General features: G+C 70.2%; 45 protein-coding genes (1 of these 45 running past the window's edge). 32 read left to right on the top strand and 13 right to left on the bottom strand.

What is annotated here, in order from left to right:
* From L0984_RS29305 to L0984_RS29315, 3 genes are all read left to right on the top strand, one after another.
* Window positions 1-161: acyl-CoA dehydrogenase C-terminal domain-containing protein (locus tag L0984_RS29305; protein WP_234192735.1), on the top strand; the 161-nt coding region annotated here is incomplete at its 5' end.
* Window positions 162-265: 104 nt separating this feature from the next.
* The gene (locus L0984_RS29310; protein WP_234197936.1) at window positions 266-1,228 is read left to right on the top strand and encodes an NAD(P)H-dependent flavin oxidoreductase; all 963 of its coding nucleotides are present in this window, start codon (window positions 266-268) and stop codon (window positions 1,226-1,228) included.
* Window positions 1,225-2,361: an acyltransferase family protein gene (locus L0984_RS29315; RefSeq protein ID WP_234197937.1), complete on the top strand. Its 1,137-nt coding sequence runs from the start codon at window positions 1,225-1,227 to the stop codon at window positions 2,359-2,361. Before L0984_RS29310 ends, L0984_RS29315 begins: the two co-directional genes overlap by 4 nt.
* A gap of 3 nt (window positions 2,362-2,364) precedes the next feature.
* Here L0984_RS29315 and L0984_RS29320 read toward each other — a convergent pair whose 3' ends face one another.
* Window positions 2,365-3,117 (bottom strand): IclR family transcriptional regulator domain-containing protein, encoded by a 753-nt coding sequence (locus tag L0984_RS29320; protein WP_234197997.1) that lies wholly within the window; start codon window positions 3,115-3,117, stop codon window positions 2,365-2,367.
* Window positions 3,118-3,405: 288 nt separating this feature from the next.
* Between L0984_RS29320 and L0984_RS29325 the strand changes: the two genes are divergently transcribed.
* The 18 genes from L0984_RS29325 to L0984_RS29410 all read left to right on the top strand — a co-directional run bounded on the left by L0984_RS29325 (window position 3,406) and on the right by L0984_RS29410 (window position 26,732).
* The gene (locus L0984_RS29325) at window positions 3,406-4,317 is read left to right on the top strand and encodes a shikimate dehydrogenase family protein (protein WP_234197938.1); all 912 of its coding nucleotides are present in this window, start codon (window positions 3,406-3,408) and stop codon (window positions 4,315-4,317) included.
* 38 nt (window positions 4,318-4,355) lie between these two features.
* Entirely contained in the window at window positions 4,356-5,189 is an 834-nt protein-coding gene (locus tag L0984_RS29330; RefSeq protein WP_234197939.1) for a shikimate dehydrogenase family protein, read from the top strand.
* Window positions 5,190-5,629: 440 nt separating this feature from the next.
* The gene (gene tssH, locus L0984_RS29335; protein WP_234197940.1) at window positions 5,630-8,344 is read left to right on the top strand and encodes a type VI secretion system ATPase TssH; all 2,715 of its coding nucleotides are present in this window, start codon (window positions 5,630-5,632) and stop codon (window positions 8,342-8,344) included.
* A gap of 130 nt (window positions 8,345-8,474) precedes the next feature.
* Window positions 8,475-8,996, top strand: coding sequence for a type VI secretion system contractile sheath small subunit (gene tssB, locus L0984_RS29340; protein WP_234197941.1), 522 nt, complete (start codon window positions 8,475-8,477; stop codon window positions 8,994-8,996).
* A 36-nt stretch (window positions 8,997-9,032) separates the two neighbouring features.
* A complete protein-coding gene (tssC, locus tag L0984_RS29345) occupies window positions 9,033-10,529 on the top strand; it encodes a type VI secretion system contractile sheath large subunit (protein ID WP_234197942.1) in 1,497 nt (498 codons plus the stop codon).
* Between the two features lie 62 nt (window positions 10,530-10,591).
* On the top strand, window positions 10,592-11,077 hold the full coding sequence (locus L0984_RS29350) for an Hcp family type VI secretion system effector (RefSeq protein ID WP_234197943.1): 486 nt from the start codon (window positions 10,592-10,594) through the stop codon (window positions 11,075-11,077).
* 116 nt (window positions 11,078-11,193) lie between these two features.
* The gene (gene tssJ, locus L0984_RS29355) at window positions 11,194-11,781 is read left to right on the top strand and encodes a type VI secretion system lipoprotein TssJ (RefSeq protein ID WP_234197944.1); all 588 of its coding nucleotides are present in this window, start codon (window positions 11,194-11,196) and stop codon (window positions 11,779-11,781) included.
* A gap of 30 nt (window positions 11,782-11,811) precedes the next feature.
* Window positions 11,812-13,167 carry a type VI secretion system baseplate subunit TssK gene (gene tssK, locus L0984_RS29360; RefSeq protein ID WP_234197945.1) on the top strand — a complete coding sequence of 452 codons (1,356 nt, stop codon included), beginning with the start codon at window positions 11,812-11,814 and terminating at the stop codon, window positions 13,165-13,167.
* Window positions 13,168-13,237: 70 nt separating this feature from the next.
* The gene (locus L0984_RS29365; protein WP_234197946.1) at window positions 13,238-13,891 is read left to right on the top strand and encodes a hypothetical protein; all 654 of its coding nucleotides are present in this window, start codon (window positions 13,238-13,240) and stop codon (window positions 13,889-13,891) included.
* Between the two features lie 57 nt (window positions 13,892-13,948).
* Window positions 13,949-15,376, top strand: coding sequence for a type VI secretion system protein TssL, long form (tssL, locus tag L0984_RS29370; protein WP_370646230.1), 1,428 nt, complete (start codon window positions 13,949-13,951; stop codon window positions 15,374-15,376).
* Window positions 15,377-15,397: 21 nt separating this feature from the next.
* A complete protein-coding gene (tssM, locus tag L0984_RS29375; protein ID WP_234197948.1) occupies window positions 15,398-19,420 on the top strand; it encodes a type VI secretion system membrane subunit TssM in 4,023 nt (1,340 codons plus the stop codon).
* Between the two features lie 2 nt (window positions 19,421-19,422).
* Entirely contained in the window at window positions 19,423-20,160 is a 738-nt protein-coding gene (gene tagF, locus L0984_RS29380) for a type VI secretion system-associated protein TagF (RefSeq protein ID WP_234197949.1), read from the top strand.
* Complete coding sequence (locus L0984_RS29385) at window positions 20,144-21,205, top strand: TagK domain-containing protein (RefSeq protein ID WP_234197950.1); 1,062 nt, start codon at window positions 20,144-20,146, stop codon at window positions 21,203-21,205. Before tagF ends, L0984_RS29385 begins: the two co-directional genes overlap by 17 nt.
* Window positions 21,202-21,924, top strand: coding sequence for a type VI secretion system baseplate subunit TssE (tssE, locus tag L0984_RS29390; protein ID WP_234197951.1), 723 nt, complete (start codon window positions 21,202-21,204; stop codon window positions 21,922-21,924). Before L0984_RS29385 ends, tssE begins: the two co-directional genes overlap by 4 nt.
* A gap of 29 nt (window positions 21,925-21,953) precedes the next feature.
* Window positions 21,954-23,834 (top strand): type VI secretion system baseplate subunit TssF, encoded by a 1,881-nt coding sequence (tssF, locus tag L0984_RS29395; protein WP_234197952.1) that lies wholly within the window; start codon window positions 21,954-21,956, stop codon window positions 23,832-23,834.
* A 4-nt stretch (window positions 23,835-23,838) separates the two neighbouring features.
* The gene (gene tssG, locus L0984_RS29400; protein ID WP_370646231.1) at window positions 23,839-25,041 is read left to right on the top strand and encodes a type VI secretion system baseplate subunit TssG; all 1,203 of its coding nucleotides are present in this window, start codon (window positions 23,839-23,841) and stop codon (window positions 25,039-25,041) included.
* A 39-nt stretch (window positions 25,042-25,080) separates the two neighbouring features.
* Window positions 25,081-26,160 (top strand): ImpA family type VI secretion system protein, encoded by a 1,080-nt coding sequence (locus L0984_RS29405; protein ID WP_234197953.1) that lies wholly within the window; start codon window positions 25,081-25,083, stop codon window positions 26,158-26,160.
* On the top strand, window positions 26,157-26,732 hold the full coding sequence (locus L0984_RS29410) for a hypothetical protein (RefSeq protein WP_234197954.1): 576 nt from the start codon (window positions 26,157-26,159) through the stop codon (window positions 26,730-26,732). The genes L0984_RS29405 and L0984_RS29410 overlap by 4 nt, the downstream gene beginning before the upstream one ends.
* A gap of 58 nt (window positions 26,733-26,790) precedes the next feature.
* On the opposite strand, the gene L0984_RS29415 is transcribed toward L0984_RS29410, so the two are convergent.
* The 3 genes from L0984_RS29415 to L0984_RS29425 form a co-directional block, all read right to left on the bottom strand.
* Complete coding sequence (locus L0984_RS29415; protein WP_234197955.1) at window positions 26,791-28,800, bottom strand: peptidase U32 family protein; 2,010 nt, start codon at window positions 28,798-28,800, stop codon at window positions 26,791-26,793.
* Window positions 28,801-28,927: 127 nt separating this feature from the next.
* On the bottom strand, window positions 28,928-29,197 hold the full coding sequence (locus L0984_RS29420; RefSeq protein ID WP_234197956.1) for a DUF2164 domain-containing protein: 270 nt from the start codon (window positions 29,195-29,197) through the stop codon (window positions 28,928-28,930).
* Window positions 29,198-29,258: 61 nt separating this feature from the next.
* Entirely contained in the window at window positions 29,259-35,249 is a 5,991-nt protein-coding gene (locus tag L0984_RS29425) for an alpha-2-macroglobulin family protein (RefSeq protein ID WP_234197957.1), read from the bottom strand.
* A gap of 164 nt (window positions 35,250-35,413) precedes the next feature.
* Here L0984_RS29425 and opgC point away from each other — a divergent pair, with 164 nt between their 5' ends.
* Complete coding sequence (gene opgC / locus L0984_RS29430) at window positions 35,414-36,607, top strand: OpgC domain-containing protein (RefSeq protein WP_234197958.1); 1,194 nt, start codon at window positions 35,414-35,416, stop codon at window positions 36,605-36,607.
* Between the two features lie 62 nt (window positions 36,608-36,669).
* Here opgC and L0984_RS29435 read toward each other — a convergent pair whose 3' ends face one another.
* From L0984_RS29435 to L0984_RS29445, 3 genes are all read right to left on the bottom strand, one after another.
* Window positions 36,670-37,545, bottom strand: a complete 876-nt coding sequence (locus L0984_RS29435) for an SGNH/GDSL hydrolase family protein (RefSeq protein WP_234197959.1) — start codon at window positions 37,543-37,545, stop codon at window positions 36,670-36,672.
* Window positions 37,546-37,690: 145 nt separating this feature from the next.
* A complete protein-coding gene (locus tag L0984_RS29440; RefSeq protein WP_234197960.1) occupies window positions 37,691-38,677 on the bottom strand; it encodes a Bug family tripartite tricarboxylate transporter substrate binding protein in 987 nt (328 codons plus the stop codon).
* Between the two features lie 48 nt (window positions 38,678-38,725).
* Complete coding sequence (locus L0984_RS29445) at window positions 38,726-39,160, bottom strand: DUF1841 family protein (RefSeq protein WP_234197961.1); 435 nt, start codon at window positions 39,158-39,160, stop codon at window positions 38,726-38,728.
* Between the two features lie 91 nt (window positions 39,161-39,251).
* On the opposite strand from L0984_RS29445, the gene L0984_RS29450 reads away from it, so the two are divergent.
* Genes L0984_RS29450 through L0984_RS30065 form a run of 3 tightly spaced genes read left to right on the top strand, consistent with a single transcriptional unit; the run spans window position 39,252 to window position 41,412 of the window.
* Window positions 39,252-39,935: a phosphatase PAP2 family protein gene (locus L0984_RS29450; protein WP_234197962.1), complete on the top strand. Its 684-nt coding sequence runs from the start codon at window positions 39,252-39,254 to the stop codon at window positions 39,933-39,935.
* Window positions 39,936-39,961: 26 nt separating this feature from the next.
* Window positions 39,962-40,213 carry an acyl carrier protein gene (locus L0984_RS29455; RefSeq protein WP_234197963.1) on the top strand — a complete coding sequence of 84 codons (252 nt, stop codon included), beginning with the start codon at window positions 39,962-39,964 and terminating at the stop codon, window positions 40,211-40,213.
* Window positions 40,210-41,412: a beta-ketoacyl-[acyl-carrier-protein] synthase family protein gene (locus L0984_RS30065; RefSeq protein ID WP_234197964.1), complete on the top strand. Its 1,203-nt coding sequence runs from the start codon at window positions 40,210-40,212 to the stop codon at window positions 41,410-41,412. The genes L0984_RS29455 and L0984_RS30065 overlap by 4 nt, the downstream gene beginning before the upstream one ends.
* Before the next feature lie 15 nt (window positions 41,413-41,427).
* Here the strand turns inward: L0984_RS30065 and L0984_RS29465 are convergent, their stop codons facing one another.
* Window positions 41,428-44,481 carry a putative bifunctional diguanylate cyclase/phosphodiesterase gene (locus L0984_RS29465; protein WP_234197965.1) on the bottom strand — a complete coding sequence of 1,018 codons (3,054 nt, stop codon included), beginning with the start codon at window positions 44,479-44,481 and terminating at the stop codon, window positions 41,428-41,430.
* Window positions 44,482-44,635: 154 nt separating this feature from the next.
* Window positions 44,636-45,430 (bottom strand): IclR family transcriptional regulator domain-containing protein, encoded by a 795-nt coding sequence (locus L0984_RS29470; RefSeq protein ID WP_234197966.1) that lies wholly within the window; start codon window positions 45,428-45,430, stop codon window positions 44,636-44,638.
* Window positions 45,431-45,566: 136 nt separating this feature from the next.
* Between L0984_RS29470 and L0984_RS29475 the strand changes: the two genes are divergently transcribed.
* From L0984_RS29475 to pcaF, 3 genes are read left to right on the top strand one after another with little or no spacing between them, the layout of a single operon-like run.
* Window positions 45,567-46,274 (top strand): 3-oxoacid CoA-transferase subunit A, encoded by a 708-nt coding sequence (locus tag L0984_RS29475; protein ID WP_234197967.1) that lies wholly within the window; start codon window positions 45,567-45,569, stop codon window positions 46,272-46,274.
* Window positions 46,274-46,933: a 3-oxoacid CoA-transferase subunit B gene (locus tag L0984_RS29480; RefSeq protein ID WP_234197968.1), complete on the top strand. Its 660-nt coding sequence runs from the start codon at window positions 46,274-46,276 to the stop codon at window positions 46,931-46,933. Before L0984_RS29475 ends, L0984_RS29480 begins: the two co-directional genes overlap by 1 nt.
* A 39-nt stretch (window positions 46,934-46,972) precedes the next feature.
* Window positions 46,973-48,178 (top strand): 3-oxoadipyl-CoA thiolase, encoded by a 1,206-nt coding sequence (gene pcaF, locus L0984_RS29485; RefSeq protein ID WP_234197969.1) that lies wholly within the window; start codon window positions 46,973-46,975, stop codon window positions 48,176-48,178.
* Here pcaF and L0984_RS29490 read toward each other — a convergent pair whose 3' ends face one another.
* Complete coding sequence (locus L0984_RS29490; protein WP_234197970.1) at window positions 48,179-48,787, bottom strand: hypothetical protein; 609 nt, start codon at window positions 48,785-48,787, stop codon at window positions 48,179-48,181.
* Between the two features lie 201 nt (window positions 48,788-48,988).
* Between L0984_RS29490 and L0984_RS29495 the strand changes: the two genes are divergently transcribed.
* The 4 genes from L0984_RS29495 (at window position 48,989) to L0984_RS29510 (ending at window position 54,774) form a co-directional block, all read left to right on the top strand.
* Window positions 48,989-50,038, top strand: coding sequence for a TRAP transporter substrate-binding protein (locus L0984_RS29495; RefSeq protein ID WP_234197971.1), 1,050 nt, complete (start codon window positions 48,989-48,991; stop codon window positions 50,036-50,038).
* On the top strand, window positions 50,035-53,031 hold the full coding sequence (locus tag L0984_RS29500) for a putative bifunctional diguanylate cyclase/phosphodiesterase (RefSeq protein ID WP_234197972.1): 2,997 nt from the start codon (window positions 50,035-50,037) through the stop codon (window positions 53,029-53,031). Before L0984_RS29495 ends, L0984_RS29500 begins: the two co-directional genes overlap by 4 nt.
* A 140-nt stretch (window positions 53,032-53,171) precedes the next feature.
* Window positions 53,172-53,942: a sulfite exporter TauE/SafE family protein gene (locus L0984_RS29505; protein WP_234197973.1), complete on the top strand. Its 771-nt coding sequence runs from the start codon at window positions 53,172-53,174 to the stop codon at window positions 53,940-53,942.
* A gap of 67 nt (window positions 53,943-54,009) precedes the next feature.
* Window positions 54,010-54,774, top strand: coding sequence for an SDR family NAD(P)-dependent oxidoreductase (locus L0984_RS29510; protein WP_234197974.1), 765 nt, complete (start codon window positions 54,010-54,012; stop codon window positions 54,772-54,774).
* 177 nt (window positions 54,775-54,951) lie between these two features.
* On the opposite strand, the gene L0984_RS29515 is transcribed toward L0984_RS29510, so the two are convergent.
* The 3 genes in view from L0984_RS29515 to L0984_RS29525 are tightly spaced (at most 31 nt apart) and all read right to left on the bottom strand, a layout consistent with a single transcriptional unit that may run on beyond the window.
* Window positions 54,952-55,434: a MarR family winged helix-turn-helix transcriptional regulator gene (locus tag L0984_RS29515; RefSeq protein ID WP_234197975.1), complete on the bottom strand. Its 483-nt coding sequence runs from the start codon at window positions 55,432-55,434 to the stop codon at window positions 54,952-54,954.
* A 31-nt stretch (window positions 55,435-55,465) separates the two neighbouring features.
* Window positions 55,466-57,163 carry an acyl-CoA dehydrogenase family protein gene (locus L0984_RS29520; protein ID WP_234197976.1) on the bottom strand — a complete coding sequence of 566 codons (1,698 nt, stop codon included), beginning with the start codon at window positions 57,161-57,163 and terminating at the stop codon, window positions 55,466-55,468.
* 17 nt (window positions 57,164-57,180) lie between these two features.
* A protein-coding gene (locus L0984_RS29525; protein ID WP_234197977.1) for a tannase/feruloyl esterase family alpha/beta hydrolase crosses the window boundary here: on the bottom strand, window positions 57,181-57,671 show its end. It continues 1,204 nt past the right edge of the window; 491 of the gene's 1,695 nt are visible here — the last part of the coding sequence; the start codon falls outside the window, past its right edge; the stop codon is at window positions 57,181-57,183.

A 57,671-nucleotide genomic window follows, 5' to 3' on the forward strand; every position in this document is an offset into this window, starting at 1 on the left:
TGACGCCCGAGGCCCAGGCGCAGGATGCGGCCTTCATGCAGGCCAAGGTCGCCACGGCGCGCTTCTATGCCGAACACATCCTGGTGAAGGCTGGCGCCACGCGCGACGCCATCGTCGGCGGTGCGGCCAGCGTCACGGCCCTGCCGCTCGAGGCCTTCTGAAGCCGCTGCCGGCCATGCCCGCCTGTCGCCCATCGGACGGCGGGCGCGGCGCCCGGCCCCTATAACTTCGCCCGAACCATCGATCCACACGAGGAGACTTTCCCATGTCCAGACTGCCCGGCGCGCTCGCCCACCTGCCGCTGCCCATCATCGGCTCGCCCCTGTTCATCATCAGCAACCCCAAGCTGGTGATCGCCCAATGCAAGGCCGGCGTGGTCGGCTCGATGCCCGCCCTCAACGCGCGTCCCGCAGCACAGCTGGACGAGTGGCTGGCCGAGATCACCGAGGAGCTGGCGGCCTACAACAAGGCCAACCCCGACAAGCCGGCCGCACCCTTTGCCATCAACCAGATCGTGCACAAGAGCAATGACCGGCTCGAACACGACATGGAGCTGGTGGTGAAGTACAAGGTGCCAATCATCATCACCTCGCTGGGTGCGCGCACCGACGTCAACGACGCGGTGCACAGCTACGGCGGCGTGACGCTGCACGACGTGATCAACAACACCTTCGCCAAGAAGGCCATCGAGAAGGGTGCCGACGGCCTGATCGCCGTCGCGGCCGGAGCGGGCGGCCATGCGGGCGTGAAGAGCCCCTTTGCGCTGATCCAGGAAATCCGCGAGTGGTTCGACGGCCCGGTCGCGCTGTCGGGTTCCATCGCCACCGGCGGTGCCGTGCTGGCCGCGCAGGCCATGGGCGCCGACTTCGCCTACATCGGCAGCGCCTTCATCGCCACCGACGAAGCCCGCGCGAGCGATCCCTACAAGCAGGCCATCGTCGACAGCAACTCGGACGACATCGTCTACTCCAGCCTGTTCACCGGTGTGCATGGCAACTACCTGGCGCCCAGCATCGTGGCGGCGGGCATGGATCCGGCCAACCTGCCCGAGGGCGACGTCAAGACGATGAACTTCGCATCGGGCGAGGGCAGCAAGGCCAAGGCCTGGAAGGACATCTGGGGTTCCGGTCAGGGCATCGGCGCCATCAAGAAGGTGCAGCCCACGGCCGACTTCGTCGCGACGCTGCGGCGCGAGTACGAAGAAGCCCGCCGTCGCCTGGCACTTTGAACCCTGCCGCCGGCGGCCGCGCGCCGCCGCCTCGCTGGCCCCTGATCGACGCACTCAAGGCGCTGGCCTGCCTGCTGATCGTGGCCCATCACTTCAGCCGCTACGGGCCCTTGCCCGTGGCGGCTTGGCCGTTGGCGCCGACGCTGTTCGAGGTCCTGGGGCGCGAGGGCCGGCTGGCGGTCCAGGTCTTCCTGGTGCTGGGGGGCTTCCTGACGGCGGCCAGCCTGGCTCCCGAGGGTGAGTTGCGTGCAGGGCATCCGGGCCTGCGACTTGTCCAGCGCTACGTGCGGCTGGCTTCGCCCTATCTGGCGGCCTTGGTGGCCTGCGTGCTCGTGGAAGCCCTCGTGCGTCCGGCGCTGCCGGGCGACGACGTGCCGGGCCAGCCGTCGTTCGTCCAGATGGTGGCCCATGCGCTGCTGCTGCAGGACCTGCTGAACCAGCCCGCGCTGTCCACCGGCGTGTGGTACGTGGCGGTCGACTTCCAGCTGTACGGCATGGCGCTCCTGCTGTTCTGGGTGGCGGCACTGTGGCGGCGGCAGGGCCGGCTCGATGCCTCGGTGGCCCGGGCGCTGGCGGTGCTCATGGTGACGGGGCTGACGTCCGCCTCGTTGGTGGTCTTCAACCGGCACAGCGCGCTGGACGAGACGGGCATCTATTTCTTCGGCAGCTATGGCCTGGGCATGCTGGCCTTCTGGGCAGGGCGGCTGCGGGGGCCCCGAGCGCGCATCGCCGCTGGGTTGGCGCTGGCTCTGCTGGGCGGCGTCGCCCTGTGGATCGACTGGCGCAGCCGCATCGCGCTGGCGTTGGTCGCCACCTTGCTGCTCATGCTGGCGCAGCCGAGTGGCTGGCTGGCACTGCCGGTGTGGGCGCCGCTGGGGCGGCTGGGGACCTGGGCGTACGCGCTGTTCCTCATCCACTTTCCCGTGTTGCTGCTCGTCAGCGCCTCGGCGCAGACGGGCCTGGCGCCCCTGACGCCGTGGCAGGCCCTCGCCGCCCTGGTTGCGGCCTTCGTGCTCTCGGTGGGCGCGGCCAGCATGCTGCACGAGCGGGTGGAGTTGCGTGCCATGTCGTGGCGCGCGCCGGCCGCCTGGGGGACCGGCCTGCTGCTCAGCGGCCTGGCCGTCGGCCTTTGAGGCTCAGATCAGGTTGCGCATCGCCTGCGCAGCCTCGCGCAGCACGGGGAGCACGCGGGCCACGGCGGTCTCGGTGCTCTCCTGGCCCATGGGCATCGTGATGTTCAGGGCGCCATGCACGTCGCCGCGCCGGTCCCGCAGCGGCACGGCGATGCCGCGCGAATTCAGGTCCAGCTGCTGTTCGGACAGAGCCCAGTCCTGGGCCTTGACGCGGGCCATCTCGCGCCGCAGGTCGGCGGGGTCGGCCAGCGTGAAGGAGGTGAACACCTGCAGCTTGCGTGCAGCCCACCAGGCCGCCGAAGCGGCCTCGGGGAGAAGGGCCAGCATGAGCAGCCCGGCCGCCGTCACCTGCGCGGGCACCCGTGCGCCCAGCACGTAACCGGTGCTCATCTGCCGCTGCGGACCGTTGCGGGCGATGTAGACCACGTCGTCACCGTCCAGCACGCTGAGGTAGGCCGTCTCGTGCGTGCCGACGGCCACGCGCTGCAGGAAGGGCTGTGCAATGCGCGGCAGCCGCGCCGAATCGAGGTACGACTGGCCGAGCCGCAACACGCGCGGCGTGAGCCAGAACAGCTTGCCGTCGCTGGCCACATAGCCCATGTGCTGCAGCGTCAGCAGGTAGCGCCGCGCGGCCGTGCGCGTGAGGCCGGTGCGCTGGCCGGCCTCGCTGGCGGTCATGCGGGGATGGGCGTCGTCGAAGGCCTCGATGATGCCGACGCCGCGCTCCAGGCCGGCGATCCAGTCGCGCCGGTCCAGGCCGGCGGGCGCCTGGCCGTCCTGTGCATCCCCTGCGGGGGAGGACGGAGAATCGGGGCTTTCGTCCTCGTGCGATGGCTCGGAGACGGGGGTGGAGGCAGGGCGGCGGGAGACCACGTACAAACCCTTAAGACGTTCGTTGATCGTTCAGTGCTGGGCGATTATCGAACGCCGCGATCCGCTCCCGACTGACGGCCCCGCACCCTGCTGTCTACAGTCCGGGCCGTTGTTCTTGCGGCCCCGATCCCGATCCGACTGGCGCATCCGACTCCTGGAGTGAACGACCCGATGGCTTCCATCACCGGCAAGACCGACCTCTACCTCATCCCTGGCGATCCCGTCACCAATGTGCGCCTGCCGCGCATGTTCAACGCCGTCTTCGAGCGCTGCGGCATCGACGCCGTGATGGTGCCGGTGCAGGTGCGCGCCCGTGATTTCGCCGTGTGGCTCAAGGCCAGCTTCCTGGGCCACAACGTCCGGGGCATGCTGATCGCACCGCCGCACAAGCCGCTGGCGGTGGACCTGCTCGACGGCTGCGGCCTGTTCGCGCGGGTGGCGGGCTCGGTCAACATCGTGCGCCGCACCAAGAGCGGCGAGCTCGAAGGCGACCTGTTCGATGGCGAAGGCATCGTGGGTGCGCTGGACTGGTTCGGCATTCCTTTCCGCGGGCAGCGGGTGCTGATCCTGGGCGCGGGCGTGAGCGCCGCCGCCATCGGCGTGTCGCTGGCCGAAGGCGGCGGCGACGACGGCGCGCGCCACATCGCCTTCTATGACCCGGCCGCGGGCAAGGCCGCGGGCACCGCAGCCCGCATCGATGCCGCCTTCGACGCCGAGGTGGTCGCGGCGTCCTCGGCCGACCCTTCGGGCTACGACCTCGTCATCAACGCCACCCAGGTAGGCCTGCAAGGCGAAGAAGTCTTGCCCTGCGACGTGGCACGCCTGGCGCCCCACGCGGCCGTGTTCGACATCCTGCTGCGCGGCCAGCCCACACCGCTGGTGCGTGCCGCGCGGGCGCGTGGCCTGCAGGCCCAGCCCGGCTTCGAGATGCTGATCCAGCAGATGGCCCACTACTTCGACTATTTCGACCTGCCGCAGGCCGCGGCCCTCGTGCGCGAGGACGCCGGCTTCCTGCGGCAGATCATCTACCCGGCCGAACTCCAGGCCGAGATCGCCCAGGCGCCACGGGGCCGCCAGGGCTGATCGCTTTTCGCGTTCTTCCGCCCCCCATCACTGCTTCCATGATCTCCGGCAAGACCACCCTCATCGCCCACATCGGCTATCCCACCGAGAGCTTCAAGGCTCCGATGATCTACAACCCCTGGTTCGACAAGAAGGGCATCGACGCGGTGGTGGTGCCGATGGGCGTGAAGCCCGAGGACTACGTGGCCTTCCTGCCGCTGCTGTTCAGGATGAGCAACATCCGCGGTGCGCTGGTGACCATGCCGCACAAGGTCACGACCATGTCGCTGGTGCACGAGACCACGCCCACGGCCCGCATCGCCGGTGCCTGCAACGCCGTGCTGCTGCGCGAGGACGGCACCCTGCTCGGCGACCAGTTCGATGGCGCCGGCTTCGTGCGCGGCGTGGAGCGCAAGGGGCGCAGCTTCCGTGGCGCGCGCGTGCTCGTCTCCGGCGCGGGTGGCGTGGGCTGCGCCATCGCGGCATCCATCGCGGCGGCGGGCGCGGCGCACCTGTCGCTCTTCGACCTGAACACCGCCTCGGTCGAAGGCCTGGCCCAGCGCCTGCGCGCGCACTATCCGAAGTTGACGGTGAGCACCGGCTCCAAGGATCCGGCGGGCTACGACGTGATCGTCAATGCCACGCCGCTGGGCATGAAGGAAAGCGACCCGCTGCCCTTCGACGTGGAGCGTATTGCGCCGACCACCTTCGTGGGCGAGGTGGTGATGAAGACCGAGTACACGCCGCTCCTGAAGGCCGCCATGGCGCGCGGCTGCCAGGTGCAGGTGGGCACGGACATGCTGTTCGAGATGATCCCGGCATATCTGGAGTTCTTCGGCTTCGGCACCGCGACCGCGGACGAATTGCGCGAGAGTGCGACGCTGAAGTACTGAGCGCTCGAGCGTCGCTCGGCCTCCGCCAGGGATGGCGTAGGCACCGGGGCCGCCAAGGGCCCGCATCGATGCCGCTGGCCTGTGAAGGTCGGCGGCTTTTTTTTCGCCGGGCGCAGGGGATGTGTCCGGTCTCCACGCGCGCATTCCTGCCCTCTGACGCTGCGGCAACCTTCCTTCACATTGCCTGAGGCGCTTCGCCACATCGGCGCGTAAAGCCTGGTGGACTACTTCACGAAGTCTCTTCATTACTGGGACCGTAGCGCCGAATCCTTGTGCATCTCGGCTTAAATCGAAGCGAGCGCCCGAAAGCGAGGTGCATGGTTTCGATGGCAGGGAGGATCTCGTGAATACGTCCATGATGGCGGCGCCGCGCATGTTCCGGCGCGAGGTGGCAGCGTGCGCCACGCACAACCCTACAGCGCTCCGCTGAGCATTGCGCGATGGCCGTCTCCCGCAAGGCGCTCTTTGGCAGGCTGAACACGACGCTGTTCCGCGCCATCGAATCCGGCGCAGCCTTTGCCAGGCTGCGCGGCAACCCCTACGTCGAACTCACGCACTGGCTGCATCAGCTCTGGCAGGCTGGTGACAGCGACCTGCACCGCATCGTCCGCCACTTCGATCTCCGGCCCGAAGACATCGAGGCGGGCCTGGCGGCGTCGCTGGCCGAGTTGCCCGCTGGTGCCAGCTCGCTCTCCGACATCTCCCGCCATGTCAGCGATGCGGTGGAGTGGGCCTGGGTGATCTCCAGCATCGAGTACGGCGGCCAGTGCGTGCGAGGTGCCTGGCTGCTGCTGGCGCTCCTGCAATCGGCCGACCGGCGTGCGCCACTGCTGCGCATCGTCCCGGCCTTCGCCCGCATCGATGTCGACCGGCTGTCGCAGGCCTGGGCCCGGGTCGTCGAGGGCTCGCCCGAAGGGCGTGAAGGGCCGCACGACGGCGCGAGCGCAGTCGCTGGCAGTGCCGCCACAGCACCCGGTCTGGGTGCTGGCCCCCTCGCCAGAAACGATGCCTCGGGCCTGGAGCGCTACTGCACCGACCTCACGGCAAAGGCCAGGGCCGGGCAGGTCGATCCGGTGGTCGGACGTCAGCTGGAGGTTCGCGGGCTCATCGACATCCTGCTGCGTCGCCGGCAGAACAATCCCTTGCTCACCGGCGAAGCGGGCGTGGGCAAGACCGCCGTCGTCGAAGGCCTCGCCTTGGCCATCGCTGTCGGCGAGGTGCCGCCTGCACTTCGCGAGCATCGGCTGCTGAGCGTCGATGTCGGGGCCATGCTTGCGGGCGCGGGTGTCCGGGGCGAGTTCGAGAGCCGGCTCAAAGGACTGCTCGAAGATGCCACCAGGGCCGTGCCGCCGGTCATCCTCTTTATCGATGAAGTCCACACGTTGGTCGGTGCGGGTGGGCAGGCGGGCACGGGCGACGCCGCCAACCTGCTCAAGCCGGCACTGGCCAGAGGCGTATTGCGCAGCATCGGCGCGACCACCTGGGCGGAATACAAGCGGCACATCGAGAAGGATCCGGCACTCACGCGGCGCTTCCAGGTGCTGCAGATCGCCGAGCCCGAGGAGGCCGCCGCCATCGACATGGTCCGCGGCCTCGCGGATGCCTTTGCCCGCCACCACGGCGTGGTGATCCTGGACGAAGCCATCCGTGCGGCAGTCACCCTGTCGCGCCGCTATCTGCCGGCCCGCCAGTTGCCCGACAAGGCGATCAGCCTGCTGGACACGGCCTGCGCACGGGTGGGTCTGTCCATGCACGCACCGCCTGCCGGCGTGGAGCGGCTGCGCCACCGGGTGGCGTCGCTCGAGGTCGAGGAGGACCTGCTGCAGAAGCAGATCCGGCTCGGGCTCGGCGGCGGTTCCGTCGAGGCGTCCCTGCAGGCAGTCCGGGCCACGCTCTCGCAGGCCCGCGACGAACTGGCCGGGCAGCTCCAGGGCTGGGAAGCGCAGGTGGCGCTGGTGCAGCGCATCAGTGCCTTGCGGCAGGGCCTTCTGCGCGATGGCGTCGACGCAGCGGATGGCGCGGGATCACCGGTCACGGCCGAGCTCGCGGCGTTGGACGAACAAGTCCGCGAGCGGCCAGGTCTGGCGCTGGCCCAGGTCGACGAGTCCGTCGTGGCCCAGGTGCTCGCGGACTGGACGGGCATTCCCGTCGGGCGCATGGTCAGCGACGACGCGAAGGCGGTCTTCCAGCTCAAGGCGCTGCTTGCTGCAAGGGTCATCGGCCAGGACCCGGCGCTGCAGACCATCGCCGACCGGGTGCAGGCCGCCAAGGCACGGCTCACCGACCCCGACAAGCCGGTGGGCGTGTTCCTGCTCGTGGGACCCTCCGGCGTGGGCAAGACCGAGACGGCACTCGCGTTGGCGGACGCCATGTACGGTGGCGCACAGAACATGGTCACCATCAACATGAGCGAGTTCCAGGAGGCGCACACCGTGTCCTCGCTCAAGGGAGCGCCGCCCGGCTATGTGGGCTATGGCGAAGGCGGCGTACTCACCGAGGCGGTCCGCCGCCGTCCCTACAGCGTGGTGCTGCTCGATGAGATCGAGAAGGCCCACCCGGACGTGCACGAGCTCTTCTTCCAGGTGTTCGACAAGGGCTGGATGGAGGACGGCGAGGGTCGTCGCATCGACTTCAGGAACTGCATCATCCTGCTGACCAGCAATGTCGGCGCGGAGGCGCTGATGGACGCCGCCGACGTGGCGTCCGGCGCCGGGGACACGCCATTGAGCGCCGAGGTCGCGATGCCGGCCCTGAGACGTGTGTTTCCAGCCGCCTTCCTGGGGCGTGTGACCGTCGTCCCCTACCGGCCCCTGCAAGCGCGCGACCTGTCGACCATCGTCGACCTTCAACTGGGCCGGGTGGCCCGGCGTCTCCAGGAACAGCACGGCATCCGAATGCAGCCGAGCGCGAGGTTGGCCGCTTATCTGCGCGAGGTGGGCGGCAACTATGAAGCGGGTGTCCGCCGCCTGATCACCGTCATCGAGCAGGAACTGCTGCCCGAACTCGCTCGCTGCTGGCTCACTGCCCTGGAGCAGGGCCGGCCGCTGGTGGCGATCGACGCCGACATATCCACGTCCGAGCCGCGCGATCCTCGCGCCGCCACGCCGCAGACCCGCATCTACTGCGCACCGAGCGCCCAGGAGGTGTTGGCGTGAACGTGCGTGTGGCCTGTCCCCCCTGGAGCCGCACTGCCGGCGCACCCAGGCCCGGACCGCAAAGCCTCTCGTCGGAGCGCGTGCTCCGTTCCTGAGTCGTCAGCCTTCTTCATCAACCAGCAGGGAGCCTATGAGCAACAGCAGTCAGAAGTTCATTGCGCGCAATCGCGCGCCGCGTGTGCAGATCGAGTACGACGTCGAGATCTACGGGTCGGAAAAGAAGATCGAGCTGCCCTTCGTCATGGGGGTGCTGGCCGATCTGTCGGGCAAGCCCGCGCAGCCGCTTCCGCCCGTGGGCGAGCGCAAGTTCCTGGATGTGGACATCGACAACTTCGACGAGCGCATGAAGGCGATCCAGCCGCGCGTTGCCTTCGCCGTGCCGAACACGCTCACGGGCGAGGGCCAGCTGATGGTCGACATCACGTTCGAAAGCATCGAGGACTTCTCGCCCGCAGCCGTCGCGCGCAAGGTCGAGCCGCTGCGGCAGCTGCTGGAGGCCCGGACGCAGCTGTCCAACCTGCAGAGCTACATGGACGGGAAGGCCGGCGCCGAAAGCCTGATCAACCAGCTGATGCAGGACCCGGCATTGCTGAAGGCCTTGAGCGCGGCACCCAAGCAGATCGATGCCGAGCCGGCCACGACGGACCGCTGAAGGGCGGCACCTCCACCATCCAGGAAAGACAAGCTCATGAGTACCGACACCATCGAGTCCGCAGAGGCCAGTGTGCTGCTGGCCGACCCCGGTGAATTCGCCGCCCTGCTGGACCGCGAATTCAAGCCCAAGACCGACGAGGCGCGCAGTGCGGTCGAGGCGGCCGTCCGCACCCTGGCCGAGCAGGCGCTGATCAACGCGGTCACGATCTCCGACGACGCCTACGGCAGCATCGAGGCCGTGATCGCCGAGATCGACCGCAAGCTGTCCGAACAGATCAACCTGGTCCTGCACAAGGATGAGTTCCAGAAGCTCGAGTCGGCCTGGCGCGGCATCCATCACCTCGTGTCCAACACCGAGACGGACGAGAAGCTGAAGATCCGCTTCCTCGACATCTCCAAGGACGACGTGCGGCGCACGCTGCGTCGCCACAAGGGCGTGGCCTGGGACCAGAGTCCCATCTTCAAGCGCGTGTACGAGGAGGAATATGGCCAGCTCGGTGGCGAGCCCTACGGCTGCCTGGTGGCCGACTACTACTTCGACCACACGCCGCCGGACGTCGAACTGCTGAACGCGATGGCGAAGGTGTCGGCCGCGGCGCACACACCCTTCATCGCGGGCGCGGCGCCGTCCCTGCTGGGCATGGAGTCGTGGCAGGAACTGGCCAACCCGCGGGACCTGGCGAAGATCACCTCCAACCTCGAACACGCGCCGTGGAACTCGCTGCGCGACACCGAGGACTCGCGCTACGTGGGCCTGGCCATGCCGCGCTTCCTGGCCCGCCTGCCCTATGGGGCCAAGACCAACCCCGTCGACGAGTTCGATTTCGAGGAAGAGACCGACGGCGCGGACCACAGGAACTACGTCTGGAGCAACGCGGCCTACGCCATGGCGGTCAACGTCAACCGCAGCTTCAAGCTCTATGGCTGGTGCACGATGATCCGCGGGGTCGAGTCGGGCGGGACGGTCGAGAACCTGCCCTGCCATACCTTTCCCACCGACGACGGCGGCTTCGACATGAAGTGCCCGACGGAGATCGCCATCTCCGATCGCCGCGAAGCCGAGCTGGCCAAGGCTGGCCTGATCCCTCTGGTGCACCGCAAGAACACCGATCACGCGGCCTTCATCGGCGCGCAGTCGCTGCAACGGCCACAGGAGTACTACGACGCCGACGCCACGGCCAATGCCAATCTGTCGGCGCGGCTTCCCTACCTGTTTGCGACCACCCGGTTTGCGCACTACCTCAAGTGCATCGTCCGCGACAAGATCGGCACGTTCAAGGAGCGCGACGACATGCAGCGCTGGCTGAATGGCTGGATCATGAATTACGTGGATGCGGATCCGTCCAACTCCTCCCAGGAGACGAAGGCCCGCCGTCCGCTGGCTGCCGCCGAGGTGGTGGTGGACGAGATCGAGGGCAATCCCGGTTACTACAACGCCAAGTTCTTCCTGCGCCCGCACTTCCAGCTCGAAGGCCTGACCGTGTCGCTGCGGTTGGTCGCCAAGTTGCCGTCGCTGCGCGAGGCGGCCTGAGTCACGCTGTCACACCTCCGTTCATTGACCAAAACAAGGGCGTTCCGCCCGGGGAGTAAACCATGTCTCAAGATATCTTTCTGAAGATCAACGGCATCGAAGGCGAGGCGCTCGACGCCGACCACAAGAACGAGATCGAAGTGCTCAGCTTCGACTGGAAGGTGTTCCAGGAGTCCACCATGCACTCGGGCTCTGGTGGTGGTGCCGGAAAGGCCACGGTGGAGGACCTCGAGTTCATCCATTTCGTCGACCGGTCGAGTCCCAATCTGATGAAGTACTGCCTGACCGGCAAGCATGTGCCGGAGGCCAAGCTGGTGGTGCGCAAGGCGGGCGGCAGCCCCCTCGAATATCTCAAGTTCACCTTCACCGACGTCATCATCACCAGCGTGCAGCCGCACGGCTCCAATGACGACGAGCTGCGGGTCCGCGAACGGGTGCGGCTGTCCTTCACCAAGGTGAAGCAGGAGTACGCCGTGCAGAACGCCCAGGGTGGCAGCGGCGGCGCGGTGACCGCCGGCTACGACATCAAGGCCAACAAGGAGATGTGACCCGCGCGGGGCACCCGGGTCGGCAACGGCTCGGGGATGCCCGTGCGTGGCTCCGCCAAGTGCCGGAGGGGCCGTCTGGTCCTTCCGCTGTCGTGGTTTCGCCTTGCAGATCGAACATGGGTATTCACTTGCTCGCCATCCGCGTGCGCGCAGCGCTCTCGCTGCCGGTCAGAACACGCCTGTCCTGCGTCCGATCGGCGCTGATCAGCGGGGTCGCAGGCATGGTGGGGGTGCTGGCCCCATGCAGCCCCGCCCAGGCCCAGTTTGCCTATCCGCGCGAGCAGACGCGGCTGGAGATCAGGGTCTCGGCGGCCGAGGACGTCAACCCCGATGAAAAAGGCCGTGCCGCGCCCATCATGGTCCGCCTCTACGAACTCAAGGGGGACGCGGTCTTCCTGGCCGCGGACTACTTTTCGCTGCAGAACAGCGACAAGGCCATGCTCGCCGACGACCTGCTCGTGCGGGACGAACTGGTCCTGAAGCCGGGGGAGACCCGCGTCCTGCGGCGACGCTCCCATCCGGACGTGAATGCCATCGGCGTGGTCGCGGGCTACAAGGACCTGGTGAATTCGGACTGGCGGGCGGTCCAGAAGATCGAGCCCGCGCCCGAGGCGGCCTGGTACCGGGCCGTGCTGCCTTCCAACAAGGCCAGCCTCGACATCCGTATCGGATCACGTGGCGTGCGTGTGTTGCAACGTGAATGAGCGCGCCGAAGACATGTCAGGGATGAGCAGATGAGTTGGTACAACAAGGTGGCATGGAGCGAAGGGCTGTTCCTGCGCCCCCAGCTTTTCCAGCAGCAGGAGCGTTACCTCGAGTACGTGGCGCACCGTCGCGCCGCGACCCTGAACGCCTTCTTCTGGGGCTTCAGCCGCTACACCATCGACCCGGAATCGCTGGCGCTCGGCAAGGTGGTGCTGGCGGCAGCGGCGGGCGTCTTTGCGGACGGCACTCCCTTCGAGGCACCTGCCCAGGCGCCCCTGCCGCCACCGCTCACCATCCGTCCAGAGCATCTGGAGCAGGTCATCCATCTGGGGGTGCCCATCCGCACGCCCAACGGCGAGGAGACCACCTTTGAGGACTCCGCGGACGCGGCAGGCTCGCTGGCGCGCTTCTCCGTCTTCGAGACCGAACTGCGCGATGCCAACTCCTTCGGCCAGGGGCCGAAGTCCGTGCAGCTGTCGCATCTGCGCCTGCGGCTGCTGCCGGAGCGCGAACTGACCGAGGGGTGGATCGGCCTTCCACTCGCGCGGGTCACGCTGATCCGCTCCGACGGCAGCATCGTCCTGGACGAGAACCTGATCCCGCCCGTCACCGGCTATGGCGCGAGCGCGTTGCTGTCGGACTGGATCACCCATCTGCATGGCCTGTGCCGGCTGCGCGCGCAGTCGCTGGCGGCGCGGCTGACGGCCAGCGACGGCAAGTCGTCCGAAGCGGCCGAGGTGTCCGATTTCCTGCTGCTCCAGATCCTGAACCGCTATGAGCCGCTGCTGGAGCACTGGACGCGGGTGCGGGAGACCTCGCCAGAACAGGTCTATGCCGCGCTGAAGATGATGAGCGGCGAGCTGTCGACGTACATCCGGACGGGCTCGCGACGCCCGGCGCCACATCCGGCCTACCAGCATCTGGATCCCTACCTGTCGCTGCGTAACCTGGTGCTGGACATCCAGGCCCAGTTGAACGACGTCCTCGTGCGCAGTGCCCAGAGCATCCGGCTGGAGGAGCGGCCGCATGGGGTCCGCGTGGCCAGCGTCGATCCCACCCAACTGCAGGACTTCACGGCCCTGGTGTTCGCCGTGTCGGCGCAGATGCCTGCCGACCAGCTGATGGCGCAGTTCGCCGCCCGCTGCAAGGTGGGACCGAGCGATCGGCTGACGGAGTTGCTGCGCTCGCATCTGCCGGGTATCGCACTGCAGTCGCTGCCGGTGGCGCCGCGGCAGATTCCGTTCAACGCGGGCTTCGTCTATTTCCAGCTCGACAGCCGGGGGCCACTCTGGGAGCACCTGCTCAAGTTCGGCGGGCTTGCCCTTCACCTCGCGGGCGACTTTCCGGGCCTGAGGCTCGAACTGTGGGGAGTGCGGGAGCGGTGAGCCTTGCCTTCCTGCCCTGTCCCGTCTCTGCGCCCGGGGGCCCCGTCGGCCTGGGTGGTGGAGTCCGCGCATGACCACCCCCATCACGGCCATGGCCAAGGAGTACGCGGTGCTGTCCGCGGGCGGTGGCGGGATCACCGTCGTCGGCGCCGACATGACCGCGGGCTCGTTCATGGGGGTGGCGTGGACCGGTGTGAGCTTCGTCGACTGCGTGTTTGGCGGCCGTGGCAACGTCGCCTTGTCGGCCATGAGTGATTGCAGCTTCATGACCTGCCGCTTCCTCGGCGCAGACCACGACTTTGGCGTGATGCAGGGAGTCCGGTTCCGCCAATGCGCCAGCCAGGGCCGCACCATCGTCTGTGGGCGCGATGGCAGCACGGCGGTCGTGTTCGAGCAATGCAGTTTTGCCGGAGGCGGCTCGGCGCCGCAGGATTTCCGCGGCATCGGCTGCACCGGCGAAGTCACCTTCCGCAACTGCACCGGGTCTGGCGAGGTGCTGGTGGCAGGAACGGCCCTCACGATGGAAGGCTGCCGCTTCTCCGACATGAGCTTCGCGATCGGGCGGCGTGCCGAGCGTGGCACCCCGTTGGCGGCCCGCGTGCTGATCGACGGATGCCTGGGCACGGGCCTCTGGCGGATGGTGGACTGTCGTATGCAGACCAGCCACATCCAGAACAGCCGGTTCGACCGCATCGTCAACGACGGGTCCGAATGCGAGTCCTGAACGCCGGCTCCCTGGCCGCGAGCCACCGCCCCTTTCCCTTCTCCTCTACAGCCCTGTATGCGTGACGGCGAAATCACAGACCACGAGAGTCCCGAGGCATTGCCCAACGACATGCCCGTCGGCGTCGCCGAAGGCGATCCAAGCGCGGCCCACCTCCGCGTCGCGCCCGGCCCTGCGGCAGCGGAGCGGCTCGCTTGCGTCAAGGCGGCCACGAATCCGCTGCTGGAAGCCGCGCAGCCCCTGTTGCGTGCCCTGGCAGACATGGACACCGCCCTGGACCCCACGGCTGTGGGCGTGCTGCGCGACCTCCTGGAGCGGGAGGTCGCTGTCTTCCAGTCGCTGTGCAACGACGCGCAGATCCGCCACGAGCATGCCGTCGCCGCAAGCTATGCGCTGTGCACGGCCCTCGACGAAGCCGCCAGCAGTACGCAATGGGGTGGTGCCGAAGCCGGGTCTGCGGGCGTGTGGGCTGCCCGGCCGCTGGCGGCGCAATTCCATGGCGACATCCGTGGTGGCGACAAGTTCTTCCTGCTGATCGGCCGGCTGGCCGCGAGCCCGCAGGACCACATCGACCTGCTGGAATTGATGTACCTGGTGCTGGGCCTGGGCTTCGAAGGTCGGTTCAGCACGGCATCGAACGGGCGCCGGCAACTGGAGACCATCCGCCACCGCCTTCAAGGCCAGATCACGGCGGTCCGTGGCGAGGTGCCACAGGCGCTGTCGGCACAGTGGCGGGGCGGTGCGCCGGGCAGGCTCGGCCTGTTGCGCAGCGTGCCGGTCTGGCTCACCGCCGCTGCGGCCTGCGCCGCCGCGCTGGGTCTTTTCGCCTGGTATCGCTATCAGCTGGACCAGTCCACGCTCGCCGTCGAGAAGAAGATCCGGGCCATTGCCTCCGGGGTGGCCGTCGGGGAAGCCGCCCCGCCGGCGCCGCAGGCCTCGCTGCGGCTGCGGGATCTGCTGGCGGGCGAGATTGCCAAGGGGCTCGTCAGCGTGAGGGAGGACCAGCAGCACAGCGCCGTGAGCTTCAGCGGAGACGCCATGTTCATGCCGGGACGCGCGACCCTGGATGCGGCGATCCTGCCCGTGCTGAACAAGGTGGCTGACGAGATCGCACGCGTCCCGGGCAGGGTGCAGGTCACCGGACACACGGACAGCGTGCCCATCCGCAGCCAGGAGTTCGCGAGCAACCAGGCACTCAGCGAGCGTCGGGCCGAAGCCGTGGCCGCCCTGCTGCGGCAGCGAGGCGTCCGGGGCGACCGGATCACCGTGCAGGGCAGGGGCGACACGCTGCCGCTCGCCGACAACCTCACGCCCGCGGGTCGGGCCAAGAACCGCCGGGTCGACATCGTGGTGGACGAGGCGTCGGCCCAGGGCGCGCCCGCGGCGGCCGTGCCTGCGCAGGCGAATGCGGGCGGTGGGCGCGTCCCTGGCGCCGACAAGGCCGCCGCGCCGCGCGCGTCTTCCACTGCCGCAGGCATGCCCTGAGCGCCCCACGGAAGGTCACCGATGCAAGCCCTCACCCAATTCCTGAAGTTCCTGTTCTCGCGGCAGATGCTGGCCTTCGTCACCGTGGTGGCGCTGGCCTGCGCCATCTGGTTCGTGGGCCCGCTGCTGTCGTTCGATGGTGCGCGGCCGCTCGCTTCCGCCGCTGCGCGCGTGACCGTCATCGTGATGCTGCTGGTGCTGCTCGGCCTGTGGCTGGTCGCATGGCCGCTGAGCCTTGTCGGCATCCCGGCCCTGTGCCTGGCAATCTGGCACCTTGGCCCTCTGCTCGCGGTGGGCCAGGTCGCGCCCCTCGCTTCGATGCAGGTGCGCGTCGTGATCGTGGCCATCATCCTGCTGGCCTACCTGCTCTATGGCGTCTACCGGCTCTGGCAGGCCATGCGCACGGACACGGAGTTCCTGCGCAAGGTGCTGGACTTCGGAAGCGGCGCCCGACGCGAGGCGGCCGCCGCGGAGGAGCTGAAGACGGTGTCGGAGATCGTCGCAAGAGCCCTGCGGCAGTTGCGGGCCCTGCGTCTGCGCCGCGGATTCCTTCGCCGGATCTTCGAGGGGCGGCGGTATCTCTACGAACTGCCCTGGTACATGATCGTGGGCAGCGCTGGCGCGGGGAAGACCACCGTTTTGCTGAACTCCGGGCTCCAGTTCCCGGTCTCGCGGCAGATGGGCAATGCGTCCCGGGTCTCCGTGCTCGAGTCGGGCGCCGGCACCCTGAACTGCCAGTGGTGGTTTGCCAACGAGGCGGTGCTCATCGACACCGCCGGCCGCTACACGACCCAGGACAGCGACAAGGGCAAGGACGCCGAGGAATGGGCAGGCTTCCTGGCATTGCTGCGCAAGCACCGGCCGCGCGCTCCGATCAACGGGGCCATCGTCGCCCTCAGCGTCGCGGAGTTGCGCACGTTCACGCCGGACCAACGCGTGGACCATGCCGCCCTGATCCGTGATCGCCTGCTGGAATTGCGCAGGACGCTGGGCATCCGCTTTCCGGTCTACGTCCTGGTGACCAAGGCCGATCTGCTGCAGGGTTTCGAAGAGTATTTCCTCTCGCTCACCTCGGAGGGGCGTGCCCAGCCATGGGGCTTCACCTTCCCTGTCGGGGCCGACAAGGTCGAGGCCGCGCGGGTGTCGGGGGGCAGCCGTCAGTCCGCGATGCGGCTGGCACTGGACGAGCAACTGGACCGTCTGCATGAGCGCCTGTCCGCCGGCTTGCGAGGTCGTCTGATCGAGGAATTCGACACCGGCCATCGCCGGCGTCTGTTCGCGCTGCCGCAGGAGTTCGATGCACTGCGCGAGCCGCTCGTGCAGGTGCTGGAGGAGGTCTTCCTGGATTCCCGCTTCGACGACACGCAATCCCACGCCATGCTGCGTGGCGTGTACTTCACCAGCGGTGCGCAGGCCAGGACGCCACTGCCACCCCCTGCCGATACGGTGTTCGGCCGGCTCAGGCGGGCGCTGGCCGGCGCCGGGCGGCGTACGTCCGTCGATGCCGGAATGGAAGCCGCCACGGGCCACCGGGGCTTCTTCCTGCACGACGTCTTCGCGCGGATCATCATCCCGGAGGCTCATCTCGTCCGCCCCAACCTGCGGTGGGAGCTGCGCTTCCGGCTGTTGCAACTGCTGGGGCATGCGCTGGTGCTGATCGTTCTGGCCTGGCTCGGAACCAGCATGGCGCTGAGCTTCCGGAACAACGGCCAGTACCTGAGCACCATGGCGCAGCGGGTGCAGGCCCTGGCCGCCCAGGGCCTGAGCGCGGGGCGGACGGTGGACCCGGCCCAGGTGCCGGCGGTGCTGGACGCCGCCCACGCGCTGCCTGCCTATGCGGGACTGGATCTCGACCATCCGCCACTCTCCTTCCAATTCGGCCTCTACAGCGCACCGCCGATCGTGGCGGCGGCGCGGCAGCTCTACGCGGGCCTCCAGGACGACCTGCTGCTTCCCGTGGTGATCGCCCGCATGGAGGATGAACTCTCCCGCAGCGTCCGGGAGCGGGACGCCCGCTCCGCCTACGCCACGCTGCGTGCCTACAAGCTCCTGCATGATCCGGAGCGTTATATGCAGGGCGGCGCGCGGGATGTCCGCGAGTGGGTCATGAAGGACTGGGAGCGGCGCGACAGCGATGCCCTCTTCGGCGGGCGTGCCGCGATGGTGGGGCACGTGGACCGGCTGTTCTCCGGCGACCGGCTCGTGCAGTCCGGTGCCGTTCCGAAGGAGGTTCTCATCCGCGACGTCCAGGCCTTCCTCGACGGCAACACGTCGACCCAGCGGGTGTACGAGCGTGCGAAGTCGGCCATGGCCATCGAGGCGCCCCAGGAGTTCAGCCTGATCCGCGCGGTGGGGCCGCAGGTCGGCACCGTCTTCTCGCGTGCCGACGGGCAACCGCTCGACCGGGGCGTGCCGGGCCTGTTCACCTACGCGGGCTACCACACCGTGTTCAACAAGCGCCTGGGGGCGTTCGTGGATCGGGCACTGCAGGAGGATGCCTGGGTCATGGGCCGCGCCGACGCGGCTGCCACGGCGAAGGCAATGGGCACCGAGGCTGAGCGCATCAGGCAGAACGCGGCGCTCATCGAGGATGTACGCCGGCAATACCTCAGCGAGTACGCCGAGCGCTGGACGGCTTTCCTCGACTCCATCCGCGTGGTGGGTGCCGGCGAAGGCGGCACCAGCCTCGGCTTCGACCTGGCCGTGCTGCGGCAGCTGTCGTCCCCGGACTCCCCGCTGGCCCGCCTGGCCCGCGCGGCGGCGCGCGAGACGACCCTGTCCCGCGCGCTCGACGCCGAGCGGCAGCAGGACAAGAGCCTGCTGGACCGGGCCACCGAGCAGCTCGACCTCAAGACGCGCGAGCTGGGCCGCAACCTGGGCATCCGTCCCGAGGAGCGCATGGAGCGCGAATGGGTCGACGACCGGTTCGCCGCCCTGCGGGAGGTGGTCACCGGCCAGGCCGACGCGTCGGCCGGCGTCGCGCCGGCAGGTGCGGGCCGGCAGGGGCTGGACAGCGTGCTGGGCCTCATCAACGAGTTCTACACGGTCCTGGTGGTCGCAGACACCGCCATCACGGCCGGCAGCCTGCCCCCGACCAGCAACGACGTCGGCGCACGCATGAGACTGGAGGCCGGCAAGCTGCCGGCCCCCTTTCGCGAGGTGCTGAGCGCCCTGGCGCAGAGCGGTGCCGACAAGGTGAACCAGGGGGCCACCGAGATCCTCAGGAAGCAGGCGCAGCAGCAGTTCGACCGGATCATGGGCCTGATGGCGATGCAGGTGACCGAGCCCTGCCGCCGCGGGATCGAGGGACGCTATCCCTTCCTGGCATCCGGGCAGGATGCCTCCATCGAGGACGTGACGGCCGTCTTCGCTGCGGGCGGCGCCGCGGACGCCTTCTTCACCAAGTACCTGGCCGCCTTCGTCGACACGGGCGTGCGCCCCTGGCGATACAAGCCGCCGTCGACCGGCAATGCACTCGTCGGGGCCGAGAACGTGGCCAATGGCGTGGCGCCCGCGCCGGCCTCCACGGGCCCGACGCTGGTCGGCGAACTGCTCAAGCTGCTGGAGCAGGGCGGGCCCCGGCTCGACACCTTCTACCGGGCCCAGCAGATCCGCGACCTCTACTTCCGCGAGGGCGACGGCCGGCGGCTGGCCTGGAAGGTCGACGTGCGGGTCGCCGAACTCGAGCCGAGCATCACGGCGCTGATGCTGGACATTGATGGCCAGGGCCAGCGCTACGTACATGGCCCGGTCGAGGCGTTGCCGGTGAAATGGCCGGGGCCGCGCGGGGGCGCCTCGGCGGAGATCACGGCCCAGCCGAGGATCTCCGCCGCGGGCTCGACCCTGATGGCCCAGGGGCCGTGGGCGTTGCTGCGGCTGATGCAGAAGGGCCGGATCGTCAACACCGCCACACCCGGCAGGGTGGCCGTGGAGTTCGTGCTCGATGGTCGCAAGGCGGTGCTCGATCTCGGCACCGGCAGCCAGCCGAATCCGCTCAACAGCGATCTGTTCAGCGGGTTCCACTGCCCCGGAGCGATGGGCTGAGCATGTTGGCGCACCTCTTCAATGCCCGACCGGTGACGTCGCCGGCCATCTGGGGGCGACTGCCGGCGCATGCCGACTTCGTGCGCCATGGTGTGCGCCACGGCGAAGCCGAAGGTTGGGAGGCATGGCTGAGGGGCGCACTCGGCCGAGCGGCCTCGCAGCACGAGCCGGATGCCGGCCGGGCCCTGCGTACCTCGATTCCCATCGCGTTCGTGCTGCCGCCGGGGCATGTGCCGTTTGCGCAAGGGCGGTTCGTGCTCGGCGTGATCCTGCCGTCGACCGACCGCGTGGGCAGGCGGCATCCCCTCGTGGTCTACCAGGTGGCGCGCCGTGCCTGGATCGAGCGCCATTACGAGCGGCACGTCCATGAGCCCCGAAGCTGGCAGTTTGGGCTGGCGCGGCTTCTGGCCCAGCATGTCCAGGCCCGGGCCGACTGCGAGCTGCGGCAACTGGCGCAGCACGTCGACCGGCTGTGGGGCGAGTTGGGCGACGGTGGCTCCGGAGGCCCGGCAGGCAAGGCCGCGGATGTGCCGGCGGTCCGCGCGCCAGCGCATGGCTTCCACGACCCCGCGGCCGCGCTGCATGGGGTGCGGCACCTGCCATGGTCGGACTGGCCGCGGCGCCTGCAGGGCGTGCGCGGTCACTGCGCCTTCTGGCAGCAGGACGTGGCCGGGCGCTTCGTCGATGCCTCCGAGAACCTCGCATCGCTATGGGAGGGCCGGCATGGACGGAATGGTTGAGGCGCCGCCGATGCGGCTGCGGCTCACGCACAGCCATGGCAGGGTGGCCGACGCCCACCTGGTTCTGGAGCCCGCCGGCATGGCCGTGGGGCAGGTGCTGCAGCGCCTGGGTGAAGACGCGGCCGACCTTGGGTCGCAGGGCGACGGACAGCTCGCCTGGCAGGCCGCGGCGCAGCAGTGGCAACTGGGCCATGGAGGGGCGGGCCTGGCGTTCACCCTCAACGGCCGGCGCCTGGCCCTGGGCGAGACGGTGGCCTTGCGCGCGGGGGACGAGCTCGAGATCGGCCTGATCCGTCTGGTGGTCGAGGACGCCGGCATCGCAGGCGTGATGGAGGAGGGCGAACCGCGGGCGTGGCCCGCCGTCGGGCGCCAGGCAGAACCCGAGTTCGACCTGCGGGACCTCGCCGGGACGTCGGTTGCGGGCCCGATGCCCGTCGAGTCCGGGCGCGCCACGGAGGACCCCTTCAGTGTCCTGGGTCTGGACGCCGTACGGTCGGCGCCGGCTGAGGACCCGTGGCTGGCGTTGCTCGGACTGGATCCCGGGCCAATGGGCACCGTGTCTGCGCCACCGTCGGCGGCCCAGCCTTCGGCCCGCGCGGCGCAGCCGGGCATGCCGCTGCTCGAACAACTGCACGAGGAGTTCGTGCGGGCGGTGCGCGACCCCACCGGGCTTCCGAGGCCTTGGGACTGGGCGGAGACGTCGCCTGACCAGCCCGGGCAGGCGCCCTCGTTCGAGGCCCTGTGCGAGGAAGCCCGGTCCTTTGCCCTGCTGCGCGACATCCTTCAACCCCGGGAGGACATGGACAGGCTCATCGACCAGTTCCCCTCTCTGGGCGAGGGCGACCTGCTGGCCGTGGAGGGCGAACCGGACGTGCTTCGGCTCTTTGCGCCGGAACTCGTGGCGGGCCTGTCCCCGGCGGTGCCCGACCTGACCCGCAGGGAGCACCATGCCCTGGCCGCAGACAGCGCCGTACGACTGGGTCGCGCGACGAACGGCGCTGGCGGCAGCGGCGCTGCGGTCCCGCCAAGGGGCGAGCGGCCATGACGGGGCAGGACATGCAGGCCCATTCCGGCGAAGCACCCCAGACCGGCGCTGCGCTCTCTTCGCCAGCGCGCGGCGAGCTCCACGCCCCGCGGCTCGGGGCGGAGCCGCCCAGGGCCGCGCCGCAGACTCGTGCGCACGAGCGCGGCGAGCGCGCCATGCACCCGGGTGTCCGCCTCACCCGGTTGCCGGCCGAGCGCACCTGGCGCGCCGATGGGCGGCTGCTGCCCACGCTCTTCGACCGGCTGCGCGACGACGCGCCCGGGCGTGCTGCCGGCGCGGGCGGCGAGCACGGCCTCAGGCCCGCCCAGTTGCGCGACATCGTGCAGCGCGACCTCGGCTACCTGCTCAACACCACCAATGTCGAAGACCTGATCGACCGGCGGCGCCATGAGGCCGCCGCGTCGTCCACCCTCAACTTCGGTGTGCCCGCATTGGCGGGCGGCTATGCGTCCGAGCGGCGCTGGGCCGACATCGAACGGATCATCCGCCGTGCGATCGCCGACTACGAACCGCGCCTGATCCCGCAGACAGTGCAGGTCCGGCCGCTGCTGACCGACGAGGCCCGGGATGCCTACAACGTGCTGCTGTTCGAGATCCACGCCATGATCGATTGCAAGCCCTTTCCGCTGGAGCTGACCGTGCGCAGCTCGCTCGATCTCGAGAACAGCCGGATCGCCGTGCGGCCGGCGGCCCCCGCCCTGGACACCCGGCACCCATGACGGCCACCTGCTGCGTGGCGTGAGGAACCATGGATCCCCAACTGCTCGATTACTACAACCGGGAACTGGTCTACATGCGGGAAACGGCGCGCGAATTCGCGGCGTCGCATCCCAGGATCGCAGGCCGGCTCGGCATGCTCGGCATCGAGGTGGCCGATCCCTATGTGGAGCGCTTGATCGAAGCCTTCTGCTTCATGTCGGCGCGCATGCAGATCAAGCTGGACGCCGAGTTCCCGCGCTTCACCCAGCGGCTGCTGGAGGTGCTCTACCCCAACTATCTGGCGCCCACGCCGTCGATGGCGGTCGCACAACTCCACCCCAACTACCAGGAGGGCGATCTTGCGCGTGGCTTCGTGGTGCCCCGGGGCACGGCCTTTCACGGACAGGTGCCGGCCGGTGAGGAGACGCCTTGCGAGTTCCGGTCCGGCCAGGATGTCACGCTCTGGCCGATCGAGATCGTGGATGCCCGGCTCACGGGCGCTCCACCGGATCTGCCCGGCCTGGAGCGGCATCTGCCGGCCCATGTGCAGGTGGCCGGTGCGCTCCGACTGCGCCTGAGGACGGCGGGCGATCTGCGCTTCCAGGACCTGGCGGGCTTCGACAGCCTGCCGGTGTACCTGTGCGGCGACCCGTCGGTCGCATCGCATGTGTTCGAGCTGCTGCACACGTCGGCCGTGGCGTCGTTCACCGGGCCGCCGGGCCAGTTGCTGGTGCGGCCCCATGCGGTCACGTCCCAGGCCCTGGTCCACCATGGGCTGGAGCCGGGACAGGGCCTGCTGCCGCTCGAATGGCGCAGCTTCCACGGCCACAACCTGCTGCACGAGTATTTCGCCTGTCCGGAGCGCTTCTACTTCTTCTCGCTGGCGGGGCTCGGGCCGGGCGTGAGGCAAGTGGCGCACAACGAGCTGGAGATCGTCGTGCTGCTGAGCCGGCCGCCCGGCGCGCTGGCGGCCGTGGTGGACAAGGGGCAGTTCGCGCTCTTCTGCACGCCGGTGGCCAACCTCTTCGAGCGCCGCACCGACCGGCTCGAGATGAATGCCGCCCAGCCCGAGTTCCATGTGGTGCCCGATCGCTCGCGGCCGCTGGATTTCGAGGTCTACGCCATCCGGTCCGTCGAAGGCCACCAGGCCCGCACCACGGCCGGTGTGGAGTTCCGGCCGCTCTACCAGAGCCTCAACGAGGACGAAGGCAACCATGGCCGCTATTTCAGCGTCCGCCGCGAGGCGCGCACCGCGTCGGACACGGCGCGCCGCTACGGCACGCGCACCCCTTACGTCGGCACCGAGGTGTTCATCTCGCTCGTCGACCAGAACGAGGCGCCCTATCCCGAGGCCATCCGCTACCTGTCGCTGCGGGCGCTGCTCACCAACCGCGACCTGCCGGCGCTCATGCCGCGCAACGGCCGCACGGATCTGCGCGTGGCCGATTCGATTCCGGTGGAGGCGGTGGGGTTGATCCGCCCGCCCAGCCTGCCCAAGCCGCCGTTCGCGGAGCGCGAGTTCGCGTGGCGGCTGGTGCGGCAGCTCAACTTCAACCACCTGCCGCTGGCGGACATCGGCCATCGTCCGGGGGCGCAGGGCCTGCGGGACCTGCTGCGGCTGTTCGTGAACGGCGCGGACGAGTCGCAGCTGCGCCAGATCGACAGCCTGGTGGGCTCGCGCATCGAGCCCGTGACCCGCCGCCTGCCCGGCAGCGGTCCGCTGGTGTACGGGCGTGGCGTGCAGTGCACCCTGACCGTGGACGAGCAGGGCTTCTCGGGCGCCAGCCCCTACCTGTTCGGGCTGGTGCTGGAGCAGTACCTGGCGCGGCACGTCAGCATCAACGTCTTCACGCAGACCCGTCTGGAGTCGATGCAGCGCGGCCTGGTGGCTCAGTGGCCGGTGCGCATGGGCGGCCGCGGCATCGTCTAGGCACATGGCTGAAGCGACCGACCCGGAGCCGGCAGCCGGCATGGGACAGCAACCCGCCGCGGCCCGTGCCCATGCCTTGCTGGAGGCCCTGAGCCGCCAGCCCTGGAAGTTCGGCTTCCTGCCGCTGCTTCGGCGCCTGGGTGCCCTGCATCCGGCGCTGCCCCGCATCGGCCATGCGCAACGGCCACAGCAGGAGCCAGTGCGGCTGGGCCAGCGCGCCTCGCTGGCCTTTGCGCCGCGCGAGATCGCCGAAGCGGTGCTGCCGACACGCGCCACGGCCGCGCCCTATGCGGGCGCCCATCCGCGACGGGGCAACAACCCGGCGCTGCCCGCCGTGCGTGTCTTCGGCCTGGGCCTGCTGGGGCCCAACGGTCCGCTGCCCCTGCACTACACCGAGATCGTGCGCGAGCGCTGGGAGAACCTCGGCGACCCAACGCTGGCGGACTTCCTCGACCTGTTCCACCACCGTTACCTGAGCCTGGTCTACCGCGCCTGGGCCGAAGGGCAGTCGGCGGCCGGGCTCGACCGGCCGGACGACGAGCGCTTCAGCCGGTACGTGGCGTGGCTCACCGGGCATGAGCTGGGCGAGATCCAGGAGGGGCCGCTGCCCGTGCATGCCCGGCTCTCGGCCGCCCCGCACCTGGCCGGTGGCACCCGCCACCCGGCGGGGCTGGCGGCGACCCTGGCCCACTTCTTCAAGGTGCATGTCGAGCTCCAGGAGTTCGTGATGCACTGGATCGACATCGAGAAGCCGGACTGCAGCCGGCTCGGCCAGGCCAACGAGGCCGCACTGCTGGGCCAGGGCGCCATCGCTGGCGAGAAAGTGCCCGACCGCCAGAACAAGTTCCGGCTGGTGATCGGCCCCCTGTCGTTGCAGCAGTACCTGCGCTTCACGCCGGGAGGGGCCGACCTGCCGGTGCTGATCGCGTGGGTGCGCGGCTTCGTCGGCTTCGAGTTCGCCTGGGAGGTCGAGCTGCGCGTCCTGCGCGACAGCGCGCCGCCCGCCCGGCTGGAAGACGGCGAGCGCCTCGGCTGGACGACCTGGCTGGGCCTTGCCGGCATGCCCGCGCCGTCGGCCGGCGCGGCCGGTCCCGACCATGACGCCGCCCCGCCGCGCGGCCGGCCACGCGCGGCATCCCGTGCCGGGCCCGAGAAGGACTACGCCGTGGGAATGATCTTCGAGCCCGAACGCTATCTCCCGGCCTGACCGACGCCGCCTCATTTCCCCGTTCTTCCGTTCCTTCCCATGACCCTCGCCGTCCCCCACTCCGCGCCGCTGGCCGGGGCTCGCCACGCCCTCGGCGCCTCGGCCGACTGGCTGCTGCCCGTCAGCGACATCGAACCCTGCGGTCCCAACCTGGAGTACGACCCGGAGTACGCCATGCTCTGGACGCGCCTGCAGCCGCGGGGCGAGGCGCAGTACGGCAGCTTCGTCGACACGCCCGAAGGCCCCAACTGGGCCGAGGTCGAGCGCGATTGCCGCCGGCTGCTGCTGCGCACCAAGGACCTGCACCTGATCATCTGCCTCACCCGCGCACGCACCCGCCTGGGCCAGGCGGCGGGGCTGCTGCAGGGCCTGGACATGCTGGTGCAGTCCCTGCGTGCCTGGCCCGACACGATCCATCCGCAGCCGGTCATCGACGGCGAGGCCGAGCCGGCGGTGCGCGCCAATGCGCTGGCGGCACTGGCCGATCCAGAGGGCCTGGTGGGCGACGTGCGCGAGATCGCGCTCGACACCGGGGCCGGCGTGCGCCTGACCGTGCGCGATGTGGAGCGAGCCCTGGCGGTGCCGCGGCCCGAGGATGCACGGTCGCCGGAGTCGGTGCGCCGACAGCTGACCGCGCTGCGCGGGGCGGCCGTGGGCGATCCCGACGTGCCGGTGCACCAGCTGGCCGCCGCCTGCCGCCATGTGCAGACCATCGCGGCCTGGTGCCGCAGCCATCTGGGCGATCAGGCGCCCGACCTCCTGCCCCTGCAGCGCATGCTGGCGCTCTTCGTGCCCGCGGCCGATGAACTCGACGCCATGACCGCCGTGCCGCCTTCGCCGGCGGCGACGTCGACGCCCGCCGTGGTGGACCTGCGCCGACCGCCGCTGGCCGCGGGCCTGCGACCGGTCACGCGCGACGATGCGCTCGCCGCCATCCGCCAGGTGCGCGACTGGTTCGAGCTGCATGAACCCAGCAGCCCCGTCTCGGCACTGCTGCGGCAGGCGGAGCGCATGGTGGGGCGGCGCTTCAGCGAAGTGGCCGACTGGGTGCCGCTGGACCTGCTGCGCCAGTGGGAGGCCGCCGCTGAACACGAGACGTCACGGGGAGGCCGGCCATGAACCTCGACGAAGGCGTCATCATCGCCCTGGGCTTGCTGCTGACCGGTGCCGGCGGCGCGCTGGGGGCGGCGCTCGCCCTGGCCGTCTTCTGGCGGAAGCTGCAGGCGGGTGCCGCACGCATGGTGGAAGAGCGCCTCGCCGCGCAGATCGCCGCCCTGCGCCAGGAGCAGCAACGCCTGCCGCAGAGCGTGCAGCAGGCCCTTCAGGTCGAACTGGAGTTCCATGCGCGCGAACAGGCGGAGCGCGATGCGCACCATGCGGCCGAGTTGCGTGAGGTGCTGCGCGGCGCCCTGGCCGCCTATGGCTGGATGCCCGCCCCGCCAATGCCCCCCGCGCCCGCACCGGCGTCCGTCGCCCCCGCATGGCCGCCCACCGCCGGCCCCGGCGTGGCGCCGCCGCTCGGGCCGGCCAGTGCCGGGCCGGCCGCGGCTGATGGTGCGCAGGCCCCGCGCGCACTGCCGCACTTGAGCGACGCGGAGATCGACGCCCTGCCTGCCGACCTCCCACCGCCCTCGCGGCGCGTGAAGCCGCCGCTGCGGCCCCCGGCCGGTCTGCCGGTGAAGCGGCTCTGAGCCCGCTCTGCGCCGCGGCCCGGCTTCCGTCAGGATCGGCCGGTGCGGACGTCGTGGCTCAGTGCCCGATGCCGGGCACCGGCCGCGTGCGATAGAACTGCATCGGCACCGCCTCCATCTCCTTGCGGTGCTGCTGCAGCACCGAGCGCTTCATGCGGCCCACCACGTGCATCTCGCAGGGCTTGCAGTCGAAGCGCAGGGTGAGCTTCTCCTTGCCGTTGACCAGGTGCAGCGGCTCGGCCTTGATGGTGCCCTTGACGCCGATCACGCCCTTGGCCTGCTTGGGGCACAGGCTCAGCGAGAAGCGAACGCAGTGCTTGGTGATCATCAGGCTGACCTCGCCTTCCTCTTCCTGGCTTTCGTAGGCGGCGTCGATCACCTTCACGCCGTGGCGGGCGTAGAAGTCGTGGGCCTTCTGGTTGAAGACGTTGGCCAGGTAGCTCAGCGAATCGTCGGGGTAGGGCACGGGCGGCTCCACCGGCTGGGCGCGCGGCAGACGCTGGAAGCCCACGGCGCGCGCCGACTCCAGCGCCTCCGTCGCCTCGCGCCGCAGCGCGTTGAGCTGAGAGGCCGGCACGAACCACGGCTGCGACAGCGCCAGCTGCAGGTCGATGAGTTCGAACACGGTGTTGCCGAAGCGGCCCAACTGGTCGCGCAGGCTGGCCTCGGCCTTGGCGGCATCGCTGGCGGGCTCGTGCGGCAGCGTGAGGTCGGCCGCGCCGACGAAGCCGTCCTCGTCGGTCAGCGTCAGCGCCAAGCCCTCGGGCGTCTCGGCCAGGTGCGCCCACAGGCCGATGCGGCGTTCGCTCGACTTCTTGTCGAGCATGCGCACCCAGTCCATGTCGCGGTTGCGGTTGAGCTCGGTGCCGCGGCGCAGGTCCTTGAAGCCCTCCATCGGGTCCTTGGGGAACACGCGCCACTTGCCAGCGCCCGGCTTGCCCACTGACTCGGCGCGGTTGATGGCCACGCCCACCAGCTCGCGCTGCAGGTCGTAGTAGCACAGGCCGTCGCCGTTGTGCAGCACGGCGGCGTGGTCGGCGGTCTCCAGCTCGAACCAGTTGGGGCCCGTCTGCGTGACCCAGCCGATCGCGCGGCCGGGGTTCTTGGGCGTGTCGAAGGCGCCGATGTCCTGCTTCCGGCCGTTGACGAAGTAGTCGGTGAACTCGCGGTTGAAGTTCTGTTCCGGGTCCGGGTCGAAGAAGAAGCGGGTGCTGCCGCTGGACGCGCGGGCCAGCGGCGCGGCGCCGCCTTCGCGCTCCTCGACGATCCCGTCCAGCAGCCGGCGATAGTGGGCCGTGATGTTCTTGACGTAGGCCATGTCCTTGTAGCGGCCTTCGATCTTGAAGCTGCGCACGCCGGCGTCGATCAGCACCCGCAGGTTGTCGGACTGGTTGTTGTCCTTCATCGACAGCACATGCTTGTCGTGCGCCACGAAGCGGCCCGCGTCGTCGATCACCTGGTAGGGCAGGCGGCAGGCCTGCGAGCAGTCGCCGCGGTTGGCGCTGCGGCCGGTGTGGGCATGGCTGATGTAGCACTGGCCGCTGTAGGCCACGCAAAGCGCCCCGTGGATGAAGAACTCGATGGTGCAGCGGCTGGGGTCGGTGGCGGCGCGCACGGCGGCGATCTGCTGTACCGTCAGCTCGCGCGCCAGCACGATCTGCGACAGGCCGGCGTCCTGCAGGAAGCGCGCCTTCTCGGGCGTGCGGATGTCGGTCTGGGTGCTGGCGTGCAGCTGGATGGGCGGCAGGTCCAGCTCCAGCAGGCCCATGTCCTGGATGATCAGCGCATCGGCCCCGGCCTCGTACACCTGCCAGGCCATGCGGCGCGCGGCTTCGAGCTCGTCGTCGCGCAGGATGGTGTTGAGCGTGATGAAGATGCGGCTGCCGAAGCGGTGCGCATGGCGGATCAGCCGCTCCAGCCCTTGCATGTCGTTGCCCGCGCCGGCCCGTGCGCCGAAGGCCGGGCCGCCGATGTAGACGGCATCGGCGCCATGGTTGATGGCCTCGATGCCGATGTCGGCGTCGCGGGCAGGGGAGAGCAGTTCGAGCTGGTGGGGCAGGAGCGACATGGTGGCCGCGGATTATCCCCGTGGGCGTGCCGTGGGGCACGGCTGGAAACGCGCTGGACCTGATCGCCATGCCTGGTCTTGCTCCCTCTCCCGCAAGGGGAGAGGGGAGCAAAGCCCGGCGGCCGATTTACTTGCGCCTGGCCTTGCCCTGCTTCTGCCAGTAGGTGAACGGGTCCTCGTGCACCTCCAGGTCGATCTCGGCCACGCGCTGGGCGAGGCGCTCCTGCACCTCGGCCACCGCCTGGTTGTAGACCAGCGGACCGATCTCCTCCAGGAAGAAGTTGAGCAGGGCGCCAGCGGCGATGTTGCCGATGCGCTCCTCCATGTTCTCGGCGAAGTAGCGCTCGATGGAGGCCACGGCCTGCTGGCGCTGGTCCCGTTCGATCTCGATGGTCATTCAAAAGCCTCCGCGCTGGCGCGCTACGGTGCGAGCGCCCTTCGGAGGGGCCGGGGGGCGCTCATTGTTTGGCCTCCACCTTCATCCGCGCATTCGGCACCATGCCGTACATCTCCGGCGCGTACATCGCCTCGACGCGGCTGGGCGGCAGGGCGAAGTCGCCGACGTTGTTCAGGCGCACGGTGTATTCCATCTTCACCACGCCCTTGGGCAGGTACTCGTAGTAGCTGCGGAAGGCCTCGAAGCTGCGTTCCTCGAAGGCCGGGGCGGCGCGGCCCGAGGCCGACTTCTCGCCCTGCGTCGCGATCTGCGAATCGCGGCCGAGCCCGCTGCCCAGGATGGTGGCGCCGCCCGGGATCGGGTCGCTGATCACCACCCAGGTCATGTCGGTGCTGGCGTTCACCTCCAGCGCCACGCGCAGCACGTCGCCGCGGCTGTAGCGGCCGGCGGTGGCCTGCTCGACCGGCGTGATGGTCTTCTTGAGGGTGTAGCCCGCCGCCACCGGCGCCGTCAGCGGCACGGCGGCCATCGACTGCACCGTGAGCCACGGCCGGCCGCTGCCCTGCTGCGTGACCAGCAGCGTGCCGCGGCCCTCGCCGGCCGGCCAGGGCAGGCTCATGGTGTTGTTGCGCAGCATGCCCGCGGCGGCCGGGGCGCCGATGGCGCTGGCCTGATGCGGCGCGCCCGTCGGGTCGCTGGCCTTGACGCGCTCGACGCGGGCCCAGTCCACCTGGGCCTTGGCATCGCCCAGGGTGGCGCCGGTCACGCCCGTCACGGGTGCGCTCTCGAAGGCGCGGCTGAACTTCTCCAGCGCCAGGCCGCCCCACAGGTTGGCCGTGGTGGTGGCCCAGGCGCCGCGCTGCTGGCGGCCGATGAAGCCGGCGGCGATGCGGCCCAGGTCGTCCTTCCAGGCCGGGTCGTCCATCACGGTGAGCAGCAGGCGCGCGGTGTTGACGTCGCCGCCGGCCATCAGCCACCACCAGTAGTCGTCCTGCTCGGTGCTGAAGATCAGCTTGGTGCCCTGGTACGACAGGCGTGCGCGCAGCACCTGGTCGGCCTCGCGCAGGCGTTGCTCGCGCTGGGGTACGTCCTTCACGCGGCGCAGCACGTTGATCCAGTCGATCACGGCGCTGGTGGGCCACTGGTTGGGCGCGATGGTCAGGCTGCCGGTCATGGCGCCGGTGGCGCGGCCGTAGCGCGACAACGCTTCCAGCGCCGCCAGCTTGCGCACGTCCAGGTCCTTGCGCGGGCTCCAGAAGTCCCGCTGGATGCGGCCTTCGACGAAGGCGATCAGGCCGTTCTCCATCGGCGTGCGCACGGCCTCGGGCAGGACGAAGGCCGGGTCCAGTCCGGCCGCCTCGTGGGTCGCGGCCAGCAGGTAGCTGGTCAGGATGTCGCTGCCGCGGTTGGCATCGCCGCCCTGCGGCGGGAAGTAGCTCGCCAGGCCGTCGCCGTCCAGGTAGCCGGGGATCTGCGCCGCCACCGACTGCCACAGCTTGCCGTCGCGCAGGCCGATGGACTTGCTGGTCTTCTGTTCCAGGCAGGCGAAGGGGTAGCGCGCGAACCAGTCGCGCACGCCAGGCAGCCCCTCGGCCAGGCGGGGCTGCAGCGCCAGCTGGATGCCGCCGCGGCCGGGCAGGGCGCCGGCGGGCGCCTGCACGTCGAGCGTGAATAGGCCATCGATCTGCGCCAGCGTGGCCTGCTGCACCGTCACCGGCACCGCGGGCAGGATGCGCTGGCTGGCCTTGAGCGCGTCGCGCGCGTTGCCCGAAACGTCCTTGGCCTCGATCTCCCACAGGATGGCCTCGGCCCGCGTCTGGCCGAGCTGGGCGGGCGCGGTCACGTCCCAGGCCAGCTCGCGCGATTCGCCGGCCGGGATGTCCACCGTGCGCGGCGCCAGCGTCAGCAGCGTGGCGCGCGGCGACACCTCCACCTTCATCGGCTTGGCCGTGGTGTTGCGCAGCGTGAACTGGGCGCGGTAGGCGTCGTCCTCGCGCACCAGGGGCGGCAGGCCGCTGATGATCTGCAGGTCCTGCGTGCTCTGGATGGTGGCCTCGCCGGTGCCGAACAGGTTGGTGCCCGAGTCGGCCACCGCCACGATGCGGAAGGTGGTGAGCGCGTCGTTGAGCGGCACCGTCACCGTGGCCTGACCGTTGGCGTCCAGCACCACGCGCGGGTTCCACAGCAGCAGCGTGTCCAGCAGCTCGCGCGTGGCGGCCTTGCCGCCGCCCCCGCCCGCGGGCACGGCCTTCTTGCCGTAGTGCCGGCGGCCGACGATCTCCATCTGCGCGGTCGAGGTCGACACGCCCCAGCTGCGCCGCTGCAGCATGGCGTCGAGCAGCTTCCAGCTGTCGTTGGGCATCAGCTCCAGCAGCGCCTGATCGACGGCGGCCAGCGCCACCTCGGCGCCGGCGGCGGGCTTGCCATCGGGGAGGCGGGCGGTGATGGTCACCTGCGCCTTGCCGCGCACGGTGTACTTGGGCTGGTCGGTGGCCACCTTCACGTCCAGGCGGTGCGCCTCGGTGCCGACGCGGATTTCGGCCACGCCCAGCCGGTAGGCCGGCTTCGAGAGGTCCACCATCGCCGTCGGCGCCACGTACTCGCGGCCCTCGACCCAGAAGGCCGTCCACCATTCGCGCGGCGCCTTCCAGCCCCAGCTGAAGAAGGAATACCACGGCACCTCGCGCAGCCGGCCGCGCAGGGCCAGCACGCTGACGTACACGTTCGGGCCCCACTCGGGCTTGATGGTGAGGTTGACCGTCGGGTCCTGGCCGTTGAGCTGCACCGCCTGTGTGTCGAGCACGCCCTCGCGCTCCACCGACACCAGCGCGGTGGCAAAGCGGAAGGGGCTGCGCACCTGGAACTTGGCGACCTCGCCGGGCTGGTAGGTCTTCTTCTCGGGCAGCACGTCGATGCGGTCGTTGTCTTCGCCGCCGAACCACAGCTCGCCCTGCCTGGTCACCCACACCGAGCCGGACGCGCGGCTTGCGCGGCCCTCGCCGTCGGTGGCGGTGGCGACCAGCTCGACCTCGCCGGCCTCCTTGATCTGCGCCTCGCACAGCAGCAGGCCGCGGCTGTCGCTCTGGCCGTTGCAGACGGTGCCCAGCGGCTTGACCTCGGTCTTGTTGTCGTAGGTGTAGAAGCCGCCCACCATGCGCTTGCGGCTGGTGGTGGTGATGCGGGCGACGGCCTCGACCTTGATCTTGGCATTGGGCTGGGGCTTGCCCGCCAGGTCCAGCGCCAGCGCCTGGAAGCGTAGTTGCCGGTCGGTGGAGACCCAGCCCTCGGTCTTGATGCCGGCGACCACGGCGGCCGGCCACAGCGTGCGCGTGCTGCGCAGCGTCTGCACCTCGCCGTTGGGATCGGCGTAGCTGGCTTCGAGCAGCAGCTCGCGCGGGCCGGTGTCGGCCGTGGCGGGCAGCTTGTCGATGGTGACGCGGCCGGCGCCGCTGCGGTCCAGCGTCAGGGGCAGCTTGTCGGCGACGACGCGGGTGTCCTGCGTGGACTCGGGCTGCTCCTCGTCGCTGCTGGACGAGCGCTCCCCGGCCTTGCGCGGCGGCGAGAAGCTGAAGCCATCGAAGTCCGGGTAGTTGGGCACCATGCCGCGCACCATGGCCGAGACGCGCACCGGCAGGTTGGTGGCCGGTCCGCCCGAGACGTAGTTCACCTGCACCGCCACCGGCAGGCTGGTGACCGCGACCAGCGGCTTGTTGTCGGCGGGCGCCACGCGGCCTTCCAGCACCGGCAGGCGGAATTCCTCGACGCGGAACTGGCCGGTCGAATAGCTGCGGCCGCTGCGCTCGCCGTCTTCCTCGGCCTCGCCGCGCTGCGGCGCCGAGCCACTGCGCAGCTCGATCTGGTAGACGCCCAGCTTGGCGGCGGGCGGCACCTGGAAGGTGTTCTCCGCGCTCAGGCCGCCGGTGCCGGTCGAGCGCCAGTTGATCGGCTGGGTGAACTCCTGCCCACTGCCCACATGCGTGATGACCAGTTGGCCCGGCCGGTCGGTCGGCAGGCCGAAGCCCTGCGCCGTCTGGGTGCGGATCAGGTGCTTCATCGACACCGTCTCGCCGGCGCGCAACAGCGGTCGGTCGAGCACCGTGTGCGCCACCACATCGGGCTGCATGTCCATGCTGGTGGGCACGTTGAAACGCCAGGGCTCGATGCCGCGCTGCCAGTTGCTCCAGACGAAGGCCAGGTCTTCCACGCCCTTGTCGTCCTTGGCCCGGGCGCTGACGAACCAGGCGGCCTCGCTGTAGTAGTCATCGTCGCCCGAGCAGCTCGTCGGGTCGGAGGGCACGTCGGCCAGCCGGGCCAGGCCGTTGGCGTCGGTGCGGGCGGTGGCGATTTCCCTGCCGCGGCAGTCCGACACGCGCACCTGTGCGTTGGCCACCGGCTTGCCCTTGTCGAGCGTGGTCACCCAGGCCAGGCTGTTCTCGCGGCCCAGCTTGAAGTGCACCGCCAGGTTGGTGGCGAGCGCCGTGGTGCGCACGTACATCGTGCGGTTGGCGCCGTATTCCTCGTTCAGCAGGGCCTCGCCCAGCTTGCGGGAGGCGATCTCCAGCACATGGAAGCCCGGCGTGAGCGGAATGCCGACCACCTCGAAGGGGCGGTCGTCGCCGGCATCGGACTTGGGCATGTCCAACTGCCGGGCGCCGCTCTGGTTGGCCAGCAGCGAGACGGCGCGGGTCTCCACGCGCTTGGCGTTGTCGCGGTCCACCACGGGCGGCAGCGGGGCGCGGCTGTCCTTGCGGGCCTGGTCACGCGCGATGGTGGTCTGGTCGTAGCGCTGCACCTTGCGGTACCAGCCGATGATCTCGGCATCGGTCTTCGGATTGAGGTCGCTCACCTTGCCGGGCGTCAGCGCTTCCACGCGCAGCGCGGGTTCGACACGGCGCACGGTCACGGGCATCAGCGCCACGCCATTGGGCTCGGCCAGCCGCTCGACCACGCCGAAGGGCGAGGCCGCGAACTTGGCCAGCGGCGGCATCGCGCCGGTGGCCGTCTTCATGGGAAAGGCGTCGGCCTGGCCCAGCGTGCGACCGGAAGCATCCTGGAAGCCGCGGGGCAGCGAAATGGTGAACTCGGTGCGCTCGGGGAAGGGCGCGGGCAGGGTGACCGAGTCGACCACGGCATCGTCGCCGCCGCCGTTGTCCTCCAGCACCGGTTGGATGGTCTTGCCGCCGCCCTTGGCCTCGATCTGGCTGGCGAGCTTGCGGGTGACCGGCGCGTTGAAGCTCAGCGTCATCGGGCGCAGCGGCAGGCAGGCGGCCTGCGCGTTCTCGCGCTCGCAGCTGAAGCTGACGGCGAAGGGCTCGCGCACCTCGAAGGACAGGCGCTTTTCCACCGAGTTGGCGACACCCGACGGCGTGGCCACGCCCTTGCCATACACCAGCTGCACCCGGCTGCCGGGCGTGAGCGTGCGGTTGCACTGCAGGGCGACGAAGCGCAGCGGCTCCTTCTTCGCCAGGCTTTCGACGCCGCGGGCCTTGATCAGCGCCGCGCGCTGATCGCCCTCGACCAGCTTGACCGGAATGCGCTCGCCGATGTCGTCGGCCGCGCACCACAGGTTGGCCTGCAGGCTCTGCGGCGTCGCCGGGCCGGTCAGCTGCAGCAAAAAGAGCTGTTCCTCGTCGATCTTGCCGTAGCTGGGCCAGTGGTTGCGCACCGCCGGGCCGCCGGTGCTGAAGGCGTAGCTCTGCGGGCCGGCCAGCGCATCGCCGGCGGGCGACTTGAAGTTGGCGACGCGGGTGGCGGTGCAGCGCACGCCGGCGGGCAGGTCGTCCTCGAAGGTCCAGACCCAGCGGCGGTCGCTGGTCCAGCGGCCGCTGCCGCGCGCCGCCTGGGCGTTGTCGCAGCTGACGGTGAGCGGCGCGGGCGCCTGCGCGTCGCCGAAGCGCACCGCGGGCTGGTCGAAGCTGGCCACCACCTGCCGCACGCGGGCCACCTCGCCCTGGGGCGACAGGTTGCCGATCTGCAGGGCCTGGGCGCCCAGGGCCGTCAGGCCGGCCGCGAGCAGGGCGGCCACGGACGGAAGGCGTCGTGCAAGTCTCATTTCTTGTCCCTCTGACTCGGAAAGCACCCGGCAGGTTAGCGGATGTCCGTGGCGGGCCCGCCGCAGAACCGGCCGCCTCCTACAATCGCGCCCTCGTTCGCAGGCCGTGCGCGTGGGTGGCTTAAGCCCTTTCACTTCAGGCCCGACTGCCGCTCCCCCGCCTCATGAAACGCCACTGGGAAATCGACGCCTTGCGCGGGCTGATGCTCGTGCTGATGACCGTCACCCATCTGCCCACCCACTTCACCGACCCGCTCGGCCAGCCCTTCGGCTGGGTGTCCGCGGCCGAGGGTTTCGTGTTGCTGTCGGCCTTCATGGCGGGGCTGGTCTACAGCCGCTATGCGCGGCGCGACGGGGTGGAGTCGATGCGAAGCGCCTTCTGGCGGCGGGTGCTCAAGATCTACGTCGCGCATGCGGCGCTGCTGCTCTTCCTGTTCACCGTCATCACGGCGCTGGGCATCCGGCGCATGGAGCCGGCGGTCACCAACCTGGTGTCCTGGTACCTGGCGCAGCCGGCCGAAGGCTTCGTCTTCGGCCTGCTGCTCATCTACGAGCCGGCGCTGCTGGACATCCTGCCGATGTACATCTTCTTCATGCTGCTGAGCCCCTGGGTGCTGGCCTTCGCGCTGCGCCATCAGCGCTGGGGCTGGCCGGCGGTCATGGTGGCCAGCGCCGCACTGTGGATCGGTGCGCAGTACGGGATGAGCGAATGGCTCTACGGCTGGACCTTCGCGCTGACGGGCCTGCCGGTGCCCTTCAACGAGATGGGCGCCTTCAATGCCTATGCCTGGCAGTTCCTGTGGTTCGGTGGGCTGTGGCTGGGCTTCACACGCAGTGCGCCCCATGCCCGGCCGCTGCGGCTGCACTGGGCGGTGGTGCTGCTGGCGGTGGCGGTGGCGCTGGTGGGGCTGTACTGGCGCCACTTCGGCGAGCACGGCCAGGCGCCCTTCGGCGCCGACATCTCGCGCAACCTGTGGGTGGACAAGTGGCAGCTGGGGCCGCTGCGCCTGCTCAACCTGATCGCGCTGGGCATCGTCGCCATCCGCTTCGGCCCGACCTGGGCCCGCTGGCTGCCGCGCGTGCGCTGGCTGGAGACGCTGGGCCGGGCCTCGCTGCCGGCCTTCTGCGCGCATCTGGTGGCGGTGCTGACCGTGCTGGCCATCTTCGGCGACAGCCAGACCTCGCGCCCCTGGTGGGCCGACACGCTGCTGCTGGCCGTGGTGCTGGCGTGGATGTGGGCGGTGGCGCGCTATACCCAGAATGCGGATGCCGCGCCGCCCGAAGAGACGGTTCAGCCGCCCGAGGACCTGGGATCGGCGAAGGCCATTGCGCCCGCCGGATCTGCCGGCCTGACCTGAAGCCTGCCGCCTGGATTGCCGGCCGCGGCCGGACCCACGCAGGGCCGGCCGGGTGCCGCCGGTCAGTGCGGCCGGCTGGCCGTCGCCATTGCACCCGTCGGCGCCATCGCCGGCACCGAGGGTACGGCCGCCGCGCTGGTGGCGCCCACCGCAGGCGGGGGTTGCACGGGCGTCGCCGCCTGCGCCCCGGCCGTCGGCTGCACCTGGCTGGCGATCACCGAATGCCAGACGCGATAACCCGCCTCGGTCATGTGCAGGCGGTCGGGCAGGAAGAGTTCGGGCCGCGGCTGCCCATCGGCGCCCAGCATGGGGTTGAAGATGTCGATGAAGTCCGACTTGGCCTGGGTGCGCAGGTAGGCCGCGATGATGTCGTTGGTCTCGCGGATCCTGGGCAGCAGGTGCGCCCGCGACGGACTGGGCTTGATCGAGATGTAGCTGATGCGCGTGTCCGGCAGCTCGTTCTGCACGGTGTTGACGAAGAGGGCGAAGTCCTCCAGCACCTGGAAGGGCGTCCGGCCTTCGGCCAGGTCGTTGTCGCCGGCGTAGACCAGCACATGGCTGGGCTTGTAGCGCACCACCAGGTCGCGCACGAAGAGGCTGCAGTCGGCCATGGTCGAGCCGCCGAAGCCGCGGTTGATGACCACCGGCCAGTTGCGGAAGTCCTGGGCCAGGTTGGTCCACATCCGCACCGTGGAGCTGCCGACGAAGAGCACGCCGCCCTCGGCCGGCAGGGCCGCCTTGTCCGCCTTCTCGAAGGCGTCGAGCGAAGCCTTCCAGCGCGCATGGGCCGCCAGGTAGGCCGGCGAGGGCGCATTGGCGGCGACGGCCACCGGGCTCTGCGCCAGGGCCGACGCGGCGGCCAGCAGGGTGACAAGACCGAGGGCCACCGGGCGCACGCGCGCACCGAGGCGGGACGGAAGGTGGGGCAGAAGTGTCATCGGCACGAGGAATTCAACCGCTCGGCAGCGCAATGGGTTGACAGCTGTCCGAAAAGCGCAGGATGTTAGGCCAGCCTGTCGCCGACGCGCCAGCACGGCCACCATTCCCGCACTTGCCACGCGGGCGACGGCCGCCCCTTGCGCGTCAGAGCTTCTGGATCTTGGCCTTGGCGATCACGTCGCTCCAGCGCTGGATGTCCGCCGCCAGGAAGTCGCGTGCCTGCTGCGGCGTGCTGCTGCGCGCCGTGAGGTTCAGGTCGCGCAGGCGCTGCACCAGCTCGGGCTTGGCGAGGGCGGCCTGGACTTCCTTGCTCAGGCGATCCACCACGGCGGGCGGCGTCTTGGCCGGTGCGGCCAGGCCGTTCCAGGAGCTCAGGTTCATCTGGGCGAAGGCCGGGCCGGTCTCGCGGGCGGCGGGCACGTCGGGCAGCTGGGGCGCGCGGTCCTTGCCGAGCACGGCCAGGGCGCGCAGCGTCTTGCCCGAGATCTGGGTCACCAGCGGCCCCAGGATGTCGACCATGGCGTCGATCTCGCCGCCGCGCACGGCCGTGACCACCGGCGGCGTGCCGTTGAAGGGCACCACCTGCGCCTCGATGCCGGCCGTCAGCTTGAACATCTCGGCCGCCAGGTTCTGTGTGGTGCCGATCTGCGGGGTGCCGATGTTGAGCTTGCCAGGATTGGCCTTGGCCCAGCTGACCATCTCGGGCAGGGTCTTGAAGCGGCTGTTGCCGGCCACGGCGATCACCAGGTCGAAGGTGGCCAGCAGCGAAATGGGCGCGAAGTCCTTCAGCGTGTCGAAGGGCATGGTCTTGAACAGCGCCGCGCTCACGGCCGAGCCGCTGGAGATCAGCAGCAGGGTGTGGCCGTCCGGCTCGGCGCGCGAGACGGTCTCGCCCGCGACGATGCCCCCGGCGCTCGGCTTGTTGTCGATCACCACCGCCTGGCCCAGCGGTCCGGCGATGGCCTGGCCCACGGCACGGGCCGTCAGGTCGGCGCCGCCGCCGGCGGCATTGGGCACCACGATGCGGATCGGGCGCGACGGAAAGGTGCCCTGGGCCCCGGCCAGGCCGGGCAGCAGGCTGCCGGCGGCTAGCGCGGCGGAGGTGGCAAGAAATTGGCGTTTGCTGTGCATGTCTCGTTCTTGGCGAGGGAGGGAAGAGGGGAGATCCGGCAGCCGCGCTCAGTCGCGCGTCGCCTTGCGCTGGACGCAGTCGACGTAGGCGTGGCCGTCGGGCGGCCGGCCGGCGCGCTGGCTTTCCCACATCATGCGGCCCAGGCATTCCATGGCCTCGTGGTGCGCCTCCAGCAGGGAGCCGCGGCGCGCGGCCAGCAGTTCCACCGCCTGGCGGATGCCGCGCGGCTGGTCGATGGAGCACTGCTCGCTGATCGACAGGTGCATCGACAGGTGCAGGAAGGGGTTCTCGCGGCCGTCCTTGCCGTCGTAGACGCGGGCGACGGCGGCATCGGCGTCGGCCAGGTCGGCGTGGTATTCGGGGTGCTGCGCAATCCACTCGGCGGCGATGATCTCGAGCGCCTCCATGGGCTGGCCGGCGCGGTGCTTGGCGTGGACGGCGCAGAAGAAGCGCCGTACGTCTTCCTGGGTGGGATTGAACATCCTGCCGAGGTTAGCACCGGCCACCACGCTGCCGCCGCGGGACTGTCTTGCGCATCAGGCAAGATCGCGGATTCCCCATTGCACCGTCCGGATGACCAACCTGCCCCCCTGGGCCCGCGAACTGGGCTCCCGAATGCGCGAGCGCGCCCCGCTCAAGATCGTCGGCACCACCATCTGGGTGTGGGTGTTCTTCATCGGCTACTTCTACCTGCTGCGCCACCCGGCGCGGCCGCCCCTGGTCATGCCGCTGACCTGGGTCGATGCCTGGGTGCCCTTCGAGCCCCTTGCGCTGGTGCCCTACCTGTCGCTGTGGCTGTACGTGGGCATCGCCCCGGGGCTGCTGCGCGGCTTCATGCCGCTTCTGGTCTATGGCTTTTGGGCTGGGGCGCTGTGCGCCTGCGGGCTGATGATCTTCTACCTGTGGCCCACGCAGATTCCTCCGCTGCCGCTGGACCGTGCCGATGCACCCGGCTTCGCGCTGCTGGCCGGCATCGACGCGGCGGGCAATGCCTGTCCGTCGATGCATGTGGCCATCTCCGTCTTCACGGCGGTGTGGATCGAGCACCTGCTGTGGCGCGTGGGGGCGCCGGCGTCGCTTCGGCTGGCGAACCTGGCCTGGGTGCTGGCCATCGCCTGGTCCACGCTGGCCACCCGGCAGCATGTGGCCTGGGACGTGGCGGGGGGCACGGCGCTGGGTCTGGTGTTCGCCGCCGCCTCGCTGCGGTGGCGTTGGCGCGAGTCTGACAAGGCCCCGCGGATCGAACGACTATCATGAAAATTGACATTACAGACAAAAGACTCATGAGCTCGCTGAAGGAATTGCAGGACCTGATCCAGGAGAAATACGGCATCGACCCTGCCACCCTGGACCCGAACGAGTCCATGCGCGACAAGGGGCTCGATTCCCTCGCCCTGGTTGAATTCCTGTTCGAGATCGAGGACCGTTTCAAGATCTCCATGCCCGACCCCGATGCGAGCATCGAGACGCTGGCGGGCCTCGCCGCGGTGGTCGACAAGGCGCGTGCCGAGGCGGCCGCGAAGCAGGCCTCGTGACGCAGGTCGCCGTCACCGGGCTGGGTGTGGTCTCGCCGCATGGCGAGGACGCGCAGGCCATGTTCGCGGCCCTGATGCGGGGCGAATCCGCCATCCGGCCCGTCTTTCCCGACCTGCCCAGGCCCGCCGCCGCGGCCACGCTGCAGTTCGACGAATCCCGCTGGTTCACCAAGCTGCAACTGCCCGGCGTGGACCGGGTCAGCCAGCTGGCCGTCGCCGCCGCCGAGATGGCCGTCCGCGACGCCGGCGCACTGGGTGATGTGGCGGCCGAGCGCCTCGGTGTCTACGGCGGCTGCGGCATGGGCGGCGCCACCGCGCTGGAGGCCGCCTACCGTGGCAACGGCCGGGTGCCGCCGCTGACCATTCCCGCCTTCATGCCCAACGCGCCGGCGTCGCAGGTGGCGATGCGGCTGAATGCGCGCGGTCCGGTGTTCACCTATTCGGTGGCCTGCGCCTCGTCGGCGGTGGCCATCGCCGAGGCCGCCAAGGCGGTGCAGCGCGGCGAGGTCGATGTGGCCATCGCGGGCGGCAGCGAGGCGCTGATCGTGCCCGGCGTGGTGCTGGCCTGGCAGGCCATGCAGACGCTGGCGCCGGTGGTGGCGGGCGAGGAGTCGCGCGCCGTGCGGCCCTTCGCGGCCGACCGGGCCGGCTTTGCGCTGGGCGAGGGCGCGGCCTTCCTGGTGCTCGAATCGGCCGAGCGCGCCCGCGCGCGCGGCGCCGCGGCGCATGCCCTGCTGACCGGCTGGGGCCACAGTTGCGACGCCACCCACCTGACCAAGCCCGACGCGGCCGGCCAGGCCCGGGCGATGCGCGCCGCCCTGCAGGTGGCTGGACTGCAGCCCTCCGATGTCGGCTACTGCAATGCCCATGGCACCGCCACCCGAATCGGCGACGGCGTCGAAGCCGAGGCGCTGAACGCCGTCTGGGGCGATGCCATCGGCACGCTGCGCGTCAGCTCCACCAAGGCGCTGCACGGCCACCTGCTGGGTGCGGCCGGCGCGCTGGAGGCGGCCATCACCGTGCTGGCGGTCAAGAACGGCCAGTTGCCGCCCAATGCCCATGCCGAGCAACCCGATCCGGCCTTCGGCCTGAACCTGGTGCCGGCGTCCGGGATGGACGCGCCCGACCTGCGCGCGGCCGTCAGCAGTTCCTTCGCCTTCGGCGGCTCCAACGCGGTGCTGCTGTTCGAACGTTCCTGACCGCGTGCCCGGCTTTCAGCCGGGCACGGCCTGCCGCGCGGTGGCAGGCGAGGCCAGCGCGAACTGCATGTCGGCCAGGGCCCGTAGCAGTTGCGCATGCGCAGCCTGCAAGGTGTCGACGCGGGAACGGGCTTCGTCGATCGCTCCCAGAGCCAGCGCCCGTCCGACCTCGTCGCTGTGCCGGCGCACGATGGCGTGTTCCTGGCGTACGCGCTCGACCAGCGCGAGGCGGTCGACGGCGGACAGGGTGGGCGCTGCGGCGGGGTCGGGCAGCGTTGGCAGCGGCGGCATCACGGGGCTCATGAGGCGCCGGCCGTGCTGCAGCGCATGGCGCAGCTGCTGCAGGTGGCCGCGCGCCTGCACCTCGGCCAGCAGCAGCGGATAGACCTCGTCCGTCCAGCGCACGCGCGCGCAGTCGCGCCAGGCCTGCGGCGGCTGCCACACCTGCACCCAGGCCGGCAGGTCGGCCGCCGGCATGGGGCGGGCCACGCCATAGCCCTGGGCGCGGTCGCAGCCCATCTGCAGCAGCAGGCGGCCGTGGGCCTCGCTTTCCACGCCTTCGGCGATGACCCGCCGGTCCAGCGCGTGGACCAGCCGGATCACGCCATGCGCGATCACCAGGTTGTCGCTGTCCTCCAGCAGCTCGCGCACGAAGCTCTGGTCCAGCTTGATGGTGCGCGCGGGCAGGCGCTTGAGGTAGGTGAGCGAGGAATAGCCGGTGCCGAAATCGTCGATGGACACATGCACGCCGAGCGCGTGGCATTGCTCGATGATGCGGGCGGCCTTGACCACGTCGTCCAGGCTGGTGGTCTCCAGGATCTCCAGTTCCAGCAGGTCCGCGGCGTCCGGATGCCGCTCCAGCGCCAGGCCGAGCTTGCGCATGAAGTCGGCCGCCTGCAGCTGCGCGCTGGCCACGTTGACCGACACCGGCAGCCGCAGGCCCGCGGCTGCCCAGCGTCCGGCCTGCACCAGCGCCTGCTCGATCACCCATTCGCCCAGGTCGATGGTCAGCGCATCGTCCTCCAGCAGGGGCAGGAAGGCGCCGGGCGGCAGCAGCCCGCGTTCGGGATGCTGCCAGCGGATCAGCGCCTCGGCGCCGAGCACGGTACCCAGGCGCATGTCCACCTTGGGCTGGTAGTGCAGCACCAGCTCGCCGTTGCGCATGGCCTGCCGCAGGCGCTGCGCATGGTGGCCGACATCGCGGGCATGCCGGTCGTCCTCGGCATCGAAGACATGGAAGCGGCCGCCACCGGCCTGCTTGGCGCGGTACATGGCCTGGTCGGCATGGCGCAGCAGGGCTTCGGGTTCCACCTCGTCCTGCGGGAAGAAGGTGACGCCGATGCTGCCGGTGAGCAGATGGTTGCCGCTGCCCACCTGCAGCGGCAGCGCGATGGCGTCGATCACCTGCTGCAGCATGCGGTGGCAGCCTTCGGTGTCGCTGCGCTCGAACAGCAGGACGAATTCATCGCCGCCGGTGCGGGCCACCGTGTCGTCGGGCTGGACGGCCGCCTGCAGGTGCCGCGCCACCTGGACCAGCGCCAGGTCGCCCGCCGCATGGCCATGGCCGTCGTTGACGGGCTTGAAGTTGTCCAGGTCCATGTAGCAGACGGCCAGCACCGTGGCGCGCCCGCGGGCCCGTGCCACGGCGTGCTGCAGCCGGTCGGCCAGCAGCACGCGGTTGGGCAGGCCGGTGAGCGCGTCGTAGTAGGCCATGCGCGCCAGTTGCTTCTCCTGCGCCTTCAGGTGCCGGATGTCGGCGAACACGGCGACGAAGTTGCTGACCTTGCCGTGGCCGTCGCGGATGGCCGAGATGGACAGCAGCTCGGGGTACACCTCGCCGTACTTGTTGCGGTTCCAGATCTCGCCGTTCCAGTTGCCCGTCTCCAGGATGCGCTTCCACATGGCCGTGTAGAAGGCGCGGTCGTGACGGCCCGACTGCATCATGCTGGGGTTGCGGCCGATCACCTCGGCGCGGCTGTAGCCGGTGATGCGGCAGAAGGCCGGGTTGACGTCGACGATGTTGCCCCGCGCGTCGGTCAGGGTGATGCCGTCGTAGGCGTTCTCGAAGGCGGTGGCATGCAGCTTCAGGCGCTGCTCGGCCGCCAACTGCGCCTGGTAGCGCCGCTGCAGCTCGCCATGGGCGCCCGCCAGCTGGCGCTGCATGCGGTGCCATTGCAGGAAGATCCAGCCCAGGTAGGTGGCCATCAGCATGGCCAGCACGAACAGGACGACGCGCCAGCCGTGAGCCTGGGCATCCAGGCGCTGCCAGCTCTGCTCGTAGCGGCGCTGCACGGCCTGGATATGGGCGGCGGTGTCGAGCCGGCGCACGGCGTCGATGGCCTCGTCGCGCGCCGTGCGCAGGCGCCGGATGGCATCGCCCTCGGCGAGCAGGCGCTGGATGGGCAGCGCCAGGGCCGGGTCGTTCTGGGCGGCGGCACGCAGGGTCTCGGCGGCGTCTGCCGAGTCCTTCCCGTCGCCGCGGCCTGGCAGAAAGCCCAGCACGTAGCGCTGGGTGGCGGCGCGCAGCGGCGTGGTTTCGGTGACTTGCAGCAGGTCCTGGGCGGCGTCCGGGAGTCGCGCCTGGGCCTGCGCCAGGCCGAGCTGGGCGCGTCGGAATTCCGGCAGGGCGGCGGCCTTCGCATCCATCGCCGTCCGCAGGGCGTTGAGCGATTGCTGGAGCGCGGGCCGGTCGGCCACCGGCACCACGTCTGGCAGGGCCTCCATGCGCAGGATCTGGTGCGTGGCCTCGGCGGCGAACTGCGACAGCGGCCGATCGTCGACCGTGCGCCCGGCCTGGAGCGAAAGCAGATGCGTGTCCAGGCCGGCGTCGGCTTCGCGCACGCTCAGCAGCTGGCAGAGGAACGCCATATGCGCGCTGGCGGGTGCCGGGTCGGCGCGCAGGTAGGTGAGGGTGAGCGCGCCCAGCAGCAGCGCCGCCATGGCGCCCGCGCGCAGGTACCAGGCGCGCGGCAGCGATACCGCGCGGGGTTCGGGAAGGGCCGCGGGGGTGGTGGTCCGGGCTGGAAGGCCGCCCCAGTCCGAAGGCGGGACGGAGGGGATGGCGCTCATCGGCGCCCCCGCTCGGCCCGGCATTTCGGCAGCAGGCGCCATCGCCCGGGCGGGCGTGCAAGCAGGGTGGGTGTGCGCATGGCGGGCCGATTCTGGACAGCGCCATCTTCGCTTGTATTGCGCTAAGTCAAATCTTCTGGCGTGCGCCTGCCGGTCAAAGAAGGCTCGACACCCGCCCCGCGGCGTCCAGCAGGTGGGGTAGCAGGCTGTCCTGCATCACCTTGGCGCTGGTCCGGTTGGCCTGGCCGCTGATGTTGAGCGCGGCCAGCACCCGGCCCGCGCGGTCGCGCACCGGTGCGGCGATGGAGATCAGCCCTTCCTCCAGTTCCTGGTTCACCAGGCACCAGCCCTGGCGCCGGGCCTGGGCGATGCGCGCGGCGATGGCTTCGGGATCGGTCAGCGTGTGGCGCGTGAGCGGGGCGACGGGCGAGGCGGCCAGGCTGCGCTGCAGTTCGTCCTCGGGCAGGGCGGCCAGCAGCACGCGGCCCATCGAGGTGCAGTAGGCGGGCAGGCGCGAGCCGATGCCGACGTTGATGCGCATGATCTTGTGCGTGGGCACGCGCATCACGTAGACCACGTCGGTGCCCTCCAGCACCGCGGCCGAGCACGACTCCTTGACCTGGGCCACCAGCGATTCCATGACCGGCTCGGCGCGGTTCCAGATCGGCATCGACGACAGGTAGGCGAAGCCCAGGTCCAGGATGCGCGCCGTGAGCGAGAAGAAGCGGCCGTCGCTTTCCACATAGCCCAGCGTCTGCAACGTGAGCAGGATGCGGCGCGCACCGGCGCGGGTGAGACCGCTGGCGGCCGCGACCTCGCTCAAAGTCTGGCGCGGCGCGCTGGCGCTGAAGGAGCGGATGACCTGCAGGCCGCGGGCGAAGGATTGCACGAAGCCGTCGCCGGGGCGTGGCGCTTCGGAGGCTTCGGTGGAAGACGGGGAGGATGGCATGGACGAGGAAGCGGGCTAGAATTCATTCTAAGAACAAATGTTCGTATAGCGAACATTTTTCCGGCTTCTTCCCGTCGACTTTCCATGACCCGCGCCTGCCCTCGCAAAGGCAGGCTCCCTGCAGAAGGAACCCCGCATGATCGACAAACTCGCCGCCTCGGTGGAGGAGGCGCTCCAGGGCACGCCCGACGGTGCCACGGTGCTGATCGGAGGCTTCGGCACCGCCGGCATTCCCGACGCGCTGATCGACGGCCTCATCGCGCAGGGCGCGCGCGAACTCACGGTGGTCAACAACAACGCCGGCAACGGCGAGGCCGGCCTGGCCGCGCTGCTCAAGGCCGGCCGGGTGCGCAAGATCATCTGCAGCTTCCCGCGGCAGGCCGACAGCTTCGTCTTCGACGGGCTCTATCGCGCCGGCAGGATCGAGCTGGAGCTGGTGCCCCAGGGCAACCTGGCCGAGCGCATCCGCGCCGCAGGGGCCGGCATCGGCGCCTTCTTCTGCCCGACGGGCTACGGCACCGAGCTGGCCGCCGGCCGCGAGACCCGTGTCATCGACGGCCGCCATTACGTGCTGGAGTACCCCATCCACGGCGACCTGGCCCTCATCAAGGCCGAATGCGGCGACCGCTGGGGCAACCTCAGCTACCGCAAGGCCGCGCGCAACTTCGGCCCTGTGATGGCCATGGCCGCGAAGAAGACCGTCGCCACGGTGCACGAGGTGGCCGAGCTGGGCACGCTCGACCCCGAGGCCATCGTCACGCCGGGCATCTTCGTCAGCCGCGTCGTGAAGATCGGCCGCACGGCCACCCAGGCCGGCGGCTTCAAGAAGAAGGAGGTGGCGTGATGGCCGACTACCAACGCCGAACCAAGGACCAGCTCGCCGCCCGCGTGGCGCAGGACATCTTCGACGGTGCCGTCGTCAACCTCGGCATCGGCCAGCCCACGCTGGTGGCCAACCATCTCCCCGCGGGCCGCGAGGTGGTGCTGCACAGCGAGAACGGCATCCTCGGCATGGGCCCGGCGCCGGCCGCGGGCGAGGAGGACTACGACCTCATCAACGCCGGCAAGCAGCCGGTGACGCTGCTGCCGGGCGGCGCCTACTTCCACCATGCCGACAGCTTCGCCATGATGCGCGGCGGCCACATCGACATCTGCGTGCTGGGCGCCTTCCAGGTCAGCGCCACGGGCGACCTGGCCAACTGGAGCACCGGCGAGCCCGGCGCCATCCCGGCCGTCGGCGGCGCCATGGATCTAGCGACTGGGGCCAAGCAGACCTGGGTCATGATGGACCTGCTGACCAAGCAGGGCGTGAGCAAGGTCGTGGCGCAGTGCAGCTATCCGCTCACGGGTCTCGCGTGCGTCAAGCGCATCTACACCGACCTGGCGACACTGGCCTGCACACCGCAGGGCCTGCGCTGCATCGACCGCGTGCCGGGCCTGTCGCTGCAGGAACTCGAACGGCTGGTGGGCCTGCCCATCGCCGACGACGCGGCGGCCGACTGAACACCGACCCTTTCCATCCGATCCAAGGAGACCTTCCGCATGACCATCGACGCCTTCATCTGCGACGCCATCCGCACCCCCTTCGGCCGCTACGGCGGCGCGCTCGCCAGCGTGCGCACCGACGACCTGGGCGCCATCCCCATCAAGGCGCTGATGGAACGCAATGCCAAGGTCGACTGGCAGGCCGTGACCGACGTGCTCTACGGCTGCGCCAACCAGGCCGGCGAGGACAACCGCAACGTGGCGCGCATGGCCGCGCTGCTGGCCGGCCTGCCCATCGACGTGCCGGGCGCCACCATCAACCGCCTGTGCGGCTCGGGCCTGGACGCCGTGGGCAGCGCGGCCCGTGCCATCAAGGCCGGCGAGGCGCAGCTGATGATCGCCGGCGGCGTGGAGAGCATGAGCCGCGCACCCTTCGTCATGCCCAAGGCCGAGTCGGCCTTCAGCCGCAGCAACGCCGTCTACGACACCACCATCGGCTGGCGCTTCGTCAACAAGCTGATGAAGGCGCAGTACGGCGTGGATTCCATGCCCGAGACGGCCGAGAACGTGGCCGAGCAATTCAAGATCGAGCGCGAGGCGCAGGACCGCATGGCCCTGGCCAGCCAGCAGCGCGCGGTGGCGGCGCAGAAGTCCGGCTTCTTCGAGTCGGAGATCGTGCCCGTGACCATCCCGCAGAAGAAGGGCGACGCCATCGTGGTCGCCAAGGACGAGCACCCGCGCGACACCAGCCTGGAGTCGCTCGCCAGGCTCAAAGGCGTGGTCAAGCCCGAGGGCACGGTGACGGCCGGCAATGCCAGCGGCGTGAACGACGGCGCCTGTGCGCTGCTGATCGCGAGCGAGCAGGCCGCCGCGAAGAACGGCCTGACGCCGCGCGCCCGCATCGTGGGCATGGCCACGGCCGGCGTGGCGCCGCGCATCATGGGCATCGGCCCGGCGCCGGCCACGCAGAAGGTGCTGGCGCAGACGGGCATCAGCCTGGACCAGATCGACGTCATCGAACTGAACGAGGCCTTCGCGGCCCAGGGCCTGGCCGTGCTGCGCATGCTGGGCCTGAAGGACGACGACGCGCGCGTCAACATCAACGGCGGCGCCATCGCGCTGGGTCACCCGCTGGGCGCCAGCGGCGCCCGTCTGGCGACCACGGCCGTCAACCAACTGCACCGCGGCGGCGGCCGCTACGCGCTGTGCACCATGTGCATCGGCGTGGGCCAGGGCATCGCCCTGATCCTCGAGAAGGTCTGATCAGCGGCCGATGAGCGCCAGGTAGTCGCTGCGCGTGCGCGGCGACACCGAGGCCAGCACCTGCTCGTACGAGGTGCCATGCCGGGCCAGCAGCCGCGCGCTGGCCACGGCCTTGGAGCGGCAGAACCAGTGGCAGGTGTGCTGCAGCAGAAGCAGCTCCGCACTCATCATGAAGGCCCGCGGCTTGTCGGCCAGCCCGGGCTCGTTGGCCGCCACGGCCGCGATGCCCTTCGCATGGATGGCGAAGGCGCGCCGCACATCGAACAGCAGCCGGCCCGACAACAGCGGCTGCGCCCAGGGCAGCCACATCGGCAGCTTGCTCATCTGCGCCAGCGGCGCCTCCATGGCGGCCACGTCGGCAGCGAAGCGCCGCAGCTGCTCGGCCAGCGATTCCTCCGTCGCGCACAGCGTCTGCCAGATCTGCCGGCGGCGGTCCTCGTCCGCCTCGTCCAGCCAGCGCAGATAGCCGTCGAGCAGCGTCTCCATCTGGGGTTCGATGCGGTAGGGCGCCAACTTCGCGCCGAGCAGCGCGATGCGACGTTGTTGATCGCGCCGTTTCAATAAATGCAGGCCGAGCGCGGCCAGGGCCAGCAAGGCCAGAAAGTCCATGAAAGTTCCGCAGGGAAATGCCGAAAACGAGGCAGTGTAGGCAGGTCTGCAACACCTGCCGCGCGCGCAACGTCAGAACGAATACTTAAGGTTTCCAAAATTGTGTCGCGAAGTCCTAAGGTCGAGACACAATTTGCAACATGGCCAATTCCTCTTCAAGATGCGGGGGTTGATTGCGCGCCGCACGTTCATTTCCGCCCCATGCGCCTCTTCCTGAGGATTTTTTTTTGCTGTGTCTGGGCCGCCGCCTGGCCCGCGGCAGGACAGGACACGCCCCTGCAGTTGCGGGTGGTGGGAGGCCTGGCCGGCGTTGCCCAGTACACGCAGCACGAGGCGCCCTTCTGGACGCAGACCCTGCCGCGGCTGATGCAGGGGCGGGTGGCCGCGACCATCGCGCCCTTCGACCAGGCCGGCGTGCCCGGCAACAAGATGCTCACCCTGCTGGAGACCGGCGTGGTGCCTTTCGGCACCGTGCTGCTCAGCCAGGTGGGCGGTGAGCATCCGGCCCTCGCCCTGCCCGACGTGGCCGGCCTCAGCGCCGACGCCGCCACGTTGCGGCGGGTGGTCGACGCCTTCCGGCCGGAGATGGACCGCATGCTGCGCGAGCGCTTCAACGTGAAGCTGCTGGCCATGTACATCTACCCGGCGCAGGTCATCTTCTGCGCCACGCCCATGAAGGGCCTGACCGACCTCAAGGGCCGGCGCGTCCGGGTCTCCAGCGGCACCCAGGCCGACTTCGTGCAGGCATTGGGCGGCACCCCGGTGCCGACCGCCTTCGCCGCGCTCATGAGCAACATGACCTCGGGCAACACCGACTGCGCCATCACCGGCGGGGCCTCGGGCAACACCCTGGGGCTGCACCGCATCACCCGCTCGCTCTTCACCATGCCGATCAACTGGGGCCTGGCCATCTTTGGCGCCAATGCCGACGCCTGGGCGGTGCTTCCGGCGGACCTGCGCATCGTGCTGGAGCAGCAGCTGCCGCAGCTCGAGCGCCGCATCTGGGAGCAGTCCATCCGCGACACCGACCTCGCCGTCGCCTGCAACACCGGCGCCGGTCCCTGCGACGGCGGCACGCCCGGCGCCATGGTGGCCGTCGCGCCCACCGCCGAGGACGACCGCCTGCGCCGCCAGATCCTCCGCTCCACCATCCTGGTCAACTGGCTGCAGCGCTGCGGTACCGAGTGCACGCGGCTGTGGCAGCGCACGATTGCGCCCGTGGTCGACGGCAAGGCGGCGCGGACGCCATGAAGTCGACCAGCAGCCCGCCGCGGCAACTGGCCGCGTCCACCCTTGCGCTGGCCACGCTGTTCATCGTGGTGGTCTTCGGCCTCTCCGTGTTCGCGGTGCTGGAGATGCGCAGCCGCGCCGTTGACGACGCCCGCGACCAGATCGACCGCTTCCTCAGCGGGTCGGTGGCGGCCGTCAACCAGAACCTGCTGGGCGTGGATCTGCTGCTGGCCGACCTGGGCATGCTGCTGCGCCCCGTGGGCAACGAGGACATGGCCGCCGCTGCGCAGCGGGCGGCCATCAGCATGCAGTCGCTCGCCCGGCACAGCCTGCTGGTCGAGCGGCTGGAGGTGCTGCGTCCGGACGGCAGCGTGGTCTCGCCACCGGGCGGCGAGGCGGTGCAGCTGTCGCCCGCCTTCACCGCCCGCCTGATGGGCCAGCCCGTGCCCGAGCTGATGACCACGGCGCCCTCGCTCAGCCCGCGCACGTCGCAGCAGGTGCTGTACTTCACCCGCATGGTGCGCCTGCCCGACGGCACGCCCGGCATCGCGCTGGCCGAGGTGCAGGTGGCGTCGCTCGCCCGGCTGCTGGCCCATGGTGCCGGCATCGACGGCATGGAGGTCACGCTCGAAAGCCTCAGCCAGGGCCTGCTGGTCAGCGTGCCTCCGCGCAGCGAGATCGCCCAGGGCTCCGCCACGTTGCCCGAACTGCGCAGCGCCGCCGATGCCCGCGGCATCGTGCGCGCCAATTCGCGCCTCATGGGGCAGGACGCGCTGATGGCGCTGCGCCCCACGCTCAACCAGGACATCGTGCTCAGCGCGGGCTTGGCCATGGACGAGGTGCTGGAGGGCTTCCGCACCGAGCGCAACCTGATCGTGGGCGTGACGGTGCTGCTGATGCTGATGGTGGTGGGCGTGTCGGCCTATGCGCTGCATCAGCTGCGCGAACAGTGGCTGCGCCGCCGCGAGGCGCTGCATGCCAAGAGCATGCTGGACCAGGCGCTCGAATCCATGTCCGACGGCTTCGTGCTGCTGGATGCCGAGGGCCGCGTGGCGGCCTGGAACCGGCGCTTCGCCGAGATCTTTCCCCAGGCGCGCGTCGCACTCGAGGCGCGCATGCACATGGTGGCGGTCGAGAGTGCCGTCTCGGGCCGCAGCGCGGAGGAGGCGGCCCTGCTGCCGCCGAGCCTGCCCGCGCCAGGCGAGCAGGAACTGGAGCTGCCCGACGGCCGCACGGTGGTCGTCGTCAAGAGCCCGACGCCCAACGGCGGCATGGTCTGCGTCTACCGCGACACCAGCGAGAAGCGCCGCCACCTGGCCGACATCGTGGAAGGCAAGGCCCAGCTGCAGGCCACGCTCGACGCGCTGCCCGACGTGCTGCTGGAGCTGTGCCTGGACGGACGCTGCATCGGCTTCCATTCGGCGCGCGCCTCGCTGCTGGACATCGGCGACCCGGTGGGCCGCACGCTGTCGGAGGTGCTGCCCGGCGACGCCGCCATCCAGATCATGGCCGCCATGCGCGAGGCCTATCTGAAGGGCCTGTCCTTCGGCAAGCAGTTCGAGCGCCGTGCCTCGCAGGGCACGGCCTGGTTCGAGATCTCGGCCTCGCGCAAGCTGGTGGGCGAGGGCGCCGACGCGCGCTTCATCGTCATCCTGCGCGACATCACCGACCGCATGTCGGCGCAGCTGCAGATCGACCACCTGTCCTTCTACGACAACCTGACGGGCCTGCCCAACCGCCGCATGCTGCTGCACCGCCTGCAGTCGGCCATCGATGCCAACGTGCGGCGCGAACGGCAGGCGGCGCTGCTCTTCCTGGACCTGGACCACTTCAAGACCCTCAACGACGCGCAGGGCCGCAATGCCGGCGACGTGCTGCTCAAGCAGGTGGCGCAGCGGCTGCAGCAGCTCATGCGCGAGGGCGACACCGTGGCCCGGCTGGGCGGCGACGAGTTCGTGATCCTGATCGAGGGTCTGAGCGCCGACTCCGCCACCGCTGTGATGCAGACCCAGGCCTTCGGCGAGGCGGTGCTGGCCGAGCTGGGCCGGCCGATCCAGCTGCCGGCCATGACCTACCACGGCACCTGCAGCATCGGTGCCACGCTGATCAGCGCCAGCTCGGCCTCGCTGGAGGACCTGCTCAAGCAGGCCGACATCGCCATGTTCCACGCCAAGACGGCGGGTGGCGACGTGCTGCGCTTCTTCGAGGCCGACATGCAGACCACCGTCAATGCGCGCGCCTCGCTGGAGAGCGAGCTGCGCGCGGCATTGAAGGCGCGCGGCCAGTTCCTGCTGCACTACCAGCCGCAGGTGACCTCCGAAGGGCGCGTGGTGGGCGCCGAGGTGCTGATCCGCTGGCTGCATCCGCAGCGCGGGCTGATCCCGCCGGCCGCCTTCATCGACGTGGCGGAAGAGACCGGCCTGATCTCGCCCATCGGCCTGTGGGCGCTGGAGCAGGCCTGCAAGCAGCTGGACGACTGGAGCAACCATCCGCGCCGCCGCCACCTCACGCTGGCCGTGAACGTGAGCGCGCGCCAGTTCCGCAAGGAGGACTTCGCGGACAAGGTGCGCGAGGTGCTGATCCGCACCGGCGCCGATCCGTCCAAGCTCAAGCTGGAACTGACCGAGAGCCTGCTGCACGACGAGGTGGCCGAGACCATCCGCAAGATGAAGTCGCTGGCCGCCATCGGCATCCGCTTCTCGATGGACGACTTCGGCACGGGCTACTCGTCGCTGTCGTACATGGCGCAGCTGCCGCTGCACCAGATCAAGATCGACAAGTTCTTCGTCAGCGGCATCGGCACCAATCCCAAGATCGAGCTGATCGTGCAGACGCTCATCGGCATGGCGGCCAACCTCGACCTGGAGGTGGTGGCCGAGGGCGTGGAGACGCAGGCGCAGCTGGACTTCCTGACCCGCAACGGCTGCCGCGTGTGCCAGGGCTTCCTCTTCGGACGGCCGCAGCCGGTGGAGGTGCTGGAGTCGCAGCTCGACACGGAGCTGATCCCGCTCTGAAGGCAGGGGCGCAGGCCCCTGCGCCGCGCGCGGGCGCAGGCCGGCCGGGCTCCCGCGCCGCGTCCTGCACGCCGGGGCGGCCCTCGGCACAATGCCCGCTTCGCTCTTCCTGCCACGGCCCGCCGCGCGGCCGCCCCGCCTTGTCCTTCCCCGAGTTCCTCGCGCCGCCGATCGCGGACCCTGCCTTCTACCTGGTCGCCGTCCCCGCCGTGCTCCTGCTGGGCATCAGCAAGAGCGGCTTCGGCGCGGGCTTCGGCTCGCTGGCGGTGCCGCTCATGTCGCTGGCCATCACGGTGCCGCGCGCGGCCGCCGTCCTGATGCCGCTGCTGTTCGTGATGGACGTGCTGGGCATCGCGGCCTTCCGCCGCGACCTGGACCGCCGGCTGCTGGCCTTCCTGGTGCCGCCGGCGCTGGTGGGCGTGGTGCTGGGGGCCTTGCTCTTCCATGCGCTGTCGGCGGCGACGGTGGCCGGCATCGTGGGCGTGTGCACGCTGCTCTTCCTGGCGCAGCGGCTGCTGTTTCCGCCGCGCCCCGATGCGCCGCCGCCCTCGCGCGCCGCGGGCTGGGTGCTCACCGTGCTGTCGGGCTTCACCAGCTTCATCTCGCATGCGGGCGGGCCGCCCATCAACGCCTACCTGCTGCCGCTCAAGCTGCGGCCCATCGTGTTCACGGCCACGATGGCCTACCTGTTCTTCCTGGTGAACCTCGCCAAGTGGATCCCCTACGCCTGGCTGGGCCTGCTGGACGGGCGCAGCTTCAGCACCTCGCTGCTGCTGATGCCGCTTGCGCCGCTGGGCGTCTGGGCGGGCGTGCACGTGGCGCGGCGCATCGATCCGACGTGGTTCTACCGCTGCGTCTACGGCGGCATGTTCCTCACCGGCCTCAAGCTGGTGTGGGATGGTTTCTTCTGAAGGCTGCGTCCACCCGCCGGCCTGCCTCGCCCATCCTCGATTTTCCATTGCAAGGAGTTTTTCGCCCATGGCCTCTGTCCACGAACTCATCGTCCTGACGGGCGCCTCGCGCGGCATGGGCCGTGCGATGGCCAGCCAGCTGCTCGCGCGCGGCGGCGTGCGGCTGCTGTGCCTGTCGCGCGGCATCGATGCCACGCTGGAGACCGGGGCCGCTGCCGCAGGCAGCGAGGTGCTGCAATGGTCGGCCGACCTGGCCGATCCGCTGCCGGTGGCCGAGCGACTGGCCGCCTGGCTGGCCGAGCAGGACCCTTCCGCCCTCGGCCGTGCCGTGCTGATCAACAACGCGGGCACCGTGGGGCGCACGGCGCCACTGGCCCGGGCTTCGCTGGGCGAGCTGTCGGCGGCACTGCGCGTGGGCCTGGAGGCGGCGCTGCTGCTGACCAGCGCCTTCCTGTCGGCGACCGCCGGCTGGTCGATGCCGCGGCAGGTGCTCAACATCTCCTCGGGGCTGGGCCGCAATGCCATGGGCAGCCAGGCGCCCTATTGCGCGGCCAAGGCGGGCATGGACCATTTCTCGCGCGCCGTGGCGCTGGAGGAGGCCGAGGAAGGAGGCGCCCGCATCGTGTCGCTGGCGCCGGGCGTGATCGACACCGACATGCAGATCGCGCTGCGCAGCGCCGACGCGGCGCTCTTTCCCGATCGCGGCCGCTTTGAGGCCCTGCACCGCAACGGGCAACTGGATTCGCCCGAGTCGGCCGCGCGCAAGGTGCTGGCCTGGCTGGAGCGGCCGGACTTTGGCGCCCAGCCGGTGGGGGATGTGCGGCAGGGGTGAAGCTAAACACCCCCCATGCCGCTTCGCGGCTCCCCCCTCTCTTGCGCCTTCGGCTTGGAGGGGGGCGCACCCCGAGGCCTGGCGAAGCCAGTTCCTCGGGTGCACTGGCATGGCCTGCTCCGCGGCCGTTCGATCAGGAGGGTGGCGCCAGTTGAATGCAGGGCGACGCGTCGGCCGCTACTGATAGATCTTCTGCAGCAGCCGGATCAGCGTCTCGCGCTCGCGGTCGGTGAGCTTGTGGCTGGCGTCCTTTTCCAGCTGGATCACGGCCTCTTCGGCCTCGATCATCAGCTGGTGGCCGGCGGCGGTGAGGTGCAGGCCCACGGCGCGGCCGTCGTGCGGATGGGGGCGGCGTTCGATCAGGCCGCGGCGGTCCATGGCGGCCACCAGGCTCACGAAGTTGGGCGGCTGGATGTCCAGCGCCGCACACAGCTGGCGCGAGGTGGCGCCGGGGTTGTGCGCCAGCAGCGAGAGCACGGAGAAATCCGTCGGCTTGAGGCCGTAGACGGCCATGCGTTCGGCGAAGGCGACATACACGACCAGATAGGCGCGGCGCGCGTTGTAGCCCACCAGGCTTTCGAGCACATGGCAGTCCAGCGACTCAGGCGCGGTGGTCGGGGGCGGGACGGGCTTGCGCGGGCGGGGCTTGGAGGTGGTCATGGCATGCACAGTCTAGAGCGGCAGGGCCCGCTCACTTCTGCGGCTCGCAGGCCTTCTTGATGATCGCCGCGCGCATGTCGAACTCGGGCAGCACCCAGCGACGGAAGGCGGCCGCGGCGCGGGCCTGCGTCTCGCCGGCGCCGGGCGCCTGCTCGATGCGGGCCCAGGCCCAGGCCAGCAGCGTCACCATCACCAGCCGCAGGTAGTCGTCCGCCAGCTCGTAGGGCAGGCGCGGCTGGACATGGGCGGCCATGGCAATCTGGGTGGTCAGGTAGCGCAGTTGCGCCAGGCGGCGCTGGGCGTCGGCATCCACGTCACGCGAGGCGTCCAGTTCGTCGCGCAGCGCCAGAAGCGTGGCCGCAAAGCCGGCGCCGGCATCGGGCAGCACCTTGCGCACCAGCAGGTCGATGGCCTGGATCTCGTTGGTGCCCTCGTAGATCATGGTCACGCGGGCGTCGCGCAGGATCTGCTCGATGCCCCATTCGCGCACATAGCCGTGGCCGCCGAAGACCTGCAGGCAGGCGCTGGCGCCGTCGAAGCCCTGCTGCGTGCAGGCGGCCTTGAGCACCGGTGTGATGTAGCTGCACCACTGCTGCGCGGACTCCCGCGTCTTGGCATCTTCGGCATGGCGCGCCACATCCAGCTGCAGCGCGGTGCGGTAGGCGATCAGCCGGCCGCCGTCGATCCAGGCCCGCTGCACGTCGAGCACGCGCGCCACAGCGGGATGCTCGGCGATCAGGCTGGGGCCGGCCGCGCGGTCGGCGCCCGGGGCCACCATCTGCCGGCGCTCCTGCGCATAGGCATGCGCCTTCTGCCAGGCGGCGTCCAGCAGGCCGATGCCCTGCAGCGCCACATGCAGGCGGGCCGCATTCATCATGACGAACATGGCGGCCAGGCCGCGGCCGGGCTCGCCCACCAGCCAGCCGGTGGCCTCGTCGAAGCGCATCACGCAGGTGGGGCTGCCGTGCAGGCCCATCTTCTCCTCGATGCGCTCGCACTGCACGGCGTTGCGCTGGCCGTCTTCGAGGACCTTGGGCACCAGCGCCAGCGACAGGCCCTTCGGCCCGGCCGGCGCGTCGGGCAGGCGGCACAGCACCAGGTGGACGATGTTGGGCGTGAGGTCGTGCTCGCCGCCCGAGATGAAGATCTTGGTGCCAGAGACCCGCACGCTGCCGTCGGCCTGCGGCACGGCGCGGGTGCGCACCAGGCCCAGGTCGCTGCCGGCATGGGCCTCGGTCAGGCACATGGTGGCCAGCCATTCGCCGGTGGCGACCTTGCCCAGGTAGCGGGCCTTCAGGTCGTCGCTGGCATGGTGGCGGATGCATTCGTAGGCGCCATGCAGCAGGCCGGGCGCCATGGTGAAGCCGTGGTTGGCACCGGCCAGCCATTCGTAGAGCACGGCCTCCAGCACGGCGGGCAGGCCCTGGCCGCTGTCCTCGGCCGCGGCGGAGAGGCTGGGCCAGCCGCCCTCCACGAAGGCCTGGTAGGCGGCGGCGAAGCCGGGCGGGGTGCGGACCTGGCCGTCTTCGAGGCGGCAGCCGATCTCGTCGCCGTCGCGCTGCAGCGGGGCGATCACCTCGCCGACGAAGGTGGCGGCCTGCTCCAGCACCTGGGCCTGCAGGTCGGCATCGACCTCGGCGAAGGGAGCGAGCCGGGACAGCTGCTGGGAGGCACCGAGGACGGAGTCGAGAAGGAAGCGGACGTCTTCAGGGCGGGGGGCGTAATCCATGGCAAACGGGCAGGAAGTCAGGGCGCGACGCAGGCGAAGCTGGTCGCGCGTTCGGTGTCGCCGCCGCGGAAGCGGGCGACGGCGGGATAGGGGCACAGGGGCCGGGTGCGGTCGGGCGCCCAGCTGGCGGGCACCTCGGGGTTGGGCTGCGGCGAGCCGGGCCCGCGGGCCTCGGCCAGCACCTGCTCGGGCGCGTGGCCGCCCTCGACCCAGTCGACCAGTGCCGTGAGCATGTCGAACTGGTCGGTCGAGGGGCCGCCGCTGCAGTGGTTCATGCCGGGCACCGGGAAGTAGCGCACGAATTCGCCGGCACGGCCGGCGTGCGTGGCCTGCAGGCGCTCGTACCAGGCGGCGGTGTCGTCAGACGAGAACACGCCGTCGCCCGTGCCGTGGTAGACGATCATGCGGCCGCCCCGGGCCCGCAGCGACTGCAGGCGCTCGGCGTTGGGCGGCGTCATGAAGGCCATGGCGGATTCGTCGTAGGGCGCCTGCGTCGCGTCGATGCGGG

Source organism: Pseudacidovorax sp. NFM-22, assembly GCF_021401245.1.
In the GTDB taxonomy this organism is placed as follows: Bacteria; Pseudomonadota; Gammaproteobacteria; order Burkholderiales; family Burkholderiaceae_C; genus Xenophilus.

Coding starts and splice junctions, on each gene's coding strand:
- L0984_RS29495 (WP_234197971.1), top strand. CDS start 48,989: ATGCGCCTCTTCCTGAGGATTTTTTTTTGCTGTGTCTGGGCCGCCGCC.
- tssJ (WP_234197944.1), top strand. CDS start 11,194: ATGGGTATTCACTTGCTCGCCATCCGCGTGCGCGCAGCGCTCTCGCTG.
- L0984_RS29425 (WP_234197957.1), bottom strand. CDS start 35,249: ATGAGACTTGCACGACGCCTTCCGTCCGTGGCCGCCCTGCTCGCGGCC.
- L0984_RS29455 (WP_234197963.1), top strand. CDS start 39,962: ATGAGCTCGCTGAAGGAATTGCAGGACCTGATCCAGGAGAAATACGGC.
- L0984_RS29330 (WP_234197939.1), top strand. CDS start 4,356: ATGATCTCCGGCAAGACCACCCTCATCGCCCACATCGGCTATCCCACC.
- pcaF (WP_234197969.1), top strand. CDS start 46,973: ATGACCATCGACGCCTTCATCTGCGACGCCATCCGCACCCCCTTCGGC.
- L0984_RS29385 (WP_234197950.1), top strand. CDS start 20,144: ATGGACGGAATGGTTGAGGCGCCGCCGATGCGGCTGCGGCTCACGCAC.
- L0984_RS29480 (WP_234197968.1), top strand. CDS start 46,274: ATGGCCGACTACCAACGCCGAACCAAGGACCAGCTCGCCGCCCGCGTG.
- L0984_RS29410 (WP_234197954.1), top strand. CDS start 26,157: ATGAACCTCGACGAAGGCGTCATCATCGCCCTGGGCTTGCTGCTGACC.
- L0984_RS29310 (WP_234197936.1), top strand. CDS start 266: ATGTCCAGACTGCCCGGCGCGCTCGCCCACCTGCCGCTGCCCATCATC.
- tssM (WP_234197948.1), top strand. CDS start 15,398: ATGCAAGCCCTCACCCAATTCCTGAAGTTCCTGTTCTCGCGGCAGATG.
- tagF (WP_234197949.1), top strand. CDS start 19,423: ATGTTGGCGCACCTCTTCAATGCCCGACCGGTGACGTCGCCGGCCATC.
- L0984_RS29450 (WP_234197962.1), top strand. CDS start 39,252: ATGACCAACCTGCCCCCCTGGGCCCGCGAACTGGGCTCCCGAATGCGC.
- tssF (WP_234197952.1), top strand. CDS start 21,954: ATGGATCCCCAACTGCTCGATTACTACAACCGGGAACTGGTCTACATG.
- L0984_RS29440 (WP_234197960.1), bottom strand. CDS start 38,677: ATGCACAGCAAACGCCAATTTCTTGCCACCTCCGCCGCGCTAGCCGCC.
- L0984_RS29500 (WP_234197972.1), top strand. CDS start 50,035: ATGAAGTCGACCAGCAGCCCGCCGCGGCAACTGGCCGCGTCCACCCTT.
- L0984_RS29490 (WP_234197970.1), bottom strand. CDS start 48,787: ATGGACTTTCTGGCCTTGCTGGCCCTGGCCGCGCTCGGCCTGCATTTA.
- L0984_RS29475 (WP_234197967.1), top strand. CDS start 45,567: ATGATCGACAAACTCGCCGCCTCGGTGGAGGAGGCGCTCCAGGGCACG.
- L0984_RS29435 (WP_234197959.1), bottom strand. CDS start 37,545: ATGACACTTCTGCCCCACCTTCCGTCCCGCCTCGGTGCGCGCGTGCGC.
- L0984_RS29465 (WP_234197965.1), bottom strand. CDS start 44,481: ATGAGCGCCATCCCCTCCGTCCCGCCTTCGGACTGGGGCGGCCTTCCA.
- L0984_RS29325 (WP_234197938.1), top strand. CDS start 3,406: ATGGCTTCCATCACCGGCAAGACCGACCTCTACCTCATCCCTGGCGAT.
- L0984_RS29470 (WP_234197966.1), bottom strand. CDS start 45,430: ATGCCATCCTCCCCGTCTTCCACCGAAGCCTCCGAAGCGCCACGCCCC.
- tssK (WP_234197945.1), top strand. CDS start 11,812: ATGAGTTGGTACAACAAGGTGGCATGGAGCGAAGGGCTGTTCCTGCGC.
- tssL (WP_370646230.1), top strand. CDS start 13,949: ATGCGTGACGGCGAAATCACAGACCACGAGAGTCCCGAGGCATTGCCC.
- L0984_RS29515 (WP_234197975.1), bottom strand. CDS start 55,434: ATGACCACCTCCAAGCCCCGCCCGCGCAAGCCCGTCCCGCCCCCGACC.
- L0984_RS29405 (WP_234197953.1), top strand. CDS start 25,081: ATGACCCTCGCCGTCCCCCACTCCGCGCCGCTGGCCGGGGCTCGCCAC.
- tssH (WP_234197940.1), top strand. CDS start 5,630: ATGGCCGTCTCCCGCAAGGCGCTCTTTGGCAGGCTGAACACGACGCTG.
- tssC (WP_234197942.1), top strand. CDS start 9,033: ATGAGTACCGACACCATCGAGTCCGCAGAGGCCAGTGTGCTGCTGGCC.
- tssE (WP_234197951.1), top strand. CDS start 21,202: ATGACGGGGCAGGACATGCAGGCCCATTCCGGCGAAGCACCCCAGACC.
- L0984_RS29420 (WP_234197956.1), bottom strand. CDS start 29,197: ATGACCATCGAGATCGAACGGGACCAGCGCCAGCAGGCCGTGGCCTCC.
- tssG (WP_370646231.1), top strand. CDS start 23,839: ATGGCTGAAGCGACCGACCCGGAGCCGGCAGCCGGCATGGGACAGCAA.
- L0984_RS29365 (WP_234197946.1), top strand. CDS start 13,238: ATGACCACCCCCATCACGGCCATGGCCAAGGAGTACGCGGTGCTGTCC.
- tssB (WP_234197941.1), top strand. CDS start 8,475: ATGAGCAACAGCAGTCAGAAGTTCATTGCGCGCAATCGCGCGCCGCGT.
- L0984_RS29445 (WP_234197961.1), bottom strand. CDS start 39,160: ATGTTCAATCCCACCCAGGAAGACGTACGGCGCTTCTTCTGCGCCGTC.
- L0984_RS29350 (WP_234197943.1), top strand. CDS start 10,592: ATGTCTCAAGATATCTTTCTGAAGATCAACGGCATCGAAGGCGAGGCG.
- L0984_RS29520 (WP_234197976.1), bottom strand. CDS start 57,163: ATGGATTACGCCCCCCGCCCTGAAGACGTCCGCTTCCTTCTCGACTCC.
- L0984_RS29510 (WP_234197974.1), top strand. CDS start 54,010: ATGGCCTCTGTCCACGAACTCATCGTCCTGACGGGCGCCTCGCGCGGC.
- L0984_RS29415 (WP_234197955.1), bottom strand. CDS start 28,800: ATGTCGCTCCTGCCCCACCAGCTCGAACTGCTCTCCCCTGCCCGCGAC.
- opgC (WP_234197958.1), top strand. CDS start 35,414: ATGAAACGCCACTGGGAAATCGACGCCTTGCGCGGGCTGATGCTCGTG.